Annotated in this window: 45 protein-coding genes (2 of these 45 running past the window's edge); 19 read left to right on the forward strand and 26 right to left on the reverse strand. The window is 57.0% G+C overall.

The genetic code is table 11. From position 1 onward, the window contains the following. From Pla100_RS14680 to odhB, 10 genes are all read right to left on the reverse strand, one after another. A protein-coding gene (locus tag Pla100_RS14680) for a PSD1 and planctomycete cytochrome C domain-containing protein (RefSeq protein WP_231603064.1) crosses the window boundary here: on the reverse strand, positions 1-2,123 show its 5' portion. 1,039 nt of this gene lie to the left of the window's left edge; only the first 2,123 of its 3,162 coding nucleotides appear in the window; its start codon is at positions 2,121-2,123; the stop codon falls past the left edge of the window. 124 nt (positions 2,124-2,247) lie between these two features. Next, positions 2,248-2,862 (reverse strand): hypothetical protein, encoded by a 615-nt coding sequence (locus tag Pla100_RS14685; RefSeq protein WP_146578439.1) that lies wholly within the window; start codon positions 2,860-2,862, stop codon positions 2,248-2,250. 15 nt (positions 2,863-2,877) lie between these two features. After that, complete coding sequence (locus Pla100_RS14690) at positions 2,878-3,114, reverse strand: RNA 2'-phosphotransferase (protein ID WP_146578440.1); 237 nt, start codon at positions 3,112-3,114, stop codon at positions 2,878-2,880. Between the two features lie 54 nt (positions 3,115-3,168). Continuing rightward, a complete protein-coding gene (locus Pla100_RS14695) occupies positions 3,169-4,851 on the reverse strand; it encodes a sulfatase family protein (protein WP_146578441.1) in 1,683 nt (560 codons plus the stop codon). 8 nt (positions 4,852-4,859) lie between these two features. After that, positions 4,860-6,404, reverse strand: a complete 1,545-nt coding sequence (locus Pla100_RS14700) for a sulfatase-like hydrolase/transferase (protein WP_146578442.1) — start codon at positions 6,402-6,404, stop codon at positions 4,860-4,862. A 229-nt stretch (positions 6,405-6,633) separates the two neighbouring features. Next, positions 6,634-7,431: a type I methionyl aminopeptidase gene (gene map / locus Pla100_RS14705; RefSeq protein ID WP_146578443.1), complete on the reverse strand. Its 798-nt coding sequence runs from the start codon at positions 7,429-7,431 to the stop codon at positions 6,634-6,636. 67 nt (positions 7,432-7,498) lie between these two features. Then, a complete protein-coding gene (locus Pla100_RS14710) occupies positions 7,499-9,394 on the reverse strand; it encodes an Hsp70 family protein (RefSeq protein WP_146578444.1) in 1,896 nt (631 codons plus the stop codon). Beyond that, the gene (gene bcp / locus Pla100_RS14715) at positions 9,391-9,873 is read right to left on the reverse strand and encodes a thioredoxin-dependent thiol peroxidase (RefSeq protein WP_146578445.1); all 483 of its coding nucleotides are present in this window, start codon (positions 9,871-9,873) and stop codon (positions 9,391-9,393) included. Before bcp ends, Pla100_RS14710 begins: the two co-directional genes overlap by 4 nt. A 124-nt stretch (positions 9,874-9,997) precedes the next feature. Continuing rightward, entirely contained in the window at positions 9,998-10,441 is a 444-nt protein-coding gene (locus Pla100_RS14720; RefSeq protein WP_146578446.1) for a flagellar biosynthesis protein FlgN, read from the reverse strand. Between the two features lie 3 nt (positions 10,442-10,444). After that, positions 10,445-11,869, reverse strand: coding sequence for a 2-oxoglutarate dehydrogenase complex dihydrolipoyllysine-residue succinyltransferase (gene odhB, locus Pla100_RS14725; protein ID WP_146578447.1), 1,425 nt, complete (start codon positions 11,867-11,869; stop codon positions 10,445-10,447). Positions 11,870-12,170: 301 nt separating this feature from the next. On the opposite strand from odhB, the gene Pla100_RS14730 reads away from it, so the two are divergent. From Pla100_RS14730 to Pla100_RS14765, 8 genes are all read left to right on the forward strand, one after another. Then, complete coding sequence (locus Pla100_RS14730) at positions 12,171-13,334, forward strand: exonuclease/endonuclease/phosphatase family protein (RefSeq protein ID WP_146578448.1); 1,164 nt, start codon at positions 12,171-12,173, stop codon at positions 13,332-13,334. 317 nt (positions 13,335-13,651) lie between these two features. Beyond that, the gene (locus Pla100_RS14735; RefSeq protein ID WP_146578449.1) at positions 13,652-14,824 is read left to right on the forward strand and encodes a cysteine desulfurase family protein; all 1,173 of its coding nucleotides are present in this window, start codon (positions 13,652-13,654) and stop codon (positions 14,822-14,824) included. 66 nt (positions 14,825-14,890) lie between these two features. Further along, positions 14,891-15,337, forward strand: coding sequence for a hypothetical protein (locus Pla100_RS14740; protein WP_146578450.1), 447 nt, complete (start codon positions 14,891-14,893; stop codon positions 15,335-15,337). Positions 15,338-15,607: 270 nt separating this feature from the next. Next, on the forward strand, positions 15,608-19,612 hold the full coding sequence (locus Pla100_RS14745) for a S1 RNA-binding domain-containing protein (protein WP_146578451.1): 4,005 nt from the start codon (positions 15,608-15,610) through the stop codon (positions 19,610-19,612). Next, a complete protein-coding gene (locus Pla100_RS14750) occupies positions 19,612-20,106 on the forward strand; it encodes a hypothetical protein (protein WP_146578452.1) in 495 nt (164 codons plus the stop codon). The genes Pla100_RS14745 and Pla100_RS14750 overlap by 1 nt, the downstream gene beginning before the upstream one ends. Before the next feature lie 112 nt (positions 20,107-20,218). Continuing rightward, positions 20,219-21,763: a hypothetical protein gene (locus tag Pla100_RS14755; RefSeq protein WP_146578453.1), complete on the forward strand. Its 1,545-nt coding sequence runs from the start codon at positions 20,219-20,221 to the stop codon at positions 21,761-21,763. 5 nt (positions 21,764-21,768) lie between these two features. Continuing rightward, on the forward strand, positions 21,769-23,727 hold the full coding sequence (locus Pla100_RS14760; RefSeq protein WP_146578454.1) for a MutS family DNA mismatch repair protein: 1,959 nt from the start codon (positions 21,769-21,771) through the stop codon (positions 23,725-23,727). A 138-nt stretch (positions 23,728-23,865) separates the two neighbouring features. Beyond that, positions 23,866-24,405: a Uma2 family endonuclease gene (locus Pla100_RS14765; RefSeq protein ID WP_146578455.1), complete on the forward strand. Its 540-nt coding sequence runs from the start codon at positions 23,866-23,868 to the stop codon at positions 24,403-24,405. A gap of 105 nt (positions 24,406-24,510) precedes the next feature. On the opposite strand, the gene Pla100_RS14770 is transcribed toward Pla100_RS14765, so the two are convergent. The 8 genes from Pla100_RS14770 to Pla100_RS14805 all read right to left on the reverse strand — a co-directional run bounded on the left by Pla100_RS14770 (position 24,511) and on the right by Pla100_RS14805 (position 33,696). Further along, the gene (locus Pla100_RS14770; RefSeq protein ID WP_231603065.1) at positions 24,511-25,890 is read right to left on the reverse strand and encodes an FAD:protein FMN transferase; all 1,380 of its coding nucleotides are present in this window, start codon (positions 25,888-25,890) and stop codon (positions 24,511-24,513) included. 113 nt (positions 25,891-26,003) lie between these two features. Continuing rightward, positions 26,004-27,263, reverse strand: coding sequence for an NADH:ubiquinone reductase (Na(+)-transporting) subunit F (gene nqrF, locus Pla100_RS14775; protein ID WP_146578456.1), 1,260 nt, complete (start codon positions 27,261-27,263; stop codon positions 26,004-26,006). 58 nt (positions 27,264-27,321) lie between these two features. After that, entirely contained in the window at positions 27,322-27,960 is a 639-nt protein-coding gene (nqrE, locus tag Pla100_RS14780) for an NADH:ubiquinone reductase (Na(+)-transporting) subunit E (protein ID WP_197167963.1), read from the reverse strand. 9 nt (positions 27,961-27,969) lie between these two features. Continuing rightward, entirely contained in the window at positions 27,970-28,593 is a 624-nt protein-coding gene (locus Pla100_RS14785; RefSeq protein ID WP_146578458.1) for an NADH:ubiquinone reductase (Na(+)-transporting) subunit D, read from the reverse strand. Beyond that, positions 28,586-29,476: a Na(+)-translocating NADH-quinone reductase subunit C gene (locus tag Pla100_RS14790; RefSeq protein WP_146578459.1), complete on the reverse strand. Its 891-nt coding sequence runs from the start codon at positions 29,474-29,476 to the stop codon at positions 28,586-28,588. The genes Pla100_RS14785 and Pla100_RS14790 overlap by 8 nt, the downstream gene beginning before the upstream one ends. After that, entirely contained in the window at positions 29,466-30,722 is a 1,257-nt protein-coding gene (locus Pla100_RS14795) for an NADH:ubiquinone reductase (Na(+)-transporting) subunit B (protein ID WP_146578460.1), read from the reverse strand. Before Pla100_RS14795 ends, Pla100_RS14790 begins: the two co-directional genes overlap by 11 nt. A 79-nt stretch (positions 30,723-30,801) precedes the next feature. Continuing rightward, a complete protein-coding gene (locus tag Pla100_RS14800) occupies positions 30,802-32,166 on the reverse strand; it encodes a Na(+)-translocating NADH-quinone reductase subunit A (protein ID WP_146578461.1) in 1,365 nt (454 codons plus the stop codon). A gap of 423 nt (positions 32,167-32,589) precedes the next feature. Further along, positions 32,590-33,696, reverse strand: coding sequence for a ribonuclease H family protein (locus Pla100_RS14805; RefSeq protein ID WP_146578462.1), 1,107 nt, complete (start codon positions 33,694-33,696; stop codon positions 32,590-32,592). Positions 33,697-33,812: 116 nt separating this feature from the next. On the opposite strand from Pla100_RS14805, the gene Pla100_RS14810 reads away from it, so the two are divergent. From Pla100_RS14810 to Pla100_RS14830, 4 genes are all read left to right on the forward strand, one after another. After that, positions 33,813-34,874 (forward strand): NAD-dependent epimerase/dehydratase family protein, encoded by a 1,062-nt coding sequence (locus Pla100_RS14810; RefSeq protein WP_146578463.1) that lies wholly within the window; start codon positions 33,813-33,815, stop codon positions 34,872-34,874. Next, the gene (locus Pla100_RS14815) at positions 34,874-35,500 is read left to right on the forward strand and encodes a TVP38/TMEM64 family protein (protein ID WP_231603066.1); all 627 of its coding nucleotides are present in this window, start codon (positions 34,874-34,876) and stop codon (positions 35,498-35,500) included. Before Pla100_RS14810 ends, Pla100_RS14815 begins: the two co-directional genes overlap by 1 nt. Positions 35,501-36,175: 675 nt before the next feature. Then, the gene (locus Pla100_RS14825) at positions 36,176-36,868 is read left to right on the forward strand and encodes a dioxygenase family protein (protein WP_146578465.1); all 693 of its coding nucleotides are present in this window, start codon (positions 36,176-36,178) and stop codon (positions 36,866-36,868) included. Positions 36,869-36,968: 100 nt separating this feature from the next. Beyond that, the gene (locus Pla100_RS14830) at positions 36,969-37,343 is read left to right on the forward strand and encodes a GNAT family N-acetyltransferase (RefSeq protein ID WP_231603067.1); all 375 of its coding nucleotides are present in this window, start codon (positions 36,969-36,971) and stop codon (positions 37,341-37,343) included. 39 nt (positions 37,344-37,382) lie between these two features. Here the strand turns inward: Pla100_RS14830 and Pla100_RS14835 are convergent, their stop codons facing one another. Then, positions 37,383-39,329, reverse strand: a complete 1,947-nt coding sequence (locus Pla100_RS14835; protein WP_146578466.1) for a putative bifunctional diguanylate cyclase/phosphodiesterase — start codon at positions 39,327-39,329, stop codon at positions 37,383-37,385. Positions 39,330-39,525: 196 nt separating this feature from the next. Here Pla100_RS14835 and Pla100_RS14840 point away from each other — a divergent pair, with 196 nt between their 5' ends. After that, complete coding sequence (locus tag Pla100_RS14840) at positions 39,526-41,229, forward strand: peptide chain release factor 3 (RefSeq protein ID WP_146578467.1); 1,704 nt, start codon at positions 39,526-39,528, stop codon at positions 41,227-41,229. Here the strand turns inward: Pla100_RS14840 and Pla100_RS14845 are convergent. Beyond that, entirely contained in the window at positions 41,222-45,370 is a 4,149-nt protein-coding gene (locus Pla100_RS14845; protein ID WP_146578468.1) for a tandem-95 repeat protein, read from the reverse strand. The genes Pla100_RS14840 and Pla100_RS14845 overlap by 8 nt on opposite strands. Positions 45,371-45,770: 400 nt before the next feature. Between Pla100_RS14845 and Pla100_RS14850 the strand changes: the two genes are divergently transcribed. Next, positions 45,771-46,667 carry a 3'-5' exonuclease gene (locus tag Pla100_RS14850; protein ID WP_146578469.1) on the forward strand — a complete coding sequence of 299 codons (897 nt, stop codon included), beginning with the start codon at positions 45,771-45,773 and terminating at the stop codon, positions 46,665-46,667. 434 nt (positions 46,668-47,101) lie between these two features. Here Pla100_RS14850 and Pla100_RS14855 read toward each other — a convergent pair whose 3' ends face one another. The 3 genes from Pla100_RS14855 to Pla100_RS14870 form a co-directional block, all read right to left on the reverse strand. Beyond that, the gene (locus Pla100_RS14855; RefSeq protein WP_197167949.1) at positions 47,102-47,374 is read right to left on the reverse strand and encodes a hypothetical protein; all 273 of its coding nucleotides are present in this window, start codon (positions 47,372-47,374) and stop codon (positions 47,102-47,104) included. A gap of 296 nt (positions 47,375-47,670) precedes the next feature. Beyond that, on the reverse strand, positions 47,671-48,471 hold the full coding sequence (locus Pla100_RS14865; protein WP_146578470.1) for a site-2 protease family protein: 801 nt from the start codon (positions 48,469-48,471) through the stop codon (positions 47,671-47,673). 74 nt (positions 48,472-48,545) lie between these two features. Next, positions 48,546-50,705, reverse strand: coding sequence for a prolyl oligopeptidase family serine peptidase (locus tag Pla100_RS14870; RefSeq protein WP_146578471.1), 2,160 nt, complete (start codon positions 50,703-50,705; stop codon positions 48,546-48,548). A 236-nt stretch (positions 50,706-50,941) separates the two neighbouring features. Here Pla100_RS14870 and Pla100_RS14875 point away from each other — a divergent pair, with 236 nt between their 5' ends. Then, entirely contained in the window at positions 50,942-52,408 is a 1,467-nt protein-coding gene (locus tag Pla100_RS14875) for an A24 family peptidase (RefSeq protein ID WP_146578472.1), read from the forward strand. 38 nt (positions 52,409-52,446) lie between these two features. Here the strand turns inward: Pla100_RS14875 and Pla100_RS14880 are convergent, their stop codons facing one another. The 3 genes from Pla100_RS14880 to Pla100_RS30810 form a co-directional block, all read right to left on the reverse strand. Next, positions 52,447-52,878, reverse strand: a complete 432-nt coding sequence (locus tag Pla100_RS14880; protein WP_146578473.1) for a Fur family transcriptional regulator — start codon at positions 52,876-52,878, stop codon at positions 52,447-52,449. Between the two features lie 125 nt (positions 52,879-53,003). Continuing rightward, complete coding sequence (locus Pla100_RS30805; protein WP_197167951.1) at positions 53,004-53,354, reverse strand: hypothetical protein; 351 nt, start codon at positions 53,352-53,354, stop codon at positions 53,004-53,006. Positions 53,355-53,374: 20 nt separating this feature from the next. Then, positions 53,375-53,764, reverse strand: coding sequence for an ArsR/SmtB family transcription factor (locus Pla100_RS30810; protein WP_197167952.1), 390 nt, complete (start codon positions 53,762-53,764; stop codon positions 53,375-53,377). 176 nt (positions 53,765-53,940) lie between these two features. On the opposite strand from Pla100_RS30810, the gene Pla100_RS14890 reads away from it, so the two are divergent. The 4 genes from Pla100_RS14890 to Pla100_RS14905 all read left to right on the forward strand — a co-directional run. Beyond that, on the forward strand, positions 53,941-54,903 hold the full coding sequence (locus Pla100_RS14890) for a ZIP family metal transporter (RefSeq protein ID WP_146578474.1): 963 nt from the start codon (positions 53,941-53,943) through the stop codon (positions 54,901-54,903). Positions 54,904-55,173: 270 nt separating this feature from the next. Further along, on the forward strand, positions 55,174-55,578 hold the full coding sequence (locus Pla100_RS14895; protein WP_146578475.1) for a hypothetical protein: 405 nt from the start codon (positions 55,174-55,176) through the stop codon (positions 55,576-55,578). A 3-nt stretch (positions 55,579-55,581) separates the two neighbouring features. After that, positions 55,582-56,832: a zinc metallochaperone GTPase ZigA gene (gene zigA, locus Pla100_RS14900; protein WP_146578476.1), complete on the forward strand. Its 1,251-nt coding sequence runs from the start codon at positions 55,582-55,584 to the stop codon at positions 56,830-56,832. A gap of 97 nt (positions 56,833-56,929) precedes the next feature. Further along, a protein-coding gene (locus Pla100_RS14905) for an NAD(P)/FAD-dependent oxidoreductase (RefSeq protein WP_146578477.1) crosses the window boundary here: on the forward strand, positions 56,930-57,671 show its 5' portion. It continues 365 nt past the right edge of the window; the window shows 742 of its 1,107 coding nt (coding positions 1-742); its start codon is at positions 56,930-56,932; the stop codon falls past the right edge of the window.

Here is a 57,671-nt window from a genome sequence, read left to right on the forward strand (position 1 = left end):
GGCGAACGGTAGTCGCCTCGCTCGAAAACGTGCATGGGTCGCGGTTGGTCCAACTCCACCATGACCTCGGTCGTGTCGAGCGACAGATCCTTGAGTTGCTGATCGATCGCGTCGATTTGCTTTTGGGTGGCCATGACGATCGAATCCGATGATGCCCGGTATTCGAGTATCGTCTTGCGATCCGCTGCCGACCATTTTCGGATGGGTTTGGAGGCCAGTTTGGCAAGGTTCTCCGGAACCGCCTCCTGTCGGACGTCACCCGAAAGCACCGACAGTTGAAAACATCCGATCGTTCGAGAACCGCCAAAGTTTTGGTGGAGTTCGAATTCGATTCGCGTGTGTTCGGATAGTTTCAGTGGTTCGGAGAGCAGGAAAGTGGCGTGATGGGCTCGCGAAAATTGGGGTGCGATCGCCCAACCGGTTTTGGGATTGCCATCAATCGCCCCAGAGACGTGATGGTTGCCTTGTGAGAAATCCGCTTGGGCTTCGGTGAACTCAAGTTGACGGCGACCACCGTCGGCATCAATCACCGTTGCGACGAATTCATTGAGCACGAAGTTGTTGCGGACCGGATCGCCGCGTCCCGGACCGGTTCCTGGCAGCGATGGATCGGTCAACACGTCCAACCGAATCGCCGAAATCGTTGGCTGGTCCGACTCGTTTGCCGGCAGTTTCGCGGTCACCGTATACCGATCGACCGACGGGGGATCGTTTCCGACGAGCAACACGGATCGGTCGTCGCGGATTTCGAAGGAATCGGTGTTGCCGAGTGACATAAACTCGGTGACTTCCAAACTGTGTGTTTGCGGTGTGTTTTGAACGTTCTGTTTCCACTGGGTAACCCAGGATTCCAACTCGCTTTCAAGTTTTTTCTTTCGCTCGGCGATGCGATGATTGAGTCGATCGCGTTCGGCGATTTGTTCTTGACGTTCTGATTCGCGTTCGGGATCGGACAATTTCATCGCCGCGCCGATGAATCCGATCGAACTCGGTTTGTTCGGGTTGCTCAGTTCGGCTTCGATCGCCGTATGATTGAAGAACGCGAGGAGTTGGTAGTATTCCTTGGTCGAAAAGGGATCGAACTTGTGATCGTGACATTGGGCACATTCGAGTGTCGATCCCAACCATACCGATGCGGTCGTGTTGACCCGATCGATGACTTGTTCGGATCGGGTTTCTTCGGGCAACGATCCGGCCTCCACGTTGGTCGGTGCGCACCGATGAAAGCCGGTTGCGATTCGTTGTGATTCGGTCGCGTTCGGTATCAAATCGCCGGCGAGTTGTTCGATGGTGAATTGATCAAAAGGCATGTCGTCGTTGAGAGCCTCGATGACCCAGTCGCGGTACGCCCATAGGTCGCGAAAATCGTCGCGTTGAAAACCGTGTGAATCGGCGTAGCGAGCCAAATCCAACCAGGGCCTCGCCCATCGCTGGCCGAACTGAGGTCGTGAAAGGTAATCGTCCACCACGCGAGCAAACGCACCTTCATCGGTGTCTGCTTCGAAGGCTTGAATTTCTTCAAGCGTGGGCGGCAACCCGATCAAGTCCAACGATACACGCCGCAGCAACACGGCCCTGTCGGCGGGCGGGGAAGGCGTCAACCCGAGCGAGTCCAAACGAGCGAGAACGAAACGATCGATCGGGTTGGACACCCAATCGGTGTCGGACACTTCGGGCAACTCCGGACGCACCGGAGCAACGTACGCCCAATGCTCCGGCGGCGTGAAATCATCCGGCCACGTCGCACCGCCGGCGATCCAGCGAGAGATCGCCGAGACCTCGGCCCGAGTCAACGGATCACCGACGACCGGCATGACTTCGTCATGGTTTCGTGGCAAGCTGATCCGGCGGATTAACTCGCTTGCTTCGGGATCTCCCGTTTCGACGATCCCCGCCTCGAGCACCTCGTTCTTTTGGTCCAGCCGCAAACCCGCTTCCTGGCGCTCCGGTCCATGGCATTCAAAACACGAACGCTGCAAGACACCGAACACGTCGCGGGCAAAATCCAATGGAGGACTTGAAGTCGTTTCGGCGGAGACGGTTTGCAAGTAAGCAGGCGTCGCAGCAATCGCGAAAGCCACCAAACACGGACACAACCAAGCAGGGCGAGACGATTGGAACATTCGATTGAGGTGGGGATGAAAGGCAGGAACCGCGCCGATGTCGTCACTTCCCAAACACAAGGGGTACCATCGAGCACGGCGTTGGACACCGTCGATTATAACCGTCGGCAGCCAATGAATGGGTTCAAACTTTCCGGACCAAGTCCATTCCCTCGCGGCCTCGATACGTTAGCAGCAGGGCTCCATCGGCAGCACATGCTTCAAAAACGGCCTCAAAGAAGCCGTGTTCGCCCGGCCATGGGAACGCAAAAAACAGATCAAAATCGCCCATGTCCCAACCGATTTCGTCGTATACGTCGCCTTCCTCGCTATCCACGTTCTTGACCTCGGTGGCCCAATCGGCCAGATCATCGATCCCACGTGGAATGAAACTGCCGCAGTAAAACTGAGCCTCGTTTTGAAGCTCGTCGGCAAGTTCGTTGGATTGCTCGACCAGACGAGGTTCGATCTCGATGCCGACCGATTCCCACTGACGCAGCGAAGCGAGCAATGCCCCGACGCCGAAACCGCTTCCGATTTCGCAAAACCGTCGACCGGTCATTAGATGATTCTGGTCGATCCAAGTGAGTGCTTGATCGAGCAAGTGAAAGTCGCACGGCACAAAGTTTTCGATGGTCGTTTTCTCGGACAACATGAAAGCCTCGATCCGTTCGTTCGCTCTATCAATAAGGCGTTCGGCATCCTCGGTATGGGGTAACTTTGCGATCGAATCAGGGACCGCGATGGAATGAAGTGGCATCCGATGATCCGTCGTTCAGAGTGCCCGGATCATTTGACCGTCGTCGCTCAACGCGAACAACGGTTGCTCTTGCTGCTCGAGCACCTGCCGGACTTGCTCGACGGTAATCGTTTTCCCCGCTTGGTTCGCCCGCTGAACGAGCTCATCGATGTTCACATGTCCGTACGCATCGGGAGTTAGGCCGATAGATTGAGGCTCATGGCGCAAAACGAAGGTGAGGTATTTACTGATTTTCGTGAGTCGTTTGTTCATCGGCGAAGTCTACTCGAAAACATCGTTTTGGCGTAGGGTTCGGATGACTCGCAATCAGTTCACCGAACGACGCTGAGGACGCGATTTATCCCTGCCCTTGGCTTTGCCTTTGGCATCGGCACCGGGTGGTAAAGGTCCAGCCATCGGGGGCGTTTCGAAGAAACGTCCTTGATCGACCAATCGCGGATCACCGGTCTCTTTCAATTCCGACATCAACCGGTTCCGCAACTCGCTGACGACTTCGGCGTAGGCCGGATCGCCGGCAACGTTGTTCATCTGATCCGGGTCTCGGCTTAAATCAAACAGTTCTTCGCCAGCTCGTTTGCCGTACGCATTGCGAAAAAACGGCTGGACGTCCGAGCGATGTCGATTCGAAACGATCCACGCTTTGGTCGGCCCGGCGTCTTCATCAGGCAGCGTTACCAAGGTGTTGTTTGTCATTTCGTTAACGGTCGGTTCGTCACCGGATGCCTCATCGTTGTCACCGAGTCGATAGGGATCGCCCAACGGATAACGTTCCGGCCGAAAGTTCATGACGAACAAATAATCCTTTGTGCGGATAGCCCGTTGTGGGTACGGCAGCTGTCCTTGGCGTGCGTTGGCGACGTGCCGTTCGCGTCCGACGTAAACCTGGGTTCGCGACGGATCGACCCAACCTTGGTCCTCCGATTTCAATACCGGCCACAACGTTTTCGCGGTCATCACTTCGGGAGGATCGACGTCACCGGCTTGCAAGAACGTGGGTGCCAGATCGGGCAACGTCACAAAATCGTCGACAACACGTCCGCCCGAAACACCCGGCCCCGATACCGATAAGGAGACGCGGGTGCCGAAGTCATATAAGTTGCATTTGCCGTGGGGGAATCCCGCCGGCCCGTGGTCGCCGGAGATCGCGATCAGCGTGTTATCAAACTCACCCGCCTTCTTCAACTCGTCGACCAGCACGCCGAGCGACATGTCAAACGCCATCGCTTCGCCGAGGTAATCGGCAAAGTCCTGACGCACTTCAGGCACGTCAGGTAGGAACGCCGGCATCTTGCCTTTCAAGTCGTCGGGGTTGAGTCCCCACAACGCCTTGCCGGAACCTTGAATCCATTTGCGATGCACATTGGTCGGACCGAACCAATACGCGAACGGTTGTTCTGGCTTCTTGTCAGCCAGCATCGCTCGAAAGTTGCCGCGAACTTGATCCAATAAAACTTGCTTGGCGTCATCGAGCGATTGACCCTGGTCCACCATCTTAGTGACACTTTGTGAGAAACCATTAAAACTCCGTCCGGAAGACTCGTACGCGTTCACGGAGCCGCCGTAGGGAGCATTGATAGGTGACCCCGGTGACCAGACTTTCCAAGTGAATCCGATATGATAGCCGGCATCTTGCAACAATAACGGCCAAGTCGGAATGGACTCATCCCAAACCGCACCTTGCAAGATCGCCCCCGTTCGGCATCGCCAAAAATGCTGGCCCGAAACGATCGAACTTCGACACGGCGTACACGAGGGCGCGTTGACGTAAGCGTTGTTGAACAGCACACCGGATTTTGCCAACGCGTCAAAGTTGGGAGTGGAAACGACGTCGTTGACCGTACCCGGCCCATCGGCTTGAGCATAAATACTCGCGTGCCTGCCCCAATCATCGGCGAACGCAAACAGGATGTTGGGTCGATCTGCCGCGGCTGCCCAGCCATGAGGGATGCAACACCAAGCGGCAATCAAAACGATACGAAACAGGTTCATTCTTGGGATCATGGCAGCATGGCTTCGGTGGGTGGCATGGAATCGACAAACTTGGCATCGGTTTGTCGTAATTGTTCGATCGCTTTGGCGCGCAAACTCTCGAGTCGCTCGTGATGTTCGGCGGACTTGGCCAAGTTGGTGAGTTCTTCCGGGTCGGCGTCGAGGTCGTACAGTTCTTCGGTCTCGCCGGCGACCAAATTTCGGATGTATTTGTAAGGTCCGTCGCGTAGCAACACGTACCACGGGATCCCGCCCACAACGGTCAACGCATCGTCGGTGGGAACGGGGTAGGTCGCATCACCATAAGTACGACCGGTGTGCGTCATCAACATTGGCAAATCCCACTCTTGCGTTTCCGGGTTTTGCAACAAGGGTGTGATGTCGCGTCCGTGCATTTTCCAAGGAATCGTCACACCGGCCACGTCGCATAGCGTACGCGTGACATCGGGCGCATTGATCGGATGGCGGCAAACTTTCCCCTCGGTATAATGGTCCGCGTACGAGATAATCAAGGGACTCGCCAATGACGCGTCGTAGGGTGCCACTTTGTTATTGAATCCGTGTTCACCCAACGCGAACCCTTGATCGGCCGTGTAAATGATCAGCGTGTTGTCAAGCTGCCCGGTTGTCTCGAGGGCTTGGATCAAACGACCGACGCCTTCGTCGATCGCCATGGCGCACTCGTTGGTTTGTTGAACCCAATCATCGTAAGCTTGCCCGGCCGTATTGGTGTTGAAGTTACTGGCATCGACTTTCTTGCCTTTGCGTCTCGGCTGACCGTCGGCGGCGATATACCACGACGCAGTCGTTTCAAGGTATTCCGGCTTGTCGGGCCACGGACCAACGATGTCCGCCGGGACCGGGGCGGGTTTGCCCGCGTAGTGTCCTTCGTGACGATCCGCTGGTGTAGTCGGGCCATGAACCGCACCGTAACACAACCATAGATACCAAGGCTTATCGGCATCTCGATCCTTGCCGTTGATGTAGTCGAGAGCCCACTCGGTGTAGTTGTCCGTCGAATAGCCATCGACTTGGCGGTCGACTCCATTGAAGGTCACGATTTGATCGTAGAAATAGTTCCCCGCGTTATCGGGGTGACCCGGTCGGTTCCAAACGATTTGATGGTCCCAGTCGCGTCCGTTACCGGTATCGACGCCGGTGTGCCACTTTCCGATTTGGGCGGTGTGATATCCGTGACGTCGGAACTCGGCCGGGCAGAATCGACATTGCTCGGGATCGTAGGTGCTTGCCGGGTACTGTCCTTCCATTCGCATCGTTTGAACGCCGTGCTGCAAACGCCCGGTCAAGATGCTCGCCCGCGAAGGCATGCACCACGCACCCAGGTAAGCTCGCTCGAACCGAACGCCCCGCCGAGCGAGCGCATCGATGTTGGGCGTGCTGACCCAATCGGGAGTCTCCGGGACGCACGAGAGCGTCTTGTAGTTCTGGTCGTCGGCGAAGATGAACAGAATGTTGGGCGGCGATGATTCGGCATTCGCGGTCGAACTTAACCCAACAATCAACCCCAACAAAACACAAAACCAATAACGCATTCGATGAACTCCGCTTCGAACCTAAAAGAATCTCAGTCCGATATGATAGTCGAAGCGATGTGCCGGGTGAGCGAACGGATGCCGCTACGGCCTTCAAAATGCGTGAGCGAGGGATACTTATAAAGGAGACTTGATGGCGTTCAATCCCTCGCTGACGCATCGGGTTACGATTAAATCAACAGTCCGCGTGCGAGTTCGGCTCACCCCAAGACTAAATGTTGACGTAGCACTAGAATTGGTGCCCTTTTTGTGGACCATCTTTGGTCAACGTCAAAATCTCCGGGCCGCTTTCGGTCATCAAGACCGAATGTTCGAACTGGGCCGAGGGGCGTCCGTCTTTCGTTCGCACAGTCCAACCGTCGACTTTGTCGCTTTTGGTGTAGCGGGTACCCGCGTTGATCATCGGTTCGACGGTAAAGCACATGCCGGGAAACAACCGATCGATTCGGCTTTGTCGATTCGGAAAGTGTGGGATCGACGGGTCGAGGTGGAATTGGCGACCGAGGCCGTGGCCGACGTATTCTCGCACGACGGTAAAGCCGCGTTTGTGGGCTTCGGGGACGACCGTTTCGCCGATCGACGCCACGCGGCAACCGGGCGTGAGTTGATCGATCGCCATGTGCATGCAGTCGAACGCGCACTGCATCACCGCCCGTTTCTCTTCGCTGACTTCGCCGATCATGAACGTTTCACTTTGGTCGCCGTGCCATCCGTCAACGACCGTCGTGATGTCAATGTTGACGATGTCGCCGTCTTTCAATTCAGTGTCATCGGGAATCCCGTGACAGATGACTTCATTGATGCTCGTGCAACAGCACCTAGGAAACTTCTGGTATCCCAGCGTGGCGGCTTTGTAGCCGTGATCGTAGGTCCAGTCGTGAACGAGTTTATCGATCGCAGCGGTGGTCACGCCGGCCTGGACATGCGGTCGAAGAAAGTCCATCAATTCGGCATTCGCCCGGCCAGCCTTTCGCATCATGTCGCGTTGGGCGTGGGAGAGGATAAGTTTTCGTTGCTTGGTGAGCATGCGTTGCCTTCAGGGAAAAATTTTTGCCGCGTCAGCATAGCAGGTTTGCACGGCCGCGAAAATCAATTCACGATCCCGATTCTCGGGCGTTGAATTCCAACTTCCAGCGCTGGTCCACGTCAACGCCGTGGCACCACAATTCGAACATCCCCAATTCCGTCACTCGTGATTCAAAACGTACCGGAACAAAGCGTCGCTGCGGGCCGGCGTCGGGCGCATGATCGGGGGCCGATTCCGGCATTTCCAGCGTCAATTCGACCGGTTCGCTTTCTTGCAACTCCTCGGACGTCCAACGGTCCAAACGAGTTCCCGGATTGTCGCCCGGACGGGTCGTCGACGAAAAGAATCGGAACCGGGCGGGCGATCCCACGACGACCCCGACTTGTTCGCCGGGCACTTCGGTTTGGGTGCCCTCTTCCATGCCCTGGGGCGCGACGCAGACGGCTCGCAATGGCCGCGGCGCACCCGGGATCGCCAATCCGGCCGTTTCGATCCCGATGTAAAACGACTTGGCCGTTCCGCCGCGAATCCGAACGCCGCCGCTGGTTTTTGTATAGCCGTAATAGGCCGCTCCGATGGCGACGGAGGTGTCCAGATTGGCGACCGTCGTCGTCAAGGTTTGCGGCGGGGCGTCGAACCAAGAACCGATCGTCGATTCGATCGATTGCCGAATCGCTTCACTGCGGAAGACGCCCCCGTTGAGCAACAGATGCGTGACCTTGTTCGCGTTCTCTTGCACCGATAAATGATCGCTTAAGAAAGCAGCGACTTGCTTGGTAATCGCCGGATCGGATTCGTACGGCAGCCCGATGTCTTGGAAGCCGCTTTGCACGTTCATCTCAGGACGATCGTCACGCGAACATTTTGGAAAGAATCCGCCGACGATCAATTCGGCGGCTTGGGATCGCTCGATGTCGATGGCGATCGTCCCGCCAATGAGCGAGGAGCCACGACCGAGCACGCTGATCGAATGCTTCTCCGGCCCATCGACTTGTAACAATCGTTCCTTGGCTTCGCGACAAGCATGCCACAACGAAGTGCTTTGCCAAGGATCGAGATCGTGACCTTGTTCGCGAAATTTTTCGGATGCGTGAAAGGCGAGCGTCAAGTCCATGTTGTCACCACCGACGAGCAAGTGCTTGCCCACCGCTTGGCGAACGAGCTGCAGTTCACCGGAGTGTTCGCCATCGCCCGCGTCGACACCGACGAGCGTCAAGTCCGTGGTACCACCACCGACGTCAACGACGAGCAACGTGTCGCCTCGTCCCATCGCGTCGCGCCAAGAACCCTCGGTCGATGCGAGGTAACGGTAGACGGCGGCCTGCGGTTCTTCGAGCAAGACGAACTGATCGTTCAGTCCGGCTTCGATCGCCCCCCGTCGGGTCAGGTCCCGGGCGGCCGGATCGAACGACGCCGGGACGGTCAAGACGACCTGTTGTTGATCGATCGGCGCATCAGGAAACGCAGCATGCCAGGCGGCGATTAAATGTTGCAGGAAACGCCGGGTGCAATCGTAAGCCGACACCTTACGGACTTCCTCGGGTGATTGCCACGGCAGAACCGGTTCGGTGCGCCCGACCTTGGCGTGACACAGCCAACTCTTCGCCGCCACGACGACACGTTGCGGGTTGTCGGCCGCTTGCTCGCGGGCGTACACGCCGACGACACCCTCGGACGGATCGGGAAACGAAGTCGGGCATTCGCCGCTGGGCAAGTTCGACGCATCGATTCTCAGCGAGTCGAATTCGTGATCACGCGGCAGGTACAAGAACGAGGGCAACGATTCACGCGATTCGACTTGGCCGGGCCCGACGATCTGGGGAATCGGCAAGAGCTGGATCGGCGGCGACTGATCGCGGACGGGGATCTCGTCGGTCGGGATCGCCGCATACGCAACGACGCTGTTGGTCGTGCCCAGGTCGATACCGATGCAGTACTGTGGCGAGACGGTTGGATCACTCAAGAGCCCGATCCCAATTCAGCGAGGACGTCGAGGACCTGTTGATCGTGGCCGTCGACTTTAACGCGTTTCCAAACCTTGGCGACCTTGCCCGCCGCGTCGATGACGTAGGTGCAACGTTGGATACCCATGGACTTCTTGCCGTACATGTTCTTCTCACGCCACGCGCCGTACTTCTCACTCATCTTGTGATCTTCATCGACCAACAAGGGAAACGGCAACTCGAACTTGTCTCGAAACTTGACGTGACTTTCGGCCGTGTCGGTGCTAACGCCGAACAGCCGGGCACCGGTGGCTTGGATCTCCGCAAACCGATCTCGGAACGCACACGCTTCCTTGGTGCAACCGGGCGTGTTGTCGCGGGGATAGAAGTACAACACGACGGGCGACCCGGCGAGATCCTTGAGCTTGACGCTTTTGCCGTCTTGGTCCTTCAGCGTGAAGGCGGGGGCTTTGGTTCCCGGTTCGATGAAGTCGGTCATGGGGCGAGTGTCCTTGGTGTGAATGGGGTTTGCGTTGGGCCGAAAGTCTTGGCGATGTTCGCTACTTGGCGTCGACTTTTAGCCGACGATTCTTGGTCTGGCGACTGAAAGTCGCCACCACTTATTAACCATCGTTGGAAAGGTCCAAACCGCCGCCTTGGCCCCGATCGGGGCGGTTGGCTTGTCCGTATCCGGCGGCCGCTCGTCGGGCCCCTTCGCCGCGGGCGAGTTCCCCGGCGATCTCGTCCCGCGAGGTTTCCAGCGCCGATTGGCACGCCGCCTCCCGCCGCAACAACTCCTCATGCATTCGCAAGCACTCGTCATTGCGAGCCCGATGGGCGTCGGAGATCGCGGGGCGATCGGCAAACGTGTCGCGATCTAGCTTGAGCGTCTCGGAGGTCTTCACGAACGCTTCGACTGCACGTTGTTTTTCACCCAACACGCTCATCAACTCGTTCATGTGACCGCTCGCGATCGCGGTCTCTTGCCGATCGGTCAATTGCAGCAGCGTCGTCAATTGCTCGTGACGCAGATCGATGCCGCGCTGCAGATCCTCGATCGAAGCCATCGCTTAAACTTCCAAGAACAGCCGCGCGGGGTCTTCGATGGTTTCTTTGATCGCGACCAAGAACCCGACCGCTTCGCGACCGTCGACGATGCGGTGATCGTAAGTCAGCGCCACATACATCATCGGTCGGATGACGACCTGTCCGTCCTCGGCGATCGGTCGTTCTTGGATCGAATGCAAACCGAGAATCCCGCTTTGCGGCGGGTTAACGATCGGCGTGCTGAGCAACGATCCGTAGATACCACCGTTGCTGATCGTGAACGTGCCGCCCATCAGGTCCGCCGGTTGCAAGCGGTTCTCGCCGGCCAAACGGGCGTATTCGCTGATGGAACCTTCGATTTCGGCAAACGACATCCGTTCGACGTTTCGCAATACCGGAACGACCAAACCTTTGCCACCGCCGATCGCGATGCCGATGTCTTGGTAGTTTTTGTAAACCATCGCGTCGCCGCGAATCTCTGCGTTGACGGCCGGAAAACGCCGCAGGGCTTCGACGGTCGCCTTGGCAAAGAACGACATGAAGCCCAACTTCACGCCGTGCTTTTTCAAGAACGCGTCTTTGTACTTCGAGCGGATCTGCATGACCGGTGCCATGTTGATTTCGTTGAACGTCGTCAACAGGGCTGCGGTCTGTTGGGCGTGAACGAGTCGCGAGGCGATCGTCCGCCGCAACATGCTCATCGGTTTGACTTCCTCCGACCGGTACGAGCTTTCACTCATCAAAGACGGAGCCGAATAGGAAGGTTGAGGTGCGGTCATGGCTTGCGAAGTCGATGGGGTAGGAGCAGGTGACGTCGGAGCAGGTGACGCCAGTGCGGCGGGAGCCGAAGCGGACTTGCCGCCGTTGCGGATGAACGCCTGCACGTCTTCTTTCAACAAGCGACCGCCGGGGCCGGTGGCCGGCACGTCGGACGCGCTGAGTTGATGTTCGTCGAGAAGTCGCTGCGCCGCCGGCATGACGAACTTGGCTCGATCCGAACCGCCCCCATGACCTGATGGTACGTGCCCTGATGGTGCATGGCCGGCCGATGCCGGCGGGTTGGACGACGGGGTGGGCGGTGCCGATGCGGGGGTGGCCGTCACCGGTTCGCTCGCCGCCGGCGAGGAACTCGCGGGAGCCTGGGACGGGTTCGCCGCCGAACCGTTGCCTGAATCGCCCGCACTCGAACCACCGGCCGGTGCTTCGGCGACTTTAATGCTCGCGATCGTTTCGCCGACTTCGGCAAATTCCTCCGATGCCTTCAAGACATTGTGCAGGTAGCCGCTCGCGGGAGCGGGGATTTGAACGGATGCCTTTTCGGTCTCGATCTCGACCAAATCCTCGCCACTTTGGACGAAGTCGCCATCCTTCTTGAGCCAGGTGCCGATCTGCACCTCGCTGATCGATTCGCCAACGGTCGGAACTTCGACAGGAATGATTTCGCTCACGGGAAACGTTTTTACCTAAATGAGATTGGCAACATGAGGGAGGAGGCAGCGTCAATCAGAATGCCCGCTTGCACAGCAACCATCCCGACGCCAACAGGATAACGATCCCCGGCGGTTATGTCAGGGACCGCCCGGTGAATCAGGACAAATCGGAGTGTTTGAGATGGATGGCAGACTTTAACGGTACGGCAATTTCTTCCCTCTTTGGCAATCAAATTGAATCCACCATTGAGGCGGGTCGATGTAGCCAATGTGTCCGAGAGCATTCACCCCGACGCCCCTTGTTCGATTTGTTGTTGCCATGTCCCAAGACCGCGATGGAGGCCACCCGATTCAGGCGGGTTTAATCGTGCTGCTATTGGTCGGTGGTGGCTGGTGGTTTTTTCAAAATTACAATGTCGACGGGCTCGACGGCGTTCGGATCCTCCCCAAGCGACTCTCTCCCATTGATGAAATCGGTGAACCGTTCACGTTCGCCTCGTCGATCGACGCCAACGATCCCTATCCGGTCAAAGACGTCGCCTTGAGAAATTCTGCGGGACTTGTCGGATTCCAAGCCAGTGGCGAGTTCGCGGGAGGGGCGGAATTTGAAGCCGATCCGATCATTTCCAGTCCCAGCGATTTCCATGAAAGCGCCCGAGTTGCGTCGCTGAGTCGCCGTACGCGTTACGCGGCCGAAAATTTAAAGATCGGTTCATGGGCGCTCGACGGGTTCGGGCCGACGAAACTGGCCAGCGATCTGGCGAGAAACAATCTCGTCCGTGTCGTGCGACAATTTGACGTTCTCGCGTTGCAGCAGATTACCTCCACGCAGATGGACCTGGTGCCCCGGATGGTCGACGCCATTAACGAAAGTTCGCTCGGCGGCGGTGCGCCGTTGTACGATTTCGTCCTGGGGCCGCCGACGGGCCCCAGCGGCCGTGGCGAGCAACTCGCGATTCTGTTCAATCCGTCCCGCGTCCGCGTTGACCGAACCCAAACTTACACCGTTGCCGATCCTGACAATCAACTGACCTACGATCCTTTGGTCGCATGGTTTCGGGCGGCCGAACCGAGTCCTTCGGCGGCGTGGACGTTCACGATCGTGAATGCTCGCGTGGACTTGGCCCGCGCCCCACGTGAGGTCGCGATTATGAATCAATTGTTCCAGTCGGTTCGCGAAGACGGTCGGGGCGAAGACGACGTGATCATCGCGGGTTTGTTCCAAGCCGACGACGCTTACCTTTTGCCGGTGGTCGCTGGGCCGCAAGTGCAGGCGGCCGTCTCAAGCACGCCGACGGACATCTTCGGTCGGCACCAAACTAGTAACCTGCTGTACGACCGGGCGAGCACTTCCGAAGCGATCGGTCGAGGCGGCGTTTACGATTTCTTGAGAATCTACAACCTCAGCGTCGCCGAAGCGCAAGCGGTGTCGAGTTACTTGCCAGTGTTCGCCGAGTTCGCACCGCTCGAAGGGACGCCGTAGTGGACGAGGCAATGCACCAACGTTGCCCTCAGTAGCCCGAAGCAAGGAACACGAGCTGCCATCGGCGCAAGCCAACGGATAGACGGTCTTAGAGACTTAGCGACCTTCAATGATTCAGTCCTGAAGTCTGAACGCAGAGTTCGCCAAGACGCAGAGGGCCGCAGAGCGAGGTATTCGACTTCCGTGATCGAGCTCTGCGATCCTCTGCGTCTCAGCGTACTCTGCGTTTGGTTGCCCAGTCTCCGCGTTTGGTTGCCCAGTCTCTGCGTTTGGTTGCCCAGTCCCGGGGGCGGATTCCGACTTGCTACCATATCGACATGATTTACCTCGACAATCACGCCACCACACCGTGCGACCCCCGCGTCGTCGAGGCGATGCTGCCTTATCTGACAGACCATTTCGCCAACCCACACTCCGATTCGCACGAAGCAGGACGGGCCGCCGCCGACGCCCTTGCCGAAGCGATCGACCAAATCGCCGGGCTGATCAATGCTCCGGCGGAATCGGTGCTCATCACCTCCGGTGCCACCGAAAGCATCAACCTTGCGATGCGGGGCGTGGCGACTCATCCTCGCAATCGTCGCAATAAAATGATCGTCGCCGCGACCGAACATCCGGCGGTCCTCGACGTGGCCGCCGACCTTCGTCAAACCGGCGTCGAAGTCGTGGTCATCGGCACCGACCGCCAAGGCCGAATCGACCCGAACGAATTGGCCGATCGCATCGACGAACAAACGTCGCTGGTCAACGTCATGTTGGCCAACAACGAAATGGGAGCAATTGCATCGATCCGAGAAATCGCCCCGATTGTTCACGACGCGGGCGCCTTGTTGCACTGTGACGCGACGCAAGCGGTCGGCCGCATTCCGGTCGACGTGCGTGCGATGGACATTGATCTGTTGAGTGCATCGGCGCACAAATTCTATGGCCCCAAAGGCGTCGGTTTTTTGATCGTGGGCAACGGTCAACGACGCGTGCGACTGCGACCTCAGATCATCGGCGGTGGCCAGCAACGCGGCCTCCGCAGCGGCACGATGAACCCGGCTGGAGTCGTCGCAATGGCCAAAGCGATGGAACTGGCGGACCAATCACGGACCAGCGACTCGGTTCGAATCGCCTCGCTCCGCAATCGCCTGTGGGATCAACTGAGCGACGCCATCGACGGACTGGAAATCAATGGCCCCGAACTCGGCGACGGCGGCGATCACAACGAGCGATTGCCGGGCAACTTGAACTTCCGATTGCAACACGTCGAAGGCGAATCTTGGATGGCGGCGACCCCGTCGGTGGCCTTCAGCAGCGGATCGGCGTGCAGCAGCGCCGACCCGACACCGAGTCACGTGTTGACGGCGATCGGACTGAGCGAATCCGAAGCCCGCCGCAGCGTCCGATTCGGAATCGGACGATTCACCACCCAGGCGGGCATCGACGAAGCCACAGAGTTATTGATCGCAGCGCACCAACGGTTGCACCAATTCCCCACCCGGTAACATGTGTTTTGCGATCGGTTCACTCGCAACGGCTTGTTGATTCTTCAGTTTTCTCACGCAACCGCCATGCTTCCCAACGCTCTGTTTCTGCTCAATTTGCTGTCGACATGGTACATGGTCGGATTAATTTGGATGGTGCAGATCGTCCATTACAAAATGTTCGATCGGGTCGGATCCGAATTTTTCGTGAAGTATGCCGTCGACCACTCGCGGCTGATTACGCCGATCGTCGGCATACCCATGCTGATCGAGATCGCGACGGCGGCCGGGTTGATGCTGCTAGCCCCGGCGGGCGTGTCGCGTCCGCTCTTAGGGGTCGGACTGGGGCTGATCCTGGTGATTTGGGTAAGCACGGCGGCCTTGCAGGTGCCCTGCCACGAGCGGCTGGCGGGGGGGTTTGACGCGGCGGTTTACGAGCGGCTCGTGTCGACCAATTGGATTCGCACGCTTGCTTGGTCGGTTCGTGGCGGGTTGATGGGTTACCTTTGCTGGCGATTGATCGGGCAGGCCTGAGGAGCACGGCGGAGCGGGCACGGTTGACAGTTGCCCCCGCTCGCCTCTATTCTTCCCAGGCTCGATTCAGAGCGGTTCGCCTATGGTCCTCGCACCGTCGGATGATTTTCGGGTTTTTTGGCATCGGCCTAAGGTGTCGCCGACCTGATTTTGATCGGACATATTTCGCGACGGCGGCCGCTTGATCTGATAAACCCATATGCGTTTTCGCGGCCGACCGGTTGGCTCTCGGTGGTCCCCTTTAAGAAACAGTAAAGCGACCGATATCTGATGAACGTTGATCTGGACGTGATCGCCCAACGCGGGCGTTGCGAGGTTTCGAGTTTACGTTTGGCACTGCCGTTAATCGAGCAGGGCTACACACCACCGTTCTTGGCGAGATATCGCCGTGACGAACTGGGCGGTTTGGATGAAACGAGCCTGTGGGCATTGTCCCACGCGGTTCGTTCACAACAACGGCTGGAGACCTATCGGGAAGAATTGCACGCCGCTTGGCAAGCGACGCGATTAGAAGATCCGGCGATCGGACGCGCGATTTCCAGCGCCAAATCAAGGCGTCTACTCGATCGACTCGGACGTCGAATCAAGGCCGAAGCCAGCGAATCATCTGGTTTGCTCAACCGATTGGCCGTCCGAGTGCTCAACCCGCAAAAAGGCGACGGGCACGATCTGGAAGCATTGGCCGCGTCGATCGCTTCGGCGTCTTCATCCCAAACCACCTCGCCCGCCGCCACTCAAACCGCTGCCCCGCAAACTGCTGCCCCGCAATCGGAGGCAACCGCCCCCGGTGAAGACGCCCAACCCGCCGCAGCCAGTGCGGACGATGTTGCCAGTGCGGATGATGTCGCCAGTGCGGACGATGTCGCCAGCGCGGACGAATCGAAGCCGTCTACCGCCGAGGCCGATTCCCAATCGACCGGCGTTTCGTTGGATTTGGCCAAGTTCGACGAAACCCTAGCCAAACGTCTCAGCGGTGACCCACGGGTCGTCGGCGCGGCCGTTCGATGGTTGTCCAAGCACGCCAAAATCCACATCATCGAAGTCGCCGACCCCCACGGCAACAGCGACTCCGATGACGACAACGATGCCGACATGCACGACGCATCGGACTCGGATGCAAGTGATTCCGAAACGCAAACCGAAACGGTGACGCAGTCGAATCCGGAAACGCAAACCGCTGCCAGCACGACGGAACCCGCCGAAGCGACCCCGGTAGCGGAAACATCCGAACCAGTCGAAGAGCCTGCTGAGCCGACCGCGTCTTCGGAGCAGCCCGCTTCTGCCGAAACGCCGACCGTTGAAGCGTCTGCTGTGGAAACACCGGTTCCTGAAGCAACCGTTACTGAATCACCGGCTCCCGAAGCACAGGTTGCTGACGTGACCGCTGAGGAAACGACCCCAACGGTTGAATCTTCTGCAGCTGAATCCGGATCGACTGATCCGGCGAGCCAAACCGAGCCAGTTGTCGCGACCACACCGCAAGCCACCCCGGCCAAGCCCGCCAAAGCGTCCAAGAAAGAAAAGCAGGCTGCCAAAGCCGCCAAAAAGCCCAAGAAGATTTCACCACGGCAGCGTCGTCGTCGATGGCTCGTCAGCACGCTCAAGCCGCTCGCCGGCAAACGCATGCCCGCCGCCAAGCTGAGTGCGTTTCAAATCGTCATGCTCGGACGGGCACTGCGCAGCCAAGTGGCCCAGTGCGCGTTTGATTACGACGCGACCAAACTGGTTGCCGAATTGCAAAAGACCGTTTCGGGTTTCAATCGTTCGCTCGGTGACCACCTCGCCAAAGTTCTCGTCGCCAACGAAGCGTCCATTCGCGACGCCGCCGAAGGTGCCTGGTGGGATGAAATCCAAGAACAAGCATCATCGCGATTGGTGACCATCGCCGCCGAGAATCTGCATCGCCAAATCAATCGCGGCGGCGTCGAAGCCAAAGTCGTGATGTCGATCGACGCAATCGGCCCCCGAACCGCTGCGACGGCCATTGTTTCAGCCGACGGTCGTCTATTGCACAGCGAAGACATCCCGTGCCAATTGTCCGCCGCGATGCGAACACTCGCGGTGACCAAGATGGGCGAATTGATTCACAAGCATCACGTCGACCTGATCGTCATCAGCAACGGTCCGGCACGCCGCGCCTGCATGGTCGCCGTCGGCGAATTGATCAAACAATCCGGCGAACAATCGGTGCGTTGGACCTTGGCCGACCGCAGCGGTGCCGACGCGTACGCGAGCAGCCCGGCCGGCGATCAAGAGATGAAACAAACGCCACGGCGGTTTCGTTCGGCCGCCTGGATCGCGTTCTCGACTTTGCAACCGTCTCAAGCGATGGTGAAGGTTGATCCGCTCAAGTTGCGTCTGGGATCGTTCCAACGGGAGTTGTCCGACCAAGCCGTCTTGTCCGCCCTCGAAGACGTTCTCGTCAGCGGTGCCGCTCGCGGCGGCGTCGATGTGAATTCAACCACCTCCGCTTGGCTGGAACGTCTGCCGGGGATGAATCACTCGATCGCGACCACGCTGGACCAAGCCCGACGCGAAAAGCTGATCTCGTCTCGCGAAGATTTATTGGCCCGCGGACCGTGGCCGTCGGAAGTTCATTCGCGTCAGGCGTTGCCGTTCCTGCGTGTCTTTGAAAGCGATGAAACGCTCGACGGAACTTTGATTCACCCCGACGACTACACCTTGGCCAAACGGCTCGCCAAAGCGCTCGATGTCGAATTGCCACCGTCGAGTCCACCCGGATACACGCTGCCGGATTACCACGCCAAGCCGGAAAAAGAACAAGCTGCTGAAGCGGCCGATTCGGTGACGGACGCGGAAGCGGCGAGCGATTCACCAGCATTTGCACCGGAGACGATCACCGAAGAAACCTCTTCGCTCGAACCAGCGTCGACCGAAAGCGCCGATTCGGATACCGCTGAACCCGATACCAGCACACCCGATGCCACGGAATCGGAAGTCGTCGCCGAAGCGACCACCACCGACGAGCCTGCAGCCGATGAACCTGCAGCCGATGAACCTGCAGCCGATGAACCTGTTGCCGATGAACCTGTTGCCGATGTATCCGCTGCTGACGAATCCACTGCAGACGAAGCCACTGGCCAGGAGCCGACGGCCGAAAGCGCCGCTTCGGAAGATCCGGCACCCGCCGAGTCCGCTGCCGAAGCGGTTCGTCGCCCCAAACCGGAAAAGGCAAAAGTCGACAAGCTGATCAAAGAATGGCAAGTCGGCGTACGTCGCTCCTATCAGATCGTTAATTGGCTGTGCGATCCGTTCGGTGAGGGCATGGTCGGAGGCGAAGCGCCGGCGGTGATGACTTCCATGCCCGCAATGAGCGAACTGAAACAAGGCGATCAAGTCATCGGAGTCGTTGTTGGTGTGATGCCGTTCGGTGTCTTCATCGAATTGTCACCCGAGTGCAGTGGATTGATCCACGTCAGCCGAATCAGCGACGGATACGTCGAAGACCTTCACGAAGCCGTCCAAGTCGGCGACGTGGTGACGGCTTGGGTGACCGGCATCGACGGCAAACGCAGACGCGTCGGACTGAGCGCGATCTCGCCACAACGTGAGGCCGAACTCGAATCGATCCGTCGTGAATCACGCGGTCCCGGACGGGGGCAAGGACGCGAGCAGGGCCAAGGCGGACACGGCTCCAACCGTCGCGACTCCGGTGCTCGCGGCCAAGGAACCTCCACCGCCAACGCGGCCACACCAGCCCGCACCGGTGCCCCAGCGGACCGCGGTCAAGGCGGACGAGGGCAAGGTGGCCAAGGTCAAGGTGGACGAGGGACGAACGAACAAGGACAACGTGGAACCGGACAAGGTGGCCACGGCGGACAGGGAGCCGGGTCCGGATCAAGAGGCAACGCTGGTGGCAATCGCGGCGGAGGCGGACGCGATGGCGGACGTCGCGACAGCCGTGGTGGATCTCGCGGCCCGCGTCGACCCGAAGTGTATGAGGTCGTCGGCAAGGAGCCCGATTCCCCGACCTTGACCGACGCGATGCAACAGGGCAAGGAGCCGCTGCGTTCGTTCGGCGACTTGATGCAACTGTTCAGCAAAGAGAAAGGCCAACCCGAGAAACCGGCCGAGCCAAAGAAAGCGAAGGAGCCAGCAAAGGCTGCCGAACCCGCCAAACCGACCAGCGAGGTTCAGCCCGAACAGACCGCCGAACCAATCCAATCGCCGGAACCGGCTGAACCTAATCCACCGGCCACGGACAACGTCGTCACCGCCCAGAACGCGGAGTCGCCGTCCGAAGAGGTGTCCTGATGAGCGATGATTTCACCTCCCGATTGGAATCGGCGATCCAACGCGGCCGTCGCCGCGCCGAACACCAAGCGTCCGAAGAACGCCGCAAGGAACTCTCCGAAGACGAACTTAAACGGTTGCACACCTCGTATCGATTGTCGTTATCCGAGCAGATCGAAACCGCCGTCCACCGAGTCGCTGATCACTTCCCCGGTTTTCGCACCGAATCGGTCTTCGGCGAAGAAGGCTGGGGGACGGCTTGCTATCGAGACGACCTGCGGCTCGACGCGGGTCGCCGTACAAACTTATACAGCCGGCTGGAATTGGTAATTCGTCCCTACAGTGATCTGCGAGTACTCGACCTAAAAGGCAAGGGTACCGTGATGAACCGCGAGATCTTTAACCGCGTTCATTACACAAAAATCGCCGAGGTCGACCCGTCCGAATTCAGCCAACTGATCGACACTTGGGCAATCGAGTACGCCGAACTCTACGCCGCCAAGAGTACGACGTGAATTCCGCCAGGGGATATCATCGCCGGGCGGCGGTGTTTATCCTGTGGAATTCGCCATTCTTTTCGATTGTCTTTGATTTCCATCGAGGACCGCCGCCCTGGGTTGTATCGCGATGAGCGAATTCCTTCTTTATTACCGTCGACCGGACCCCACGACTTGGGTCTACATGTCGTCGTTTTTAACGATCGGATTGTTCTTCGTCTTTCGACGCTTTTGGAGTATCCGCAATCTCGACATCGTCCTATTGATCCTGCTGGCCCCTGGCCTGTTGATGGTCAACGAAGGGTATCGTCGCCAAACCCGCCTGGACCGTGAGATCGCTCGATCGATCGCGATTCAAGAATCGCCACGTCAAACTTTGGTTGCACAAACCACAACACCGGCCGGCCCATCACCGGCCGATCAATCCCTTGGCAGCCGACCCACCGGTGATGCCGAAGCGGAAGACTCAGTCGCAGGTGACTCCATCGTCGGTGACTCAGTCGCGGGTGATGCTCCCCCCGACGCGTCGGATGACGATGCTCTTTCGCCGTCCCAGATCGCCGCTTACCAATCCGCAGTCAACTTGCGCCGGACCGGATTCATTTGGTTGTTCGTCATCGAATTCCTCTTGTTGATTCGGATGTTGTTGGACCCCTTGATGGTTCGCCGGCCATTGTTGGACCCGAACCTCACGACGGGTGGTTTGAACTTCATCGGCATCTCGTTGTTCATCTTCATGATGGCGAACGTCGTCGCCAGCACTCCCGAGATTCAACGAGAACAGGGACCGGAACTGGGCCCTGGATACGCGCTGATGAAGATGTTGCCGACGATCCCGGTGCGACCGGTCAGCGAAGGGATCGCGGGGGCCGAACCACCGACGCTCGCCGAATTGACGTCGGCCGAACAGCGCCGCGCTGCCATCGCCAAGGTGATCGCGATCATCGGACAATCGGCGGTCTTGGTCGGCATCCTGTTGATCGGAAATCGACACTTCGGCAATTTGCGTGCAGGTGCTGGTTGCGCTACTTTGTATCTATTGATGCCCTACACCGCGCAAATGACCGGTCGCGTCGATCACGTCGTGCCGGCCGCCTTGATTCTGTGGGCGATCTTGATGTATCGCAAACCGATCGTTGCCGGACTGTTCGTCGGCGCAGCGGCCGGATTGGTTTATTACCCGCTGTTCCTATTGCCCCTATGGTTTAGTTTTTACTGGCAACGGGGTGTGCGGCGGTTTGCCATCTCAGTCGTGTCGATTCTTTTCTTGTTGACCGCCTTATTGGTGCTCGATGGCAACGAAACGTTCTTAGAACATCTTCGCCGCATGTTCGGGTTGTTCTTGCCGACCCAAGACCCGCGTGGCATTTGGGAATTGGGTTGGAACCCGATCTGGCGATTGCCGGTAATTGTGGCTTTTGTCATTCTGAGCTTCTTCTTCGCGATCTGGCCCGCTCAAAAGAACCTGGGGATCTTGATCAGTTGTTCGGCCGGGTTGATGATCGCCGCGCAGTTTTGGCACGGTTACGGCGGCGGCCTGTACATGGGATGGTTCTTGCCCTTGTTATTGCTCACGATCTTCCGCCCCAACTTGCAGGACCGGATCGCGTTGAAGGTCATTGACGCTCCCGCTGGTTCTCTTTCTCGTCCGATTATTCAAACCGACGCAGCCTAACACGGATGTCGCACTCTTCCTCCGGTGATAACGCTTCAACGCGTTACGCCGACCAACTCGCCTCCATCGACTCCGAACTCCAGACGCACCAAGCGACCGACGGCCGTTTGGGCAGCCTCCGTGTCGGCCTGTTTTTCATCTTCGTCATCGCCTTGGCGTTCGCCGTCAGCACTCAGCAGACGTTTTGGGCGGTCGTCGCGGTTGCGGGTTTGGTGGCTTTCCTCGTGGTCGTCGTTCACAACGAAACGGTCCGAGACAAGATCGGCGTGTTGCAGAACCGAACGCGAACCTTGCGTCGACTCGTCCGCCGATTGGATCGCGATTGGAAATCATTGGCCAAGGATCCACTGGGAAACCTCGACGCGACGTCGCAACCTGATTCAGGCCTTCAACTCGACGCCCGACAAAAAGCGTTGGCGGGTGACCTTGATCTACTCGGCAACGCCTCGTTGTTTCAACTGGTATCGATGGCGGCCACGATGCCCGGTCGGCGAACGTTGGCGAGCTGGCTGACCCAACCGGTGTTACCGCCGGTCGCCATCGATCGCCACATCGCGGTTCGATCTCTCGCCCCTTTACGAGACGACAGGATTCGGTTTTACACGCTTGCTCGGGAAGTCGGCACGTCGACCGGCGATCCGGATTCATTCGTCCGCTGGGCGGGTGGTCCGATGTGGTTGCCCGGCCGACGGTGGTTGCTGACATGGGGGCGGTCGACGGCAGTGATCGCGATCGCGACCGTGTTGGGATTGATTTATGCGATTCTCTCTCAGGACCGCGATCTGACTCGGGTCACGTTCTTTGCCCTGATCGCGATCGCGGTCGTCAATCTGTTGCTCGCATCATGGATGCTCGGCCCCGTGGCGGAAATCTTCAGCATCGCGCTGGCGTCGCGTCGTAGTGTCGATGACTATGCCGAGCTGTTCGACTCGGCGAAGTGGTTGCCCGAATCCGAATCGGGTGACACGTCGGCGGTCGCTTCGATTCGCGAGAACCTGTTGGGCACCGATGCGAATTCGAACTCGCTCGCAGCGAGCAACGCGATGCGAGAACTGTCTGGGATCGCCGCCGCCGCTTCGCTAAAGCATTCCGCCGCGACGTTCCTCGTCTACCTCCCGTTGCAGGCGTTCGGGTTGTGGGATGTCGAAGTCTTGCGTCGTTTGGAAGATTGGAAACAACGTTACGGCGACCAAGCTCAGGCATGGTTCCGATCTCTCGGCGAGCTGGAGTCGTTGCTCTCGTTGGCAGCGCTGGCCGACGAGTATCCCGATTGGGCATCGCCGACATGGTTGAGCGAGAACGATACCGATTCAACGATCACGTGCGTCGGATTGGGACATCCGTTACTGCCCGACGCGTCCCGCGTCCGCAACGACGTGACGATCGGGCCGACGGGAACATTGTTGCTTGTGACGGGCAGCAACATGTCTGGCAAGAGCACGATGCTTCGTAGCCTCGGACTGAACGTCTCGCTCGCGATGGCGGGCGGACCGGTGTGTTGTGAGTCGATGCGGTTGCCGCCGGTGGAGATGGCAACGAGCATCCGCGTTAGCGACGACCTGAGCCAAGGCGTCTCGTTTTACATGGCGGAACTGAATCGGCTCGCTGCGGTGGTCGGGCACGCCCGTGAATTGGCCGCCCAACCGGACCGCCGCTTGCTGTTTTTGCTCGATGAAATTTTGCAGGGCACCAACAGTCGCGAACGCCAAATCGCCGTCACGCGTGTGTTGGGAATGCTTATTCAAAGCGGTGCGATCGGAGCCATCACGACGCACGATTTGGAGCTAGCCGATGAACCCGAACTCTTGAAGGTCGCCCACACCGTTCATTTCCGAGAAACGATCACCCCGGACGCCAGCGGCGACGAACGCATGACGTTCGACTATCGAATGCGACAGGGCGTCTCCCCCACCACCAACGCACTGCGACTACTCGAAATGGTCGGTTTGGGCGAGGAAAAATAACTGGTCGCGGACAAATGAATGGTCAAGTGCGATAGCCGATTGATTCCAACCAAAAGCTACCAAAACCCTGACGTTTGGACCGATTGAGGGTGTGCTACAATCACGGAAGTGTGAAGACCGCCACGAAGGGAGCGATTGATGATCGCGAGAACGAAGAAAAAGCTGACCTACCAAGACTACATCGGTTTTCCCGATGATGGAAACCGACACGAGATCATCGATGGGGACCACTTTATGAACCCGGCTCCGAGCGTTTACCATCAAGCAGTTTCTCGGCGAATCCAGTTTCAGCTCTACACTCAAATCGAGCTAAAGCAGTTGGGCATCGTGGCGGATGCCCCGATCGATGTGCAGCTCACACCGCACGACATCGTCCAGCCGGACTTGGTCATCGTGTTGGCGGGACGGTCAATCATCACGCCGACAAAGATCAAAGGCGTTCCCGATCATCTGATCGAGATTTTGTCGCCATCAAGCGATTACAACGACCGCGTCCTGAAGTTCAATCTTTACGAACGCGAGAAGGTCCCTGAGTACTGGATCGTCGATCCATTCGAACACGAAGTCCAGCAATGCTTGCTCGGTCCTTCAGGCTACCAACGCAGCACACATGAATCGCGAGTGCGTTGCTCTTACTTGGGTGGTGAGATCGAAGTCGATTTGTCAGCGGTGTGGTGAGTCGGGGTATAGGACCAAACTCTTCTGCTCTCTGCGTCTCAGCGAACTCGGCGTTTGAAAACAAACCGTTCTTCTAAAAATTCTGTGCTCGCCTTCAATCCGTCGTTAAGCATTGCCTCGTTCGATTTTTTCTTGCAGTTCTTGGCATCCTTCTGAGGGGGTGCTGCACATGGAACAACGTGAGACACCATCGGGATCGGTTCTTGCGTTCAGACCGCCGCACGAGCCGCTGATCGATTTGCGGCCGAAGATCACTCCGATCGCCATCGCGATCAAGACGGCGCCGAAACCGACGGCGGTGAGGATCAAGATCGGCATCATGCGTTCGCCAAAGCCGGCTTCGTTGCTGGCGGCACTTTGAGCCAGCGTTCCGGCTCGGCTCAGCACTCCGGCTTGGTTCATTCGCTCGGCGACTTCGGCCAATGCACCGGTTCCGGTGATTTCGAAGGAGATCATTTTGGGGTTGCCTTGGTTGGGATCAGTGACGCGTTGAATCAGCAAGCTATCGAGTCCGTTTTCTTTTGCAAGCTGCCACGCAGCTTGCGGCCCGGCGACGTTTAATGCCGTCGCCCATCCGTCGGCTTGGGCACACGTCGGTGCGATCACGGTGACCGAAGCAAGCATGTGGTCGATCGGCCGCCCGGTCGTGGGATCGATCGTATGGGAATATCGTTTGCCATCGACTTCGAAAAAGTTCCGATAATCACCCGACGTTGCCATCGCGTTGTCGTGCATCGGATGTGCCAATGCCAGTTCATTGGCATCCGCGTCGGGCTTTTGAATCCCTACTTTCCATGCGACCGATCCCGAAGGGGTTTGTTTGGCGCCACTGACACGGACCTCGCCTCCGATTTCCACAAATACGTTTTCCGCGCCTCGCTCGTTCAATAACGCGACCACCCGGTCAACGCCATGTCCTTTGGCGATCGCTGAAAGATCAATTCGGAGCTCGGGGATGGACTTCTTGATCGCCGGCGGCTCGAGCCTCGCTTCGAGAAACTGGTGTCCGACACGTTGGCGGATCGATTCGATCTCATCGGGCTCGGGGACCGTTTGACTTCGCTTAGTCGGACCGAAGCTCCAGCGATCCACCAGAGGGCCGACGGTGACGTCGAGGCGTCCAGCGGAGCTATCACCGATTTCCAACGCAAGCTGCACGACCTCGGCGGTTTGTCGACTGACCGGAAACCAATCGGTGCTCGTCGAGTCATTGAACCGGCTCAGTTCGCTCGTCTTGAGATACGTCGACATTTGGTCGTTGACTTGCCGAAGTTCGGCTTCGATCGCGAACGAGGTTTCTTCACGCCAATCTTCACCACCCGGTGCCCCGGATACCTTCACCATATAGGTCGTACCCATCGTGGACCCGCGGAATGACCACAGGTCGACGGGCGAAGTGTCACTTGACCACGCCGACAACGACGAAGTGAGCAAACAAACGCTGATAATGAAAAACGCGGCGTGCCGGAGGACACGTCGCGTCATGCGATGGTTTCTCATTTTCTTAGACAAACGTGCCTCTTGACGTGGTGCCGACTTTCAATCGACGTTTCTGGAATTGGCGACTACAAGTCGCCACCACGTTCTTTTTTAATTGCTTAACCGCCGAAGTCGTCGTAAGCGATGTTTTCAGGTTCCACGCCCAAGTCGTCGAGCATTCGGAACACGGCGGCGTTCATCATCGGAGGTCCACAGATGTAGTACTCGATGTCTTCGGGTGCCGGGTGCTTGCTGAGATAATTTTCGAGCAAGACTTGGTGAATGAACCCGACGTAACCGTCCCAATTGTCTTCGGGGGCCGGCTCGGACAAGGCGATGTTGAACTGAAAGTTCGGAAATTCCTTCTCGATATCGCGGAAGTGTTCGATGTAGAACAACTCGCGTAGCGAGCGTCCGCCGTACCAGTAACTAACCTTCCGATCCGTCTTTTGGCGTTTGAACAGTTCGAAGATATGACTTCGCAACGGAGCCATACCCGCACCACCGCCGATGTATACCATCTCGGCTTGGCTGTCTTTGATGAAGAACTCACCGTAAGGCCCGCTGATGGTGGCCTTGTCACCTGGTTTGAGCGAGAAGATGTAACTGCTCATTTTGCCCGGCGGGGTGCCTTCGGGAGCACGCGGTGGCGGCGAGGCAACCCGAACATTGAGCATGATGATGCCCTTTTCACCGGGGTAGTTCGCCATCGAATAGGCTCGTACGACGGGCTCATCGACCTTCGAAACGTAACGCCAAATGTTGTACTGATCCCAATCGGGGTGATACTTTTCGGCGATGTCGAAGTCTTTGTAGTGAATCTCGTGCGGTGGGCATTCGATCTGAATGTAACCTCCGGCACGGAAGTCGACTTCCTCACCTTCGGGCAGTTGCAAAACGAACTCTTTGATGAACGTGGCAACGTTATTGTTACTCTTGACGGTGCATTCCCACTTCTTTGTGTCGAAGGCTTCCGGCGGAACCTCCACGACCATGTCTTGCCTGACCGCGACTTGGCAACTGAGTCGCTCGCCTTCGGCGGCGGCTTTTTTGTTGATGTGTCCGGTCTCGGTCGGCAGCAGGTCACCGCCGCCGGCTTCTACTTTCACCTTGCATTGTGCACAGGTTCCGCCGCCACCACAGGCGCTCGAAACAAACACGCCGGCGTCGGCGAGCGCACCGAGCAACTTACCGCCCGCTGGGACTGTGATTTCCTTTTGGTGATTGATCATGATCTTGACCGGACCGGAAGCGACCAGTTGGCGTTTGGCGGCCAAGATCAGCATCACCAGGGCGATGACGACGACCGTGAACATCACCACGCCCAAGACGACGACCGCAGCCTTGGAGGCACCGAGAAACAACAGAGAGGCAAACATCTTCAAAAGCTCTTTTGAATGAACCGGCTCGCGCCGGAAAATGGAACAGGTGACGGGCCTACAACTGAATACCGCTGAACGACATGAATGCCAGCGACATCAATCCAACCGTAATGAACGTGATTCCTAAACCGCGAAGTGGAGGAGGAACATCGCTGTACTTCAATTTTTCTCGAATTCCGGCAAGCGCCATGATGGCCAATGCCCAACCGACGCCGCATCCGAATCCGTATGTCACCGATTCACCCAGCGAGTAGTTGTTCTGTTCCATGAACAGCGACGCACCCAAGATCGCACAGTTGACCGTGATCAACGGAAGGAAGATCCCGAGCGCCGTGTAAAGCGATGGGATGAACTTATCCAAAAACATTTCGAGGATCTGAACCAAAGCGGCGATCACGCCGATGTAGCTGATGAACCCGAGAAACGTGAGATCAACCTCGGCGAAGTTGATCGTTTCGGTGGGTACGATTCCTTGGGCCCATGTCAACGCGCCCTTCTTGAGCAGCAGTGAGTAGATGATCTGGTTTGCCGGCACGGTAATCGCTTGGATCACGATCACCGCGATGCCCAGACCCATGGCCGTCTTGACGTTCTTGCTGACCGCGAGGAACGTACACATTCCCAGGAAGAACGCGAGTGCCAAGTTCTCAACGAACACCGCCTTCATGAAAATGCTGAGGTGAGTTTCGACGATTTCCATTGCTTACGCCTCTTCGATTTGTTCGGGTTTGTTGTACCGGATGACCCAAATCAGGAATCCGATGATGAAGAATGCACTCGGCGGCAAGAGCATCAAGTTGTTCGGGTTGTACCAACCGCCGTTGCGGTCGAGTTCCATCAGCGTGATGCCGAACAAGCTTCCATTGCCGAATAGTTCGCGGAAAAACGCCACGATCATCAGCACGAGCCCATACCCGAGACCGTTCCCGATTCCGTCCAGGAAGCTTACACCGGGGGAGTTCTTCATGGCAAAACCTTCCGCCCGACCCATCACGATGCAGTTGGTGATGATCAATCCGACGAACACCGACAATTGCTTGCTGATGTCAAAGAAGTAGGCCTTGAGAAACTGGTCGACCACAATCACCAGCGACGCGATCACGGTCATCTGCACGATGATCCGAATGCTGCTGGGGATGTAAGACCGGATCGCACTGACGGCGAGGTTGCTGAACGCGACAACCGCGACGACCGCGAGTGACATCACCAATGAAGTTTCCATTTTGGTCGTCACCGCAAGGGCGGAACAGATTCCCAGAATCTGCAACGCGATCGGGTTGTTGTTGATCAACGGGTCGACCAGAACGTCGACGGTTTTCTTAGCCATGGGTGGCATCTCCTGCGTTCGCGGTTGTATTGATCGCGGATTCTTTTACGTCGGCTTTCGCGGCCGATGACTCGGTTGAGCCGTTTTTGATTTCTTCAGCGAGCTTGTCCAAAAACGGGCCGTAGGCTTCATCGCTCGCCCAGTACTGGACCAGGTTCGTTACACCACGACTGGTGATCGTCGCGCCCGAAAGACCATCGACGGCGTATGGATCGGTATCTGGCGCGGGTCCTTTGGCGACCATCGCGGACGGTTCACCCTTTTCGTTGTAAAGTTGCAAACCTTCCCACTGGGCCTTCCAGGCCGGGTTATCGACTTCTCCGCCTAGTCCAGGCGTTTCTTGGTGTTGATAAAACGTGATCCCTTGGATGGTCTTCAAATCGCTCTTGAGCGCGAGATATCCGTACAACGTTCCCCATAGGCCTTTGCCATAGATCGGCAAGACGACCTGGCGAAGCTGGTCTGAACCGGGTCGACGAACGAAGTAAACCTTCATCGTCTTGGGACGTCGGTCTTCGCCCGGATCGATCGTCGGGTTGACGATTTCGATGCTCGTATCGGGATTCACGGCAAATTCGGCGAGGTCGTACTTTTCGGGATCGACCTCGGTGTTGTAGTCACCGGTATCCAAGTCCACCATCTTTTCGCTTACCCAAGTGTAAAGATCATCGATCTCTTTACGGCTGAGTTGCGACGCGGGCTTGCCGAATTCGTTAATCGGAATTCCGGCGGCGTCGAGGATGTTTTTCTGTTGATCGAGTTTCTGGTTGGCGGCCTGCAATGGACGCAGCGCGACGGCGGCGGCACTCACGGCCAACGAACAAACCACGCACAACACAGTGGCGACCAGGATCGTGCCTGGCAAGGAATCTTTAGGCGGCATAACGGGCAACCCTCCTGCGGACGTTGGCTTGAACGACGAAGTAATCGATCAAGGGAGCAAACACATTGCCGAACAAAATCGCCAACATGATGCCTTCGGGGAATGCGGGATTAACGACTCGAATCAGGACGGTCATGAAGCCGATCAAGCCGCCGTAGATCCATTTTCCGGTTTCGGTCATCGAGGCACTGACCGGGTCGGTGGCCATGAAGACCAGTCCGAACGCCAAGCCGCCGATCACCAGGTGCCAATAAAACGGGACACCGAACATGGCGTTGGTTTCGCTGCCGACCGCATTGAGCAGCAAGCTCGTCGCGATCGTTCCGGCGATCACACCACTCATGATCTTCCACGATCCGATGCCGGTCGCGATCAAGATCGCCGCGCCGACAAGGCACAACAGTGCGCTGGTTTCGCCGACGCAGCCTTGGATCGTTCCCAAGAACGCACTCATCCAGGTAATCGGCTCGACACCTCCCCAAACATATTCGATCGAATTCAGCGAGGCGACGGCGTTGTTTTCGGCATTGGCCATCGCACCCAGAGCGGTCGCACCGCTGAAACCGTCGACGGCGGTCCAGACCTTATCGCCGCTGATTTGACCGGCGTAGGCAAAGTAAAGGAACGCCCGCGAAGTCAACGCAACGTTGAGGAAGTTACGCCCCGTGCCGCCGAAGACTTCTTTGGCAACAATCACACCAAAGGCTATCCCTAAAGCGACCTGCCACAATGGAATCGAGGCGGGTAACGTCAGCGGATACAACAAGCCGGTCACCAAGAACCCCTCGTTGATCTCGTGGCCGCGAAGCACGCTGAAGACCATCTCGATATGACCGCCGACAAACATCGTCACGGCATAAATCGGGAGGAAGAAGATCGCCCCATAAACAAAATTGTCGATGAAGTTGTTCGGGTCGTGCCCTAAACCGATCGCCGTGTGAACGGTGTGGTGCCAATCAAAATCAACGTCGACACCCGCAGCGGTCATCTGCTCGATCGCATAGTTAGCTTGATAGCCAACATTCCACATCCCGAATAACGTCACCGGGATCAAGGCGACGACGACCATGATCATCATTCGCTTCAAATCGATGTTGTCGCGAACGTGGGTGCGTCCCTTGGTCGTTTCCCCGGGGGTAAACAAAAACGTGTCGAGCGCTTCGTAAACGGGGTAGGCCTTTTCAAGTATTCCCCCTTTCGCGAAGTAGGGGTGAACGCTGTCGAAGGCGTCACGCAGTGGTTTCATTGGAGTGTCTCAAAAGTGAGAGATGGATGGATTCGAAAATGGAGTGCTGGCGAGCGGGATCAACCGGATGCGTCGGCGGTTAACCTTCACGCTCGATCGTCGTTAGGCTTTCGCGGAGCAGCGAACCGTACTCGTACTTGCCGGGGCAAACAAACGTACACAGTGCCAAGTCTTCTTCCTCGAGCTCGAGTGCGCCGAGTTGTTGGGCGGAATCGGTGTCGCGAACGATCAGGGCCCGCAACAACTGCGTCGCCAAAATGTCCATCGGCATCATTCGCTCGTACGTGCCCATCGGCACCATGGCTCGCTCAGATCCACCCGTGGAAGTGGTGAAAGCGAACTTTTGCGATGGCCTGGTCGCCGAAGCAAAAATGCGAGTGACCGAAAACTTATCAAAGCCGGGTTTTTGCCAGCCCAAGAACTCGCGGTAGTCGCCTTCTTGAATGACCGAAACCTGTTGGTGATACCGCCCCAAGTAATTGTGAGGGGCTCGAGCCGTGTGACCCGACAGGACCGAACCGGAGATCGGCCGGACTTTCACGTCGGTGCTGATCTGCGACTCGAGCAAATCATCGATGCAGGCTCCCAAACGTGTTTCAATCAATCGAGGCTGCTTCACCATCGGACCGGCCAACGAAATGATCCGTCGGACATCGACCTTGCCCGTCTGGAACAAAGAACCGATGGCGATGACGTCTTGATAACCGATGTACCAAACCGTTTTGTGGGGACCGACCGGATCGAGGAAGTGGATGTGCGTGCCCGGCAAACCTGCCGGATGAGGACCGCTGAAGTCCGCCAGTTCAACGCCGTTGACTTCGCCACCGGGAATCTCCGCTCCCGCCGCCTTGCACAAATAAACCGAGCCCTCGGTCAGTTTGGTGAGAGCTTGCAAACCCAACACGAATTGGTCTTTGCGTTCGCTCATCACGACCGCCGGATCGGCCGCCAGCGGATTGGTATCGATCGCGGTCACGAAAATCGAACGTGGCGTCGATCCCAACGCGGGAACCTTGCCGAACGGACGGGTCCTTAACGAAGTCCACAATCCACTTTGTATCAATTGCTCCGCGACGCCTGCACCGCCCAACCCGATCGGGTCTTTGCCTTTGGCCCCGTCGAAGGTGACCGAGTCATCTCCGTCGACGTTGATCGTGATCGCTTCAAATTTTCGCTTGGCACCCCGCACGACACTGCCAACGGTGCCCGCAGCCGGGGACGTGAAAATTACGCCAGGATTCTTCTTGTCTTCGAACAGCGGTTGGCCGATCGAAACGCGATCACCTTCGGCGACCAACATCGTCGGACGCATCCCAATGTAGTCATCGCCCAACAAAGCGACGCTGCGGACAAGCGGACCGATCTCGACCCGTTGCTCGGGGGCACCCAGGATCGGTAGATCGAGACCTTTGTTGATTCGGGTGCGATTTTGAATAGCGGGCATGTACGCGGAGGCAAGCGGAGGAGAGGAAGGAACCAGCGAGCGACACTGAAGAGCGACTTTGTGAAATTTGTAACAAAGTCGTTTTGGCAAAAAGCGGTTGGTCTGTTATCGACCAAGACCGCTGTTTCCTTGCTTACTATTGCACAGCCTTTGAATTTTGACAACGGCAGAAAATCGGTGAGACCTTTGTCAACGTTCATTCCTAGTACTTTGTCTAGATTCAACTTTAGTGTTGGCAGCATTAGCCGTTTGGGTGCTAGCGGGCTGTTGATTTAGTTTGCATCGCAACCCGAAGCGTGAGCGAGGGATACCTACAAAGAATTTAATGGCGATCAATCCCTCGCTCACGCTTCGGGTTACGATTAAATCAACACGCCGCTAGCGACAAAACGGCTAATCCTAAAATTAAAGTTGGACAAAGCATTAGCGGCAACGGACCAAGTCGTCCATCGATATTTTGTCGGCCTTGATCGCCGCCGCGATCATCGTCAGGAACCGATCAGCGTCGGTCGGGTAACCCGCCGTTGGTTTGAATGCTGAGTCATTTTGAGTGCCGTTACTGGCTGAACGAGCAGCCGGCAAACCGTCGCTGCTCGCCGCTTCCCATCGCTTCCGAAAATAATCATTCAGGGATGCCATCGCGACTTCACGCAAATACTTCGCATGCAATGAACTCAACGCGACCGGGACGAAACGATCGCCCTTGACGCTGAAGTGCATCCGCATCGTCCGCCCGGCCGATCCGGTTTCGTAAACGCTTTGCCGCGCTGACTCAGCGATCACCCGGACGGGCGTTTCGCCGAATTGCTGCTGAATTGGACCCGCATAATAACGACGTCCGCCGTGACGGTCGAAATAAACCTGAACGGGCTCGGAAGTCGGCGAGGGATCGTCGGCCCGCTGGCTTTCAATCGTCGCCAACCAATCCGCCGCCAATCCGATGCTGGTCTCGCCGAGCAAGTCGCTTTTGTTAGCACCGTCGGCGGCTCCACAGAAACGATTGAAATGCGCGGCGTCGATCATCCTCGCTCGAACGTCAATCAATCTCCAAGGCGATTTCGCCCAACGGTTGATCGCTTCCCCGCAATCCGTTTTCGGTGTCCAAGCGGTCTCGACGAGTTCTTGCAGCCGCGGCGAACTCGCCAGCGAGGCCAACCAGGGGACGGCCGCGATTCTCGCGATGTCGTCCGGAATCAGCGTCGCGATCCGGCGGGCCAAGTCCGGTTCGGTTCGGCCGCTCGCGTGATGGGCGACCGAAACGATCCGGTGCAACGTCGCGAGCGAGCCGCCATTTTTACCCGACGATCGGCTGCGAAAGATCTGTTTCGAGTCGTCGACGCGAATCGTCGTCGCCTGCACGCGAACGGGCGCCGCGATGGGTGCGAACGCGTCGGGGTCGGCGGCGTCGATCGATCGGTCGCTCATCGCGACGTCGAAGGCCGCGTCGACTCGACGCCACAATGTCCCCGCAACCACCAAAGGGCCTAGTTTTGGGCCGTAGCCCGCTTCATCGATTGCGATCAACCACATGGTGTGTTTTCCACTCGCCCCGGGGCGAATTGGGACGAAGCCCTAGTAAAGCGGATTCAACTTATTAGCTTATGAACCCACGCTACCCGTTCGAGCCATCCTGAGGAACCCACATCATGTCACGCGGAACCGTCCTGATCACCGGAGCCACCGGAATGGTCGGCAGTTTAGTCGCCAAAGAAGCGTTGCGAGCCGGGTACACGGTCCGCGCGATGGTCCGCCCGACCAGCGACCTGAGTTCGCTCGAAGGGCTCGATATCGAAACCGTGCACGCCGACTTGGCGGATTTGGATAGCCTGCCCGCGGCGGTTTCGGACGTCGATTATGTGATCAACACCGCCGCCCACGTCGGCGATTGGGGTCCGGCGGAAAAGTTTCGTGCGATCAACGTCGTGGCACTCGAGGCGATGCTGATCGCGGCTCGCAAAGCCGGGCGGATCAAACGCTGGGTCCAAATCAGTTCGCTCGGTGTGTATGCGGCGACCCATCATTACGGAACCGACGAAACGACGCCCCCCGACCTCACCGGACTCGACGGCTATACGGCCACCAAGGCGGAAGCCGAGGTGTTGTTGAACCAAACGATCCGACAACACGATTTTCCGGCCACCATCATTCGGCCCGGATTCATCTACGGCCCAGGCGACCGACACGTCGTCCCCCGGATCATCGAACGGCTATCCGAAGGCCAAATGAAACTCATCGGTGACGGCCAAAAGAAACTCAACAACACTTATGCCGGCAACCTCGTCGACGCGATCATGTTGGCGATCGACAAAGACGAAGCGATCGGGGAAACCTTCAACATCCGCGACGAAAGGCTCGTCACCCGCGAAGAGTTCGTCGGCGCGATCGCCGATCACATGGGATTGCCGATGCCTAAAAAGGTACCCGAATGGTTGGCCCGTAGCGCGGTCGGATTCATCGAAGGTTTCGCCAAGATGCGTGGCGCCCAAACGGCACCGCTGTTGACCAACGCGCGGATTAAATTCCTGACGTTGAATCTCGACTTCTCGATCGACAAGGCGAAACGGTTGCTCGGTTATCAACCCAAGACCGACTTCCGCGAGGGCATGAAGACGGCACTACAGTGGGCCCAAGAGCATGACTTGATGCCTCGTCGTTCGACGACAAGCGGATCAGCCAGCGACACTTCGGTCGAGCAGAAGACGGCTTGATGGAGCCGCCAGAGCCGTCGCCACCGCATCAACAGCAACAGCCACAGCGACCACCGAGACGGTCGCTCGGCCCGATGGTGGGTCGTCTCTTTCGCTCATCCACTTTCTATCTCGTCGTCGGCATCTTGGCCTTGGGAGCGGTCGCGACCCGCTGGCTCTCCGATCACGATCCTGCCGAGTTTCAGGCGACGCTCGGTGCCGCAGCAATACCGGTGACGTTGACGTTGCACGTCGTGTTGGCGGTCTCGCCATTCCCCTCGGACCTGATCGCGATCGCCAGCGGCGCGATCTACGGCTTCGGATTGGGATTTTGTTTGAGCTGGACGGGGTGGTTCATCGCGAGCGTTTTGGAGTTCGGATTGGGGCGACGAGCACGCCAAGACTTTGAGCTGGAACAAGGTTTGCAACGAGCTCCGAAATGGTTGCGGCGATTCCCCGTCGATCATCCGGTCTTTTTAGTCGGAGTTCGTCAGGTCCCGTGGCTCGGCATGCACGTTGGGTCGTTCCTTCCCGGCGCATCCGGCGTCGGTATCGGACGTTTCCTGTGGTGTACCGCGATCGGGATTATCCCCGGCTCGGTGCTCATGACGGCCATCGGCGCGGGCTTGATCGACGGTCGGAATTAAGCTGCGTGAGATTCAAGACTTCGTGTTGAATCGAGACGTAGAATTGATTCAAGACGTAGGTTGGCGAGTTCGGGATCTTGTTAACGATCCGGCGCGACGTGAACCCTCGACAAAATCCCACTATTGCGAACGCGTTTGTTGGCTTCCGACTCATCACGAAATTCATCACCACGAGACTTTTAAGACATGTTGCGACTCCTACCTTTCGTCATCCTGATAACTTCCCTGATAACCTCTTTGCCCGGTAACGATTCGGCGAAAGCCGCTTCCCCGACCGGATGGAGCCCTATCATCATCCCCACCGGAGAGTATCGGGCACAAATTCAAGCGATGCCGATCCATCGCCGGCCGGGGCGGCCTCTACATGTTTACGGCAATACGATCCGCATGATCGAACAAGCCCAAACCGCCGATGCCCCCGTTCGCCCGCTGCGACAGATCTTATTTGGAGCGTCCACGCTAATGCCATCGCGTAGATAACCATCGCACAAAACAAACCAATAACTTGGTAGTGGAACGTTGATTGCGGGTTGTGGATTGCGGGTTGTGGAACGTTGGTTATCGTTGCGGATGGCACGGAAGTCAAAGCGAAGGGCAGGTCTGTTCGCAAATTGCGACCCGATGGGTTAGAGTCATCCTATCGATGCCCATTCTTTTCACTCCGAGAGTTTTACCATGCCGCGTCCCCACGTTTCTCGCCGCGGACTCCTGACCGCTGGCGGTGCCGCCATGCTTGCTTCGCCGTTTTTCACAACGAAGGGGTTGCTTGCCGAAGAACTGATGGCAACACCACGGCTGACCGAAGGACCGTTTTATCCCGATCGCTTGCCACTGGATCAGGACAACGACCTGATCTTGATCGGTGACAACACGACACCGGCGGTCGGTGAGATCACAAACTTCAATGGACGTATTTTGACGCTTGCCGGTTCGCCGGTGCGCAATGCCACCGTTGAAATATGGCAGTGCGACGCCAACGCGGTATATCTGCATTCCCGCGACAGCGACTCAAAGAAAACGCAGCAAGATTCGAACTTCCAAGGTTACGGCAAGTTTGAAACGGCGTCCGACGGCGGCTATCGCTTCCGCACGATCAAACCGGTTCCTTATCCCGGCCGACCGGCGCCACACATTCATATCAAGGTGTCGCAAAACGGACACGAAGTCCTAACGACTCAGTGCATGATTCGGGGCAACGAAGGCAACTCGACAGACGGCGTGTTCCGCCGTCTCAGTGATCCGGCTGAACAAAAATTGATCATGGCGGATTGGAACCGAATTCCGAATTCAAAGATCAACGAGTGGACCGCGAACTTCGACATCGTCTTGGGACGCACTCCGGACGATCGGCCAACGCAAGGCTCCTAGCCACCTACCGACCCGCGTCAAAGCTTGGGATCGAAATCAAAGGAGTATTACGATTCAGTACCTGATCGAACCGGCCCTTGCGCCAGCAGAGTTCATCGACGTGTTGCGCCGATCAACGCTCGCAGAGCGTCGGCCGATAGGCGACGTCGTGCGGATTGCCGAGATGCTGGCCAACGCTGATTTGGTCGCCGTGGCAAGGAATGAAGACTCGCTGATTGTCGGCGTGGCAAGGGCCATTTCCGACTTTGCTTACTGTACCTACCTGTCCGACCTAGCCGTTGATGTGGATTACCAAGGCCGGGGAATCGGTCGGCGTTTGATTCGAATGATTCATGAAAACGCGGGGCTCGACACACGTTTAATTTTGTTGGCAGCCCCAGCGGCGACGAGTTATTACCCACATATCGGGATGGACAAGCATGAATCGTGCTGGACGATTCCACCACTCGAAGGCGAACGGATTAAGACTTCGTAATGGGATCGGGTTTGCGATCAAGGGTTGATGCGATTACTGTTATCGCCGCGTCGGTTTTAACTTGGCGGGAATCGGACGAACGGGGCCATCCCAGGGCAAACAATCGGCTTCCACGGGCCTCTGGAATGCGTAACCTTGTCCGAACCGGCAGCCGATTTGTTTGAGTTGTTTGACCTGCTCGTCGGTTTCAATCCCTTCGGCAATGACTTGAATATCGTATGTTTCGGCGATGGTCACGAGCGATTGAATCAATACCAAATGCTCAGGCGACGAGTTGACCGACGAAACTAACGAACGATCGAGTTTGAGGTAATCGATCGGTAGTTCGCGCAGCAGCGTCAGTGGCGCGGCCCCGGATCCGAAATTGTCCAAGCACAACCGATGCCCACGTTCTTTGATTTCGTGCAGTCGGGAAATCACCCGTTCGGGTTCGCCGCTCAGACTCGATTCAGAGATTTCCAGGACTAACGATCCGGCTGACAATCCGGCGGTTTCGATGGCGTTGCCCAGAATGTCCATCAACGCAGGCAACAGAACCTGCAATCGAGATAGGTTGACGTGCAAGCGACAACCGCGACGCTCGAATTCATTCTTGACGGCGATACCACATGCGGTGGTTAACGCAAAATCGCCGATGGGAACGACCAGTCCGGTCTCATTGGCGACATCAAAAAACTGCCCCGCCGAGATGGGCCCGAGTCTCGGATGGCTCCAACGCAAGAGTGCTTCGTAACTCAGGATGCTTCGATCACGAAGATCAACGATCGACTGAAAAACGACATAGAACTCATCGTGCGTTAACGCCTCTCGCAGTTCCGTCTCGACCTGCAATCGTTGTTCGACTTCGCGTTTGAGCCCGTCATCGAAATAGGAACAGCGTGCCTTACCGGCGGCCTTGGCCTTGTACATTGCCAAGTCGGCATTGCGCAACATGTCGGAGGCCGATCGAACCCCTGGGCCGCTCAGTGCGACGCCGATGCTGGCTGTGGAAACGACCGACGTCCCGGCCAAATGATAGGGCTGGGCGAGCGACGCGAGCAAGCGTTCGGCAATGACGGTGGCGTCGCCGAAATCATTCAATTGATCCAGAAAAACGACAAACTCGTCGCCGCCTAAGCGTCCGGCTACGCCCAAGCAATCGATCGATCCGACCAGGGTGTTGATTCGTTTTGCAATTTCCTTAAGCAGTTGATCCCCCACTTCGTGCCCGAGACTGTCATTGATCAACTTGAATCGGTCAAAGTCCATGAACAGAATCGCAAACGGGCAGTCCGTTTCTCGATCGATTGCGGTTTGGATGTGTTGCAGAATCGAGTGTCTATTGGCCAATCCCGTCAACGAGTCACTGTAGGCGATTTGTTGGATTCGTGAGATCTTCTCGAAACCGTCCGTCTCATCGTCGACATAAGCGGCAATGTAAGAACTTGAATGAGATTGCTCGAACAACGGGACCGCCGTCAGCGAAATGTTCTTACCAGCGGAATTAGAATGTCGGATGAAAAGGTTTTCGAACCTTTCTGTCCTGCCGGACTCGGCGACGCGAAGGAGAAGCTCTTCCCCGATCAACTGACTTGATTCGGAATCAGCGGAGATCCTGAATAATTGATCAAGGCTTCGAGAAACTAATTGATTGTGGGGAATCCAGTTGATTCCGAACAGTTGAAACGCCGCTTGATTGGCGAACGCGAGTTTAGCGGTACTGCTGTCGATGATTAAGATCGGGCAGGGCAATTGCTGAACACCTGCGGACAGCAATTGGTTGATGTCGGTCCCTATAGGATCAGAAACACTGGCAAAGGCTTGCCGTTCTTTGATCCCGAGGCCCCGTTGCCAGACCAGATAAGTTACCAAGAATACGAGACAGGCCGGTTCAAGTATCGATGCAACCATATCCAACCACGCCCATGGCGTGGTTCCGGTGGCCGCGAGCGACGTTTGGAACTGCTCAATAGCCGAAACGCCGGTCTCGGCTAAATAGATTTGCATTGACAAAGTTACCTGAAGTCGTCATTTCTCAGTTGCACACGGTGGTCGTTTTGGAAAGATAGGTTCAACGCTGGCACGCGACGGTGGCCGACACGCCTGAATTAAAGAACACCCGAACATTAGTCCGTCGCGACCGGCACGTCCGTCAATACCCGCATAATGCAAGAAAGTTCATTTCGGGGTCCCTGGAGATTTCATGAGCACGACGATCACACGGAAGCAACTCGAAGAAGCGCGTTTACATCGACGAACGTTCGCAATTATTTCGCACCCAGACGCAGGAAAGACGACCCTCACCGAGAAACTACTCCTATTCGGAGGATCAATCGAAGTGGCCGGGGCCGTCCGGGGCCGTAAATCACAGCGTTCGGCGAGGTCGGATTGGATGGAACTGGAGAAACAGCGGGGAATCTCCGTCAGTTCGACGGTTTTGACGTTTGCGTTTGAAGACACCCATATCAATCTGCTTGATACACCGGGGCACCATGACTTCAGCGAGGATACCTATCGAACCTTGATGGCGGCCGACTGCGCCGTCATGGTCATCGACGCCGCCAAGGGAATCGAATCCCAAACCGAAAAGTTATTCCGTGTCTGCGCGGCACGCGGAATCCCCGTGATCACATTCGTTAACAAGATCGATCGCCCCGGTCCTTCTTCGCTCGAAATACTCGGGCAGATCGAAAAGGAATTTTCGATCGAAGCGGTACCGATCAATTGGCCCGTCGGAAACGGTCCCGAGTTTTCGGGGATCGTGGATATCGCAAGTAATCAAATGCATCTCTTCAGCACCGACTCCAGCGACTTTCGTGCCGCCGCCGTGCAACGATCATGGCCAGAGGTTTTGGAATCAAACGACTCCCTCGAACCCACCAAGCCTTCTCCTCATCGCAATTCGCTCGTCCAGTCGCTGAAGTCCGAAGTCTTGCTGCGAGCCGCCGAAGAACTCGAATTGGTCAAACACGCAGGGCAAGAGTATGAGCGTGAACGTTTCTTAGGTGGGCAACAAACGCTCGTATTCTTTGGCAGCGCTCTGGCTAACTTCGGCATGGAATTGTTCCTGCGAGGTTTTATCGATCTCTGTCCGCCACCCTCCGCGTCACCGCCGCCGAAGCCCACTGAGGCATCCGAGGGTGCTCGTGATTTGCCGCAGTTCTCCGGATTCGTGTTCAAGATCCAAGCGAACCTTGATCCGATGCACCGCGACCGTGTCGCGTTCATTCGCGTCCGCACGGGACGGTTCGAGCGGGATATGGACGTAACGATTGCGCGATCAGGAAATCGGGTTCGGCTTCCTCGAGCTCTAAAAGTGTTTGGGCGGGAACGCTTAACGATGGAGGAGGCCTTCCCGGGTGACATCATTGGCGTGGTATGCCCGGGCGAGTTGCGGTTGGGCGATTCGGTTTATGAAGATACGCCGGTAAGATACCCAGGCGTGCCGCAGTTTCCGCCAGAAGTTTTCGCAAGCATCGACTGCCCGGACACCTCTCGACGCAAGCAATTCGACCGCGGGCTTGAACAACTCGTCGAAGAAGGTGCCGTGCAATTGTTCTATGGCACCGGACGTCAACGCGACGCGATTCTTGCCGCCGTCGGGGAACTTCAATTCGATGTCGTGCAGTTTCGGCTCGAATCGGAATACAAAGCACCCTCGCGACTGCATCGATTGCCTTACGCACACGCGAGATGGTATCACTGCAACGATCGTCAGGTCGCGATGAAAAGTCCCTACGGCGCGAAATTGGTCAACGACTCATTCGGTAGTCCGGCGATCTTGATTCAATCCGATTGGGATTTGAAACAACTCGAACGCAACAACCCTGACTTCACGTTCGACGCCATTCACGAGACGCGGTCGTCCGTCGAGGAGATTTCCACGCTCGAGTCAATGCCTAAGTGAGGAACTGGTCGATCGACGACTCCAATTCGTTGGTGGGATCGGAATCATCGTCGTCCTCTTTCGCATCAGATGATGCTTCTACCGCGTTGTCATCATTGGCATCCGCTAACCAATCGACCAGTGCGATGTCGGTCAGTCGTGGTGTCAACGGTGAGAGGATCTCATCGGACGAGTCGGCAATAACGCGTGACGGCGCAGTGACGGATGATGTAGGGGCTGGAGCTATCGCCGACGCGTTGTCGGACAGGTCGACGGATTCACCGTTGGCGTCTTGTTCGATTAATCGGTTGATCACCTGTAGAGCGTCGACGGCGGAGACGCGACCGTCACCATTGGCGTCGAAGTAAATATTGGGGAACGAAGGCAAACCGCCAATATCTTCGAGCAATGAGTCACTCGACGAGAATTGGGGACCGTTGAGTTCGTTAATGATGACCAACGCATCCGTCGCGGTCACGCTGCCGTTGCCATTGATGTCGAATCGCTGGATGAAGTTGGTCCATTTCGCACCGGCGATGCGTAGGGTGGCCGTTCCGTTGGTCGCAATCTGATAAACGACGCCATCGATCTTTTGGGTGGCCTGCACAACCCAGGTTTGCGGCGACGCGAACTTTTGCGTGGGGACGACATCGAGCGTCAATTGATTGCCGGCGATGGGGATGGGCTGGTTGTTCTGTCCTCGGATAACGATCTGGCCGCCCGGGGTGATTTCCACGTTGACATTTTCGCTCAGTGCCGATCCGTCCAATGCGACTTGCAACGTTAACGTGGTTGCCGATTGATTGACGTTCCACTTCAACCCATCAACTAGCTGTGGGAGATTGACCGTATCAAACGATCCACTCAAGGAGGTCGTTCCCAAGATGACCGGAAATTCGTGACCGGCACTGGGCGAGAACCCGCTGGTTAAACCGACATTCAGCGTCCCACCTAAACCGACCGAAGGATTGAATCGGAACCGATCGTGATTCACACCTGCCGTGGTGCCGCCGATATCGACGGTTAACGAGGCCGTCGGATCGAACGTGACGTTTCCGTCGAGACGATTTTGAATATTGCCGGTCGGCGCCCACTCCCCGGCCAACCGCACATTGTTAACGGTCCCCGTCCCGGAGAGACGCCCGTTGACGACGATCGGCGAGGCGGGCGATGAGCCGACGAGATTGCCGTTGTTAATCAGACCGTTAGCGACATCGCTGCCCGTCGTGATCGAACCCCGACCGGTGATCTGTGAGCCGGGTTGGATATCGATTCCGGTCGCCGAAGTGATTGATCCGGTCGTATTCCCGGCACCACCCATCGTGACGTTGCCACGTAGCATTGCGGCGTCACTATCGAGCAACGTGATTCGATTTCCAAGCGTGTTGAGTTGTCCGGCAATGTCAATTCCGGTGGAAGAAGACGACGTTCCGAGGGTCAAGTCGCCACCGTCGGCGGAAATGGTCGAACCGAGCGATGCGCTGATTCGCCCGACGACCTCACCATTGCCCGTCAGGGCTTCGCCGCTCGCCAAACTGAGCGTTTCCGTCGAGGTCAACTTGCCCCCATCGACCCGAGTATTCCGGCTGAGGTTGACCGGTAACACCGAGTCGAGATTCAATTCGTGACTGTCGACATCGAGCACGGAATTGGTGGGGACAGAAATTTGACGCACCTCCTCGATAGTGATTTTTTCGAACCCACGGAACGTGTGGTTACTTTGCAGCCCACCCAACTGCAAATTCGAGATCAATCCGGTCAATAGGGAGGTGTTTTGCGAATCGGTCTCGGCAAGGAGCACATTGGCGTCAGCGACTCCCGTGAGCAACAGTTCGTCACCTGCGGAACTGCCGCCGAGCACTTGAATGCTCGCCGAACTGCCGATAAACGTGATCAACCCGCCAATGCCGTGATCGATATGAACGCGGTCGGTCGCCGTATCGTTCCCAGTGATGGTCAAGGCGGTAATGGTGTCGAGCGGTCGACGCAACAATCGAGATGCGGGCGAGGTCGAATTGTCGAGAATTTCTAAAAAGGTTCCGTCGTTGCGGCGAACCGTGATGTCGTTGGCAGTCGCGTCGGGAAGCACAAAATTGATCGGCTCGATCACGTAACTGACGTCAATGACCACGTTCGCCGTAACGCTTGCGAAACCATCGCTGACGGTATACGTGAATCCGTCGTTGCCCGCGAATCCAGCAGCGGGCGTGTAACGAATGAATCCGCCATCGATCTCAACCGAAGATGCCGAATTGATCAGGTTGCCGACACTTGTGATGCTCAACGTTTGGCTCGATTCCAATGGACCGGCCGAATCGTTGGCGAGCAGATCGGCAATCGCAAAAACGATCGGGGTATCTGGTTCGGTCTGCTCACTTTCGCCGGTCGCCGTTGGAGGGTCGTTTACCGCGAGAACGTCGATTCGTACCGTCGCGGTCGATTGCAAGCCGGCGGCGTCACGCATCGTGTAGGTAAACGAAGCGGGCCCAAAGTAATTTGCCGGAGGCGTGTAATTGATCGTTCCTCCGTTACGAACGACCACACCTTGGGAAGCAGCACTGATGGATAAGAGCGTACGTGTGTCGTTGGTATCGACATCGGTGTCATTGTCCAACAGGCTCGTCACCGAGATGGCCAGCGGAGTGTCTTCGTTTGTTGAGCGGTCGTCGTCGTTGGCGATCGGTGCGTCGTTGACTGCGGCGATGTTGAACGAAATCACACCTTGATCGAAGTCGCTCGTTCCATCCCGCGCGACACGATAGATCAACGTTTCGCTGCCGAAAGCGTTCTCGAGGGGCGTGTACGTCAGCGTAGTCCCCGAAAGCGAAGAGTTGCCCAAAGTGGTTGTCGACACCAATGAGTAAGTCAGTGCGCCGGGATCGGCATCAACGAGCGTACTCAAATCGATCGTGATCGCGTTCTGATCTTCGGTCAAAGCTCGCGTCGCCCCGGAAGCGTCCAACTTGGGTTTGGGCGGCGTGACATTGAGGAAGAATCGCGAATTGCCGCCGAACTGAAGTTGATCGTCGGGAACAACCTCTTTGTTCGCTTCGGTGCCATAGATCAAGACTTTGTCGCCGATATCGGGAGCGTCCAATCGAACGACCACATTGCTCGCTAGACTTCGTGCGATCACGGGGATCGCAAACGCATCATAAGCAACTGAGTTTTCGAATTCAGGGATACCGTCGCGAATACCGCCGCTACTGACCGGGCCGAGACCACCGACTTCGTCAAAGATATCAGCGGTCGCATCGGCATTATCAAAAGTGCCGATCACTCGAGTTTGACCGTAGACCGGCACGTTGCCCGCGTTACGGCTTTGGGTTTCAAAGAAATGATACATCCGTTCGCCGCTGAGGACGCCGTCGACGTAGACGTCGAATTCATTCTCAATATCGGGCTGAAGGACCGACCCCACTCGGACATTTGCGCTCAGCATCGGCATGTCAACGCCGATGAAACTTGGATCGGTGTAGATAATCTCGATCACGTAGCCGTCCTCTCCATTGGGGCCGGCTTCGGGCCTGCGAAACGCATTCACTTCGATTTGAGAGACCGACGTGACTTGGCTGTTGAGCGACACGATCGCATTGGCGATATTTTGCTCAACGGCTTGATTGTTTTGACCAATGAAGGCGCTGAGGGTCGAAGTGACCTTCGTATTCGGAGCCCCCTCGAGAAATAACTCGACCTGTCCGGCGGGCAAACCGGAGTTCGTGATGTTACCCGGCAAGATGATCTCTTGAACTTCGCCGATGGCTGGCTCAAGGACCCCTTTGCTCTCGACGACGATGTCGGCGACCGCGCGGAAAATCCCGAAGTCCGACCCGAAGCCTCGAAGATCCTGAACGGCGACCTCTAACTTGAAGACTTCGTTGATCGGTACTTCGTAGTTGAGCGTTTGCTCACTCGAAGCTGCCATTTCGACGACGCCTTCATCGTTGTTGAGCAATTCATCCGTCTCGATGTCACGTGCGGTGAGTACAAACCGCACCAAGTCTTCACCGTCGAGCATTTGTCGAGGTTCGAGTGACTCCGTCAGCAGACGACGTCGTTGCCCTAACCCACTTAAGCGACGTCGTCGTTCGCCCCCCTTGGTCGCCGAAGACGGTGGGAACAAAGACGATTGAAAACGACGCAGTGAAAAAAGCTTCGACATGGAACCGTTTCAAATTGGTGGGTTGGGGATTGCCGACTCAACGATTGCCCGTCCATACCTCCTCGACCGATCGACGATTGAATCGATTAAAGAAGCTGGACCGATTATCGCGATATTTGCCCCACCTCGGTTGGAGGGGCTCTTTCAGTCCCCCCATTGTGACCTGGACGGGTAGGTGAATCAAGTTAAGGGCGGCGAGAACTTTTCTTGAGTCCATTTGGGTCGCGATGATTCACGTAAGCCGATTCTCACTGCTTGATTCCCTCGAAAACACCCTGTTTTTATGATTGCAAACGACCTCCGATGGATCTTGGGTATTTCGGATGAGCCGAAAATGCCGCAGTTGTGTTACATTTTCTTTTGAAAAAGATTTCGCGTTCGTACCGAAAGAGCCCCATAAATGAGTGATGCCGTCGCCCACCTGATCTTTGATGTCGAAAGCATCGCCGACGGCGATTTGATCGCCCGTGTTCGGTACTCCGACGAAAATCTCTCTGCCAGTGAAGCGATCGCGAAGTATCAAGCCGAACGACTCGAGCAGACCGGATCGACATTCATCCCGCACACCTTCATGGTTCCGATCGCCGTCGTCATCGCCAAGGTGAGCGAGGACTTTCGGCTCTTGGATATCAAGTCGCTCGACGAACCCAAGTCGCCGGGAGAACCAGGATTCCGGCCGCATGTGATGACCAAGCATTTTTGGCAAGGATGGGAAGCCTATCATATGCCGCAATGGGTGACGTTTAACGGACGAACATTCGACATTCCGTTGATGGAACTGGCCGCTTTTCGGTTCGGCCTGTCCGTTCCAAAGTGGTTCGATGAGAGCGGATACAAATCTCGCCGCAATCGTTTCAGCACGGCTTCGCATCTGGATTTGCAGGAACTGTTGACCAATTTTTCGGCCGCGCGATTCAACGGCGGGCTGAATCTGGCCGCTCAAGCACTCGGCAAACCAGGGAAAATGGGGCTCAGCGGGGATCAAGTCCAATCGTATTACGATCGCGGCGACCTCAAAGCCATCAGTGACTATTGCCGATGCGATGTTCTGGACACGTATTTTGTGTTCCTGCGCTGCATGGTAATGACGGGCAAAATCGATCTGCGTCGCGAAACCGAATTGGTCGCCATCGCGAAGGCCTGGATCGAGTCTCAACAAGAGACATGCCAAGCCTGCGCGGACTACCTGAGCAAATGGCGACTTTGGCATAACCCGTGGCAAGCCGATGAAGACGAACAACTCGCCGCCGCCACGATGTTCGAGACTGAGGTCGCATCAAACACCTCCGGCGACTGACGCCAACGCAGCCGATCCTCTCTAGTCTCTAGTCTCTAGTCTCTAGTCTCTAGTCTCTAGTCTCTAGTCTCTAGTCTCTAGTCTCTAGTCTCTAGTCTCTAGTCTCTAGTCTCTCGTCTCTCGTCTCTCGTCTCTCGTCTCTCGCCTCTCGCCTCTCGCCTCTCGCCTCTCGGCAGTACTCGAAATCGTCGAACACGAGTACCATTTCATTGAGTACGAGCACGAGTACGATTGACCACCCGTGAGCGTCACTTCAAAACGAGCACCCCGGGCTGGTATTTTTCTAGCGTTGCCCTTGTCTCAGGAAAACACGAGGGAAGACGCATCCCCGCGGGCGCAAGAAAAAAGCCACGTTCCTCTGCGAACAAAGGGCACGTGGCTCGGCAATGATTCGTTCGAAGTCTCGCCGCAGCGAAGCTTTCCAAGCGAAACGCTTACTTACGTTTCTTCTTGGCGGCCTTTTTCTTGGCTGCCTTCTTGGTGGCTTTCTTAGCCGACTTCTTAGCAGCCTTTTTCTTGGTCGCCTTCTTCTTGGCTACCTTCTTGGATGCCTTCTTGGACGCCTTCTTGACGGTGCTTGTCTTCACCGACTTCTTGGCTGCGCGTTTCTTGACGCTCTTCTTAGCACTTGCTTTTTTCTTGGCCACAACTTCCTCCGCGAGAAAGAAAACGGCTGATGAGTCATTGTGACTTTCCAAACCGATCATCCGAAACGAAGCTCAACGGAACGTTCAGCGACACTCGTTCGATCTGTTTTGAAAGCCACCGGCCACGGCTCATCAACACTCGTTGGTGATCGTTCCCACCTGCCTCGATGATCCACATCGACCTTGCAAGCAAAAACAATCGTTAACACATGCGCGTAACTGTACGCGCTTCCACAAATTCCGCAACATCTTTTTCAAAAAAAAGCGGTTGCGTCACAAAATATTTTTGCTAACGCCACCGACTTTCGCAAGCACACTTGATCATTCATGGGCCATCGATGGCTTTGAGACGTTGCTTAACGATACGGTTGTTGAAGCATCTGGTAGTTACCCACCGCAAGCGAAAGAAACAACAAGCCCATGAATGGTTGACCGCCTTGCAGTCCGTAGATCGCAACCGCGCCAGCTGAAACCAAGCTGATCCAAATCCATGTGTCACTGCGATCACCACTGATCAACACCAACGAACGCATCACACGTCCTCCATCAAGCGGAAAAACAGGCAACAAATTCAACAACGCCCAGAGGACACTTGGCAACACGTAGAAAAAAACCAGCGACATCGCCCCGATGTTTTCGATCGGCGCACCGCCGGTGTATCGCGTTAGATTCGATAATGGCCAAGGCATGTTGGCGAACGCGTTGACTTGATACCCGCTCGCCACAACCGCGATCACCAATACCGCCGCCGATGCTAACTGAGCCACCGGCCCGGCCAACGCGATCCACAGTTCCCCCATCTCGTCCATGCGACGTGACGAAGACGCGTGAGCGAATCCCGAACGTCCCATCGAGCTTGGAATCGCCAGACCGCCGAAATGATACAGCACGATCGAACTTTCCATGCCGTAGTAACGAAACGCAAACGCGTGACCGAGTTCGTGGATCAAAATCGACACCAACAAACAACCTGACCAAAGCAACAGCAACGGAAACAGCCCCGGACTTTCGCCCGGAAACGAACGGTCGATGCTCAGCGATAACTGATAACCGAACAAGACCGCTCCGATCCAGAACGTCCACGCGATCCGAATCGGAAAGCCGAACAGGACGAAGTTGAGGTCATAGGGCGATTGGTCGGGCGCTTGAAGTAACACGGTTTTGAGTCAAGAGTGAGAGTAGGCTGGGTCGCAGCCGCTTCGGCGGAGACCCGGCAGGCCAAGGTTAAACGCTATTCCAAGTTCGCGATCAAAAACGACCACAGATCAGCGTATTCCTCGATTTTTTTGCTCGTCGGTGTCCCCGCACCATGCCCGGCACGCGTTTCGATTCGAATCAGCGTCGGATTGTCGCAGGTGTCGGCCGCCTGCGTCTGCGCCGCTTGCAACGCCGCTGCAAACTTGAAACTGTGTCCGGGCACCACGCGGTCGTCGCGATCGGCGGTGGTGATCAACGTGGCAGGATAACACGTGCCTGGTTTCAATTTGTGCAGCGGGCTGTACGACAACAGATTATCGATCTGATCCTCTTCATCACTGCTGCCGAATTCACTCACCCAGGCCCATCCGATCGTGAACTTGTGGTAACGCATCATGTCCATCACACCCACGGCCGGCAAACACGCGCCAAACAATTCCGGTCGCTGCGTCATCACCGCGCCGACGAGCAAACCGCCGTTGCTCCCGCCTCGAATCGCTAAGCGGGATCGATCCGTCACGCCCATCTCGATCAAATGTTCTGCCGCAGCGATAAAGTCGTCGAATACGTTCTGTTTATTCAGTCGCATGCCCGCTTCGTGCCACTCGCTGCCGTATTCACCCCCGCCTCGCAGGTTCGCTACCGCGTAAACGCCTCCGGCGTCCAACCAAGCCGCGATCGCGGGCGAATAGGCGGGCGTCAACGAAATGTTAAAACCGCCGTAAGCGTACAACAACGTTCGGTTGGTCCCGTCGTTGGCTTGATCGCGATGACGCGTGATCAGAATCGGCACACGCGTTCCATCCTTGCTGACGCAAAAAACTTGTTCGGTCACATACGCATCGACGTCAAAGGGAACTTCCGGACGCAACCACAACTCACTTTTACCCGTCGCCACCTCGACACGGTGAATACTCGGCGGCGTCACGTAATTACTGAACGTGAAGAACGTTTCTTCGGAGTCTTGTCGTCCTCCAAAACCACTCGCACTGCCTTTACCGGGTAGCTCGACGGTGCCTAATCGCTCGCCACTGACCGACCAGCGTTCGACTTGGCTCAGCGCGTCACGAAGATAGCTCGCATAAAGTTGGTCGCCGAGCAACGAGACGTCTTCGAGAACATCCGAGCTTTCACCAATGATCGTTTTCCACCCTGATCGGTCGGCGATCCCACGCTCGGGCACATCCACCGCAATCACGCTTCGTTTGGGTGCCTGATGATCGGTTAGAAAGAACAATGTCCGTCCACGTGAACCGATGAATCGATAGTCGGCATCGAAACCGCTGATGAGTTCTTCAATCTCGGAATCGTCGTGCGTCAAGTCGCGGACGAAAACTTGAGTCTTCGGTTCGGTGCCTTTCCAGTTTTCGATCACTAGAAATCGACCGTCCTCGGTGACGGTGGGTGAAAAACCCCATTGCGGCTGATCCGGGTATGCCAACACCAACGCATCGGCCGACTGCGGCGTCCCGAGTCGGTGTAGATAGAGTTGTTGGTTTTCGTTCGTGCCCGTTAACTCTTCACCATCCTTCGGGGCGGCATAACGGGCGTAGTAAAAACCATCGTTGTCGGGCGTCCAAGCGATGCCGCTGAACTTGGACCACTCGATCACGTCATCGGTATCCTTTCCGGTGGCAACATCGCGGACTCGCCACGTTCGCCAATCGCTGCCGCCATCGGCGACGCTGTAGGCGAGTAACCGCCCGTCGTCACTCGGATGCCATGATCCCAGCGCCATCGTGCCATCATCGGACAGTGTATTGGGGTCGATCAGGACCTTGCGAGCATCCGCCAGTTGATCGGGTGCGACATCGTCTTTGGCGACGTACAGAACGCTTTGGTTTTGCAACCCATCATTGTGGGTAAAGAAGTACCGATCGCCACGATGGACGGGCACCCCGGTGCGTTCGTAGTTCCAAAGTTCCTCAAGCTTGCGGCGCATCGGCTCCCGCGATGACAGTGAATTCAAGTACGCCTGAGTCACCTCGTTCTGCGCCTTCACCCACGCTTCGGTTGAATCGCTTTCGACATCTTCGAGCCAACGGTAAGGATCCGCGACGGATCGGCCGTGGTAGTCGTCGGTGATGTCTTGAGTGGGACTGGGAGGATAGTTCATGGACTGAGCAGCGATCGGAGAAACGGAAACAACAAGAACGTTCAGCAGCAGGCTGAGAACCAGGAAAGCAGATTTCATGGAAGTTTCGTCGGAGGTGAGAGCCGGATGCGAGGAATCGAACGGCCCCATTGTCGCTTGTTCTCGCCAGGATTCCTACCGGTGGAGCAATCAAGGGCAACCGCTCGGCCAGATTCGATACTGATTCCTGCATCTCGGCCTACTTGCATCCAGGAAGTACTTGCATCTTGTATGCATGAAAACTACCTTGGGTCGCTGTTGTCACATGGAGCCTGTCATTTGTTTGTTATCAAATCGTGAAGTTCAAGACTTGCTGCGACCAATCGGATCCATTGGCCGATTCGCTCTTGGGCGAATACGTTAGAATGCTTCTGGTCGGAACGGCAACTTGCTCCGCCCTCGCGTCGGCGTTTCGGATCGACATCGACCCGTTGGCAAGCGTGCTCGTGATGGGGAACTTGCTGGTCTTAGGCGGCGCACTGAGTTCACGGTTCGAAGGAATTCTTCGGGGTGGTCTGTTAACCGGTTTTGCCATCGTGCTCATTGGGGTCACGACTAGCTCAGTCGACCCGCATCGGTGGTGGGTTCCGTCGTTTTTTTTCTCGCCCGCAGTTTTGTTGTCGAGCCTGTCGTTGCTTGCCGTTCGTGATGGGGTCATCGCGTTGAAGAACCGAACCGGAATGCCGCTCAATCGAATGCCGTCTCACCGAGTGCTCGCAGTGGGCTTTGCGATCATCTCATTACTGATCTACATGGTGATCGTGCCGTCGGTCGACGCTTACTTGGATTCATTCCGCGAGCGACCCAACAGTTACACGATCGAAGAGCTCAGTTCGCTTGAACAACTTCGCATTCGCTCGGCCAAGTTGGCGGTGTTTGCGATCTTCGCGTATTTCGGCGCTTGCGTTGCGAGTTTCATCAATGTGGTCGCGGCTAGCGCCCCGCGTGGCGACTCGATTGCGCTGCGGTCGTCGGCGTGCCCGAAGTGCGAGACCGCGATCCGACGCATCGACAATCTGCCGCTGTTCAGTTATGCGAATTTGGGTGGGCGTTGTCGTCACTGCGTCTCCAAGATTCCGATTCGCTACTTTTTGGTCGAATGGATTGGGGCCGTGATTTTCGGTTCGCTGTTCTTGCTTGAATTGATCACCGGCGCGGCGAACGTACCGGGCTTTCCGCTTTACATGCACACGGGCATTTTGTGGATCATTCTGTATACCAAATGGCCGGTGGTCGGAATCTATTTTTATCACGCGGCGATGATGAGCTGTTTGTTGATGCTGGGCTTGATGGACCTCGACCGACTGCGGTGCCCGAGATGGCTGGCGTGGTCGATGTTGGTCGTCTTCGCCGTTTTGCCGATCGCGATCCCTGTCTTGCGACCGGTGGCGATCGACGCTCAAGTTCCGATTCGTTTGGGCATCGATATGACGCACTGGGGCACCCAAGTCGCGGCCGGTTTGATCGGCGGTGTCGTCGGTTGGTTGCTCGGTTGGACGGCTCGTTCGTCGACCGGCCGTGGTGGATGGCGTGTGTTTCCTGGTCGCTCGCTTCCGCTCGGCATGGCGTTGGTTGGGGTGTCACTTGGTTGGCAAGCCGCGATCACGATCGCAATCGCGTACTTAATCGCCGGAGGCTTCTTATGGATCTCCTTGCTCCCATGGCATCCGACGCGACGGATTCCGGCAACGGCGATGTTGCTTGCCGTTGTGATGATTCATCACCCGGGATGGAAGTGGCTGGCCAGTTATTGGCCGAACTAAACCCTTCCGGGGCGTGAGGGATTGATGAACGAACTGCGTCAGCGGCACTCGTTGCAGTGACCTCGGAGCAGGATCTCGGTCACCTCGCCGACCTTTTCGCTGGCCCGTTGGCTTCCGGCGGTCAACTTGACGTCGTCTAAACAAGAGACGGTGCCGCAATCGACACAAAGGAAATGTGGGTGCCCGTTGTCGTGCTCGCCGCCGGCCATGATCGCTTCAAACCGCCAGACATGATCACCGACTTCGGTGCGACGCAATAAACCGACGTCCGTCATGTCGTTCAGGTTCCGGAAAGCGGTCGCTTTATCGACGCCGGTCGCGGCGAGATGTTCGGCAACGACGGCATGAGTCAGAGGTGACGCGGATTCACGCAGTAATTGCAAAGTCGCAATTCGCGCCGGCGTGGCTCGCAGCCCCGCGTCGCGAATCGCTTGCTTGACCAGGTCAAGCGATTCGTCGTTTTTGGTCATCTTGTTTCCTAGATCGCAGCTCGGATCGACAGATTTTAAACATTTGCAAATTAGTTGCAAGTGCCGGAAGCTTGAGAGCCTATCCGAAAGACGCCACCGCTGATTGTTTCCGCGATGCGGCGTGATTAGCTGCCCACGACGGCAACCGGGCCGTGGTCGTCGCAGTGATCGCCGTGCGGATGATGCAGGTGACCGTCGACGAGGTAGTCCACATGATCACCGTGCGGCACCGCTTCGTGCCCGCAACCAGGACCGTGGACGTGATTCGCATCATGGCCAGAACAGTTGTGTGCCGGAGTGCAATCGCTCGGGTTCGTGGCGGTCACGTCGAGTACGTGCTCTTCGACTTGGCCGTCTTCACGCACGTGATGCATGTGGCCGTCGTGCAGGTAATCGACGTGGTCGCCGTGCTGGACACCGGTGTGTTCGCAGTCCGGGCCGTGCTGGTGGTCGTGGTGGGTGTGCAAGTTCGACATCGGTTTGCTTCCTTCGAAAATCAGTGGACATTCAATTCCATCGCGTGCATGACCCCGTTGGTCACCAATCGCGAGATGTGATCATCGGCCAGCGCGTAAAAAATGTGCTTGCCGTCCCGCCGCGAGCGAACGACGCGTTCGCTCTTGAGCAGCCGCAATCGCTGTGAAATCGCCGGCATCGGTTCGTCGAGCGCCGAGCAGAGTTCGGAAACGCAACGTTCTCCCGCCTCGAGCAGAATCAGCAGTCGCAGCCGCTGGGGATCACCGAGAGCACGAAAAATCGCCGCCGCCCGCTCACAAGCCTCCGGATCGACCCGCACCAACGGACCGAGATGCCCGTGCCCGTCACAGCTCGGGGTGTCGTCGCTCCGCGGCGTGGTTTTCGATTCGGTTTTCTTGCGTTTGGCCATTGGTTTCACAGTTGCAGGACTATGCAAGTATACGATCGATCAGGGCGGGGTCAAGTCGCGTTTGTCCAGATTTCTCTACCGCGTCGGGATGAAGGGGGAAACCCCGGGCGGATATGCATACGCAGTGCAAAAGCGTAGGCTATGCGTTTCTCGCTCGCTTGAATCCGGACTCGTCAATGTCACCCGCCGTTTTGCTGCTCGGTTATTGCCTGTTCATCATCGTCGCGTCGGTGGCCGGCGGGAAACTGTCGTCGCTGTTGCGAATGACCCACGTGCGGACGCAGTTGCTGATGAGCGGCGTGGGCGGGTTGATGATCGGCATCGCGCTGCTGCATTTGCTGCCCCATGGTGGCGAAGTCCTGCAATCCCATTCCAAGGCCGGTACCGGAGCACTGCTCGGCCTGACGGTGATGTTCTTGATGATTCGGCTGTTTCATACGCATGATCACGCGGTACCGGTGACGGCGGATGACGAGGCGGGTTCGCATGGGCACGAGCACGAGCACGAGCACGAGCACGAGCACGAGCATGGGCATGGGCATGGGCATGGGCATGAGCATGCTTGCCAGCATGGCGATGCGAAACGGATCAGTTGGGCAGGGCTGTTCTTCGGACTGGTCTTGCACACGCTGGTCGACGGAGTGGCGCTCGCCAGCAGCGTGATCGCGGACGCCTCGCACGGTGCCTGGTTGGGACTGGCCGGTCTGGGAACATTCTTGGCCGTGGCGCTGCATAAACCGCTTGACGCCTTCGCGATCACGTCGGTGATGGGCAAACAGAACTGGCCGCCGGCGGCGCAGAACGCAGCCAACGTTCTGTTCTCGCTCGCCTGCCCGGCGGGTGCCCTCGCGTTCTATTTCGGGGCCACCGTGTTTACCGAAAATGCTGCCGTGCTCGGCTGGGGACTCGCGATCTCTGCCGGCTTCTTCATCGGCATCGCGCTGGCGGACCTGTTGCCCGAAGTCGCGTTCCATGATCACGACCGGGGCAAGTTGACGATGGCGTTCTTGCTAGGAATCGCCATCGCCGTCGGCATCGAAAACCTGCCCGGCCATAGCCACGATCATGGGAATCACGATCACGGGGCGGTTCACAGCGATCATCACGACCACGAGCACGACCACGAGCACGACAATTAAGTCGCTGCACAAGAAGGCCGCATCTCGTTCCCAGGCTCCCGTCCTTTTGATAGGCCACAAGTCCTCATGAATTGCTCCCCTGCCAGTTCGTCTGGCAGGAAGCCGAGGTTGGGAGGGCGCCGTTGTTTAGCTGGCGAACCTAATTCCCCCACGAGACGAGCTCGTGGGGGCCAATGAAAAAAAGAACTAGCGACCGGAGAACCTTTCTCACTTGCAACCGTATTGCATGTGCGGTACGTTTGCCACTGTTTTCTTTTTCGGAGAATGTTCATGTTACGGTTGGTCCTTTTCACCACGCTCTTGTCGTGCGCTCTTGCCGCCGAATCCGTCGCTGCCGAGCCCACTGTCCTGTCGGTCGTGCTGGCCGATCACGTAGCCGCCTCATCAATGCCGCCTTTGCCCCCGGGCACGCCTGCGGCGGTGCTGATCGAGCACGACGATGACGACGTCGGGATCATCGAAGCTCGTGCGATCGCGATGCGGCACGCGACCCACTTCGTTTATGTCCCGAGAAACGAAACACCTTTGTCCGCGATGTACCGCCAACGGCTCACCGCTCAGGGCGCCATCCCGGTTGCCTTGCCCACTCCGCCACGGCTTGGAAACCCGTCCATCCGTTCGCGACCGTTTCCAACGTTCGATTCCTTACTCGCCACCTCCTCGATCCGGCCTTAAACCATGCCTTCGACAACAACACCTAAACGCCTTCCCGTCACGGTCCTTTCAGGATTCCTCGGCGCAGGCAAAACCACACTGCTCAATCACATCCTGACCAACCGTGAGGGTCTGCGCGTCGCCGTGATTGTTAACGACATGAGCGAAGTCAACATCGACGCGGCGCTGGTGAAAGCCGGCGATGCGAATCTTTCTCGCACCGAAGAACAACTCGTTGAGATGACCAACGGATGCATCTGCTGCACGTTGCGTGAAGACTTACTCATCGAAGTCCGTCGACTCGCCCAGGCAGGCCGGTTCGATTACCTGTTGATCGAGTCAACCGGTATCTCCGAACCGATGCCCGTTGCCGAGACGTTCACCTTCGAAGACGAACAGGGTGATAGCCTTTCGCTGGTCGCCGAACTCGACACGATGGTCACGGTCGTCGACGCGGGCAATTTCATGAAGGACTTCGGCTCTTGGGATGACCTAACCGATCGACGGATCGGGCTTGGCGAGGACGACACTCGCAACATCGTGGACTTGCTCGTCGATCAAGTCGAGTTTGCCGACGTGATCATCGTCAATAAGACGGACCTGATTTCGCCCTATGAACTCGAGCAGCTCAACCGAATCCTGCGTCAACTCAATGAGACCGCGAGAATCCTCAACACGACCGAAAGCCGCGTGGAGCTATCCGAGATCATGGGCACGGGATTGTTTTCGCTCGACGATGCCGAATCACGCCCCGGTTGGCTCGCGGTGCCGCGTGGCGAAGAGGAAACCGAAACTGAGGAGTACGGGATCTCTAATTTCGTCTATCGACGCGACCGACCGTTTCATCCGAAACGATTGACCAATGCTCTCGATGCCGACATGGAAGACGGTTTGTTCGCGGGAGTGCTGCGCAGTAAGGGCTTGATGTGGATCGCGTCTCGCAATAACTGGGCTTACGACTGGTCTCAAGCCGGTTGTTCGATCCGCATGAACCCGGCGGGTTTTTGGTGGGCAGCGGCACCGGACGACCAGTGGCCCGACGATGACGAAATGATCGCGGAAATTCAATCCAAGTTCACCGGCGAGCACGGCGACCGTCACCAGGAACTAGTGTTCATCGGCAACGCGATGGACCAGCAGCGCATCATCAACATTCTTGATGGTTGCTTGCTGACCGATCTGGAATACGTCCAAGGACCGCAAGGCTGGACGAACTTTGAAGACACGCTGCCACCGATCGAGTTGGAAAGTGAAGACGAGCTGATCGCCGGATGAGTTATTTAGCCACAAAGGCACCAGATAGCACAAAGGCCGTGGCCACAAAATCAAACGATCTTTGCGTCTCTGAGGCTCAATCTAAGGAGGTGTCAACATGACATTCGACGTCGTTGTTATTGGTGCCGGTGCGGCCGGGATCGGGGTCGCGATCGCGCTGAAGCATGCGGGCATTGAAAACTTTCGTATCATCGACCGGCACCGTGTCGGTGAATCGTTTGATCGGTGGCCCGCCGAGACACGTTTCATCACGCCGTCATTCCCCACCAATTCAATCGGTATGTTGGATTTGAATTCGGTCGCGATCGGCGTATCGCCGGCTTTCAGCCTGGAAGTCGAGCATCCGACCGGACAGGAGTACGCGTCGCACTTACGCGGTGTCGCTGAATTTTTTGAATTGCCAGTTCATGAGGGCGTCGATGTGTTATGCGTCGCCAAGATCGGTGATGAATTTCGAGTCGATACAGCTCAGGAAACACTCCGAGCCAAGCATGTCATCTGGGCTGCGGGCGAGTTTCAATATCCCAAGCTGGCTGGCATTCGCGGGATCGAACATTGCATCCACACCGCGACGGTTCTCCGCTATGAAGAGCTTTCCGGCGATGACTTCATCATCATCGGTGGCTACGAAAGCGGCGTCGATGCGGCTTATCACTTGGCAAGCTATGACAAACGCGTGCGCCTGTTCGACAACGGGTGTCCCTGGAATGACGAAAGCTCCGATCCGAGCGTATCGTTGTCGACCTACTCGCTCGAACGGATGCGAGAAGATTGGTTCGAGGATCAAGTCGAACTGTTCCCACACACACCGATCGCGTCGGTCGCCCATCTCGATGGCG

The organism is Neorhodopirellula pilleata (assembly GCF_007859915.1).
In the GTDB taxonomy this organism is placed as follows: domain Bacteria; phylum Planctomycetota; class Planctomycetia; order Pirellulales; family Pirellulaceae; genus Rhodopirellula; species Rhodopirellula pilleata.

Coding starts and splice junctions, on each gene's coding strand:
- nqrF (WP_146578456.1), bottom strand. CDS start 27,263: ATGTTTGCCTCTCTGTTGTTTCTCGGTGCCTCCAAGGCTGCGGTCGTC.
- Pla100_RS14825 (WP_146578465.1), top strand. CDS start 36,176: ATGCCGCGTCCCCACGTTTCTCGCCGCGGACTCCTGACCGCTGGCGGT.
- zigA (WP_146578476.1), top strand. CDS start 55,582: ATGCCTTCGACAACAACACCTAAACGCCTTCCCGTCACGGTCCTTTCA.
- Pla100_RS14760 (WP_146578454.1), top strand. CDS start 21,769: ATGTCGCACTCTTCCTCCGGTGATAACGCTTCAACGCGTTACGCCGAC.
- Pla100_RS14890 (WP_146578474.1), top strand. CDS start 53,941: ATGTCACCCGCCGTTTTGCTGCTCGGTTATTGCCTGTTCATCATCGTC.
- Pla100_RS14800 (WP_146578461.1), bottom strand. CDS start 32,166: ATGCCCGCTATTCAAAATCGCACCCGAATCAACAAAGGTCTCGATCTA.
- Pla100_RS14805 (WP_146578462.1), bottom strand. CDS start 33,696: ATGTGGTTGATCGCAATCGATGAAGCGGGCTACGGCCCAAAACTAGGC.
- Pla100_RS14695 (WP_146578441.1), bottom strand. CDS start 4,851: ATGAACCTGTTTCGTATCGTTTTGATTGCCGCTTGGTGTTGCATCCCT.
- Pla100_RS30805 (WP_197167951.1), bottom strand. CDS start 53,354: ATGTCGAACTTGCACACCCACCACGACCACCAGCACGGCCCGGACTGC.
- Pla100_RS30810 (WP_197167952.1), bottom strand. CDS start 53,764: ATGGCCAAACGCAAGAAAACCGAATCGAAAACCACGCCGCGGAGCGAC.
- Pla100_RS14870 (WP_146578471.1), bottom strand. CDS start 50,705: ATGAAATCTGCTTTCCTGGTTCTCAGCCTGCTGCTGAACGTTCTTGTT.
- Pla100_RS14740 (WP_146578450.1), top strand. CDS start 14,891: ATGCTTCCCAACGCTCTGTTTCTGCTCAATTTGCTGTCGACATGGTAC.
- Pla100_RS14850 (WP_146578469.1), top strand. CDS start 45,771: ATGAGTGATGCCGTCGCCCACCTGATCTTTGATGTCGAAAGCATCGCC.
- Pla100_RS14690 (WP_146578440.1), bottom strand. CDS start 3,114: ATGAACAAACGACTCACGAAAATCAGTAAATACCTCACCTTCGTTTTG.
- map (WP_146578443.1), bottom strand. CDS start 7,431: ATGCTCACCAAGCAACGAAAACTTATCCTCTCCCACGCCCAACGCGAC.
- Pla100_RS14755 (WP_146578453.1), top strand. CDS start 20,219: ATGAGCGAATTCCTTCTTTATTACCGTCGACCGGACCCCACGACTTGG.
- Pla100_RS14895 (WP_146578475.1), top strand. CDS start 55,174: ATGTTACGGTTGGTCCTTTTCACCACGCTCTTGTCGTGCGCTCTTGCC.
- Pla100_RS14700 (WP_146578442.1), bottom strand. CDS start 6,404: ATGCGTTATTGGTTTTGTGTTTTGTTGGGGTTGATTGTTGGGTTAAGT.
- Pla100_RS14855 (WP_197167949.1), bottom strand. CDS start 47,374: ATGATCGGTTTGGAAAGTCACAATGACTCATCAGCCGTTTTCTTTCTC.
- Pla100_RS14815 (WP_231603066.1), top strand. CDS start 34,874: ATGGAGCCGCCAGAGCCGTCGCCACCGCATCAACAGCAACAGCCACAG.
- Pla100_RS14845 (WP_146578468.1), bottom strand. CDS start 45,370: ATGTCGAAGCTTTTTTCACTGCGTCGTTTTCAATCGTCTTTGTTCCCA.
- Pla100_RS14795 (WP_146578460.1), bottom strand. CDS start 30,722: ATGAAACCACTGCGTGACGCCTTCGACAGCGTTCACCCCTACTTCGCG.
- Pla100_RS14730 (WP_146578448.1), top strand. CDS start 12,171: ATGTCCCAAGACCGCGATGGAGGCCACCCGATTCAGGCGGGTTTAATC.
- bcp (WP_146578445.1), bottom strand. CDS start 9,873: ATGACCGACTTCATCGAACCGGGAACCAAAGCCCCCGCCTTCACGCTG.
- Pla100_RS14810 (WP_146578463.1), top strand. CDS start 33,813: ATGTCACGCGGAACCGTCCTGATCACCGGAGCCACCGGAATGGTCGGC.
- Pla100_RS14735 (WP_146578449.1), top strand. CDS start 13,652: ATGATTTACCTCGACAATCACGCCACCACACCGTGCGACCCCCGCGTC.
- Pla100_RS14745 (WP_146578451.1), top strand. CDS start 15,608: ATGAACGTTGATCTGGACGTGATCGCCCAACGCGGGCGTTGCGAGGTT.
- Pla100_RS14765 (WP_146578455.1), top strand. CDS start 23,866: ATGATCGCGAGAACGAAGAAAAAGCTGACCTACCAAGACTACATCGGT.
- Pla100_RS14790 (WP_146578459.1), bottom strand. CDS start 29,476: ATGCCGCCTAAAGATTCCTTGCCAGGCACGATCCTGGTCGCCACTGTG.
- Pla100_RS14840 (WP_146578467.1), top strand. CDS start 39,526: ATGAGCACGACGATCACACGGAAGCAACTCGAAGAAGCGCGTTTACAT.
- Pla100_RS14880 (WP_146578473.1), bottom strand. CDS start 52,878: ATGACCAAAAACGACGAATCGCTTGACCTGGTCAAGCAAGCGATTCGC.
- Pla100_RS14785 (WP_146578458.1), bottom strand. CDS start 28,593: ATGGCTAAGAAAACCGTCGACGTTCTGGTCGACCCGTTGATCAACAAC.
- Pla100_RS14720 (WP_146578446.1), bottom strand. CDS start 10,441: ATGGCTTCGATCGAGGATCTGCAGCGCGGCATCGATCTGCGTCACGAG.
- Pla100_RS14770 (WP_231603065.1), bottom strand. CDS start 25,890: ATGACGCGACGTGTCCTCCGGCACGCCGCGTTTTTCATTATCAGCGTT.
- Pla100_RS14750 (WP_146578452.1), top strand. CDS start 19,612: ATGAGCGATGATTTCACCTCCCGATTGGAATCGGCGATCCAACGCGGC.
- Pla100_RS14835 (WP_146578466.1), bottom strand. CDS start 39,329: ATGCAAATCTATTTAGCCGAGACCGGCGTTTCGGCTATTGAGCAGTTC.
- Pla100_RS14685 (WP_146578439.1), bottom strand. CDS start 2,862: ATGCCACTTCATTCCATCGCGGTCCCTGATTCGATCGCAAAGTTACCC.